We start from the raw sequence: 55,112 nt of genomic DNA on the forward strand, positions 1-55,112 counted from the left end.
TGAACAGCGACTGGAACTCCCTGTCGCCGGATCAGCTCGCACGTCTGAGCTACGTCATGGACGTCCACGGCGACACGGAGGACGCGAACACCGCGGCCGCCGTCGCGCTGTACGTGTGGGACGTGGCGGACAACGCCGCGTACAACGGCAACGGCATGCCGGGCGACGTCTACTACAGCGCCCGCGCCGGCGGCAACCGCGATGCCGTGCTCGAGCTGCTGAGGCAGTACCGGGCGGAGGCCGCCGGCGTGACGGCGGTGCAGCCGGGACGGACGTCCGGGTCGGCGTCGCTGAGTCTCGACATGCAGTCGAGCGCGGGCACCGGCAGAGTCACGGCTCGGACCGATCCGCCCGGGCAGGCGGGGACGGTGCATCTGACGAACGCGGTGTTCGACGACACCGGATCCGGGGAGTCGACGATGAAGGGCGGGGAGTCGCGGACGTTCCGCGTCGTCCCGAGCGCCGGCCCCTCCTTCGCCGTCGAGGCGCGGACCGACGAGATCCGGGTGGCGGGTGCCTCCGGCTACCTGGGCAACATCATGACCTGGGCCCCAGGGGTGACCTCCGAGCAGTGGACCGCGTCGAAGGGGCAGAAGATCGACGGCTCGTTCACGATCGCCGCCGCCACGGCGGCCTCCGCACCGATCCCGACCCTGTTCTCACCGATCGGATCGACGCAGGTCTCGACACGACGCGTGGAGGCCGGGACGCAGGCGACCGACACCGTCACGGCGGGCGTCGCACCCGGGTCGGGGGAGTGGCGCACCCTCGACGGCGCGCCCGTGCCGGTGGTCTACCGCGGCACGCTCCACGGTCCGTACGCCGAGGAGCCGGCGCAGGCGGACGCGGTGCCGCCGGGCGCGCCCGTCGCCGGAAGCGCCGAGCTGACCGCGACCGGCCCGGGAATGTACACCTCCCCGGGAGTCACGGTTCCCTCGGCCGGGTTCTACACCTGGGTCTGGCGCGTCGAGGAGGCGTCGCAGCCGGACCGGGTGAAGCCGTTCCTCCCCGACGGCTACACCTGGTCGGACGGGTTCGGGCTGGTCGCGGAGACGCATCTCTCGCCGACGACGGTCGCGGCGGAGACCCGGGTCACGGACGACGAGATCCCCGTCGCCACGACCTCCACCGACACCCTCACGGTGAAGGACACCGGAGCCTGGCTGAAGAAGGACGGGAGGAGCGTCCCCGTCACCTTCACGGGCACCGCCTACTGGGTCCCCGGCACCGGAGCGGTCCCGGCGACGCGACCGGAGAACGCCAGGGTCCTGACGACCTCGCGCATCGTCGTCGAGGGTCCCGGCACCTACACCTCGGAGGCGGCGACCGCGCCGGCGGACTCGGCCGGCCACATCGTCTGGGTCTGGTCCGCCCCCGAGACGCTCTTCACGACGGGCTGGGCGGACGGATGGAACACGAAGGGCGAGGTCGTGCGCGTGACGACCCCGGAGGTCCGCACGAAGGCGACGCCCTCCGTGCCGCTGTCGGACACCGCGAAGGACGAGGCGGTCGTCGACGGCGAGGTGCCGGCGGGCGCCGTGATCACCTTCGAGGCGTACCGGCAGACCGGCGACCGGGCCTCCTGCACCGTCGAGTCCCGCGTCTACGACGGCTCGACGTCGCCCGTCGCGGTCGCCGCGGGCCGGAACGAGAAGAGGTCCTACTGGTCGAGCGAGGTCCGCTTCACGGAGCCGGGTGTCCATCACTGGGTGGAGACGCTGCGGACGAAGGACGGCCGCGTCCTGCACCGCGGCGAGTGCGGAGTGCCGGGGGAGACCACGACGGTGACCGTGCCCGAGGTGACGTCGAAGGCGCAGACCGACAGCGCGGTCCACGACGGTGCGACCGACGACGCGATCGTCACCGGGGACACGCCGAAGGGCGCGTACCTGGTGTGGAAGGCCTACCTGGCTGTCGGCACGGTGTCCGCCGCTGACAGCGTGCCGCCGGTCTGCGACGAGGCGACGCTGGTGGCCGACACGACCGGCACCCCGGTCGTCGTCGAGAAGGCGGGCACCTACACCTCGCCCCCGGTCGTCTTCACCACCGCGGGCGCCGTGCACTGGGTGGAGGAGCTGCACTCCTACGACGGGAGGATCCTCGCCCAGGGTGCGTGCGGAGCGCCCGGCGAGACGACCACCGTGCACACTCCCGACGTCCGTACCCGGGCCACCCCGGCAGTGCAGGTGGGCGAACCGGTGCGGGACGAGGCCGTCGTGAACGGCTGGGTCCCGGTCGGCGCGGTGCTTACGTTCGAGGCGTTCAGGAGGAGCGGCGACCAGGACACGTGCACGCCGGCGAACCGCGTCTTCGACGGATCGGGCAGCCCCGTCGCCACGACACCCGGCCTGAACGAGGACGTCTCCTACTGGTCCGGTGAGACCCGGTTCGACGAGCCCGGCGACTACTACTGGGTCGAGACGCTCGCCACGAAGGACGGGACGGTCCTCCATCGCGGGGAGTGCGGAGCACCGGGCGAGACGACCGTCGTCTCGCCGACGCCGGTCGTCCCGAAGGTGAGCACGACCCTGGCCGACTCCGGAGCCCATCCCGGCCCGTGGCTCGGCGGCGGCCTGGCCGCCCTCGTCCTCGGTCTCGCCGCCGCCCTCCTCGCCCGCAGGCGACGCCCCTCGCCGCAGGAGTAGCCCCACGGGGCCCTGCATGCTGGTCGTCGGGTAGCCCCACGGGGCCCTGCATGCTGGTCGGGTAGCCCCGCAGGGGCGTATCGAGACCCACCACCGCATGGAGGCCGGTCTCTTCCCCGCCCTGCGATGGCGCCGGAGGCGCCCCCTCCGCTCGATACGCCCGCTCCGCGGGCTGCTCGATCAGCATGAGGACGCGAATGGACCGGCAGCGGGCCTCGTGTCCCGAGCGGAGCCCAGCCCGCGGCCACTCGACAGCCCTGATCCGCGCGAGCGGACCCGGATCGAGCCCCACTGTTCAGTCGGACTCCGTCCCCGGCCGGCTGGTCGAGTAGCCCTGCAGGGCCCCGCGTGCTGGTCGAGTAGCCCTGCAGGGCGTTGCGATGTTGCTTGAGTAGCCCGCAGGTCCCTGCATGCTGGTCGAGTAGCCCCGCAGGGGCGTATCGAGACCCACCGTGCTCAGCACGGCGGGTCTGCAGACTCCCCTTCTGCTGCCGCTCCCCTTCGGAACGCCCGCCCCGCGGGCTCCTCGATCGGCATGCACGCGGCGGCGTCGGTGGTCCGGGTTAGCGTGCGGGGGTGGCGGAGGCGATCGGGCGGTGGTGGGAGCGGCGGCGGTTCTCGCGAGGGGTCGACGTCCCGTATCCGGTGGGGACGTACCGGGAGGCGTGGGCGTCGTTCCCGGTGCTCGTGCTCCAGTACCGGCCCGAGTACAACGGGGGGATCGTCCTCAGCCAGATTCCGCCGGCGGCCGACGTCTACCTGTGCTGGCTGTGCGACGCGGGACACGTGTTCGTCGCGACTCCCGAGGAGCAGCGGCACCGGCCGGGCCGGGAGCGGCGGCGCTCGTCCTGGTGCCCCGACTGCGCGGCGCTCGCGAAGCCCCGGACGCCGCGGCCGGCGGTGGAGCCGGTGGTCGAGCGTCCGTCGACCCCTGCTCCCGAGCCTGCTGGTGCGCGCCCGCCCCGTCCCGCCCGCACGCCGACGAGGTCGCGCTCGCCGCGGATCTGCTCGAAGACCCCGCAGCTCCCGCCGGGAGAGCCCTTCGTCAGCGCCTGCGCGCCTCCGCCCGCATCGGCGGTCGAGGCGCGGCTCCGTGCGCTGCTCGCCGAGCGGCTCGAGTTCGAGCCGGGGTTCACGGCGGTGCGGCTGAGCCGGCCGTTCTTCGAGCATCTGGAGGCGTGGCCGGACATCGTGCTGAGCGAGCTGCGGGTGGCGATCGAGTACGACTCCACGGGCCGCCACGGGCTCGAGCACGTGGGGCATCGCGAGGAGGCGGACCGGCGGAAGGACCGCGCGCTGCGGGCGGTCGGCTGGGAGGTGGTGCGGGTGCGGACCGGGCGCCTGCCTCCGCTCGGGCCGCACGACGTCCTCGCGTCGGGCGTCTCGGCGGGACTCGTCGACCGGCTGCTCGACGAGCTGCGCGAGATCCGCGGCCCGCTTCTCGTGGACGCCTGGACGCGCTGACCGGACGCCTACGGAGCGCTGACCGGACGCCTGGACGCGCTGATCCGGCGCCCGGACGCGCCTACCGGTCCCAGGGGCGTGCCGGTCGGCCGCGCGACCCCGCGGCGGGTCAGGTGCGCAGCGCGAGCGCCTCGCTGCACCAGCGGCGATAAAGGGCCCACGGGTCGGGCTCGCCCGCCCGCACCGCCTCGACGTGCCGGTCGAGCGCGGCGCTGCGGGTGAACCACTCCGTCCGCTCCAGCCGCTCGACGGCGAACTGCGTGTGGCGGTGCTGCTCCAGTGCCCGCCCGCCGCGCTCGAAGGCGAGCAGCTCCTCGTGCCGCAGCCGGTGCAGGCGCTGCCGGGGGTTGCCGCTGGTGCCGATCTTGATCCGCCCGGCGAAGCGGATGTAGTAGACGACCTCGACCCGCGGCGACGCCAGCTCGCCGTCGGGCGCATCGCCGAGCCGCCACTCGCAGGCCGCGCAGAGCCAGCCGGAGGGGTGCCGGACGCCCAGCCGCGAGCCGCAGACGAGGCACGGCGAGGGGAGGGCATCGACGACGCCGTCCTCGCGCGCCACCCAGTCGTGCGCGAGCCCGAGGTGCGCGCTGCAGAGAGCGACCGGCGCACCCGGCTCGGCGGCCGACCGGCAGCCGTCGAGGGCGCAGACCCGGGCGGCGCAGTCGTGGGCAGCGCGGTCCTGGGCGGCGCAGCCCGAGGCGGCGCAGTCCGGGGCGGGCACTGCATCGGGGGACATGCTCCGACACTAGGCAGGACCCCCGACATCCGCGCCGGGGGCCGTCGCCGTCGAGCTCCCTCGCAGGCGAGCTCGACGGCGGCTCAGCTCAGGCGGTCGACCAGCTCCGAGGCGAGCCCGGTGTAGCCGGCGGGCGTCAGCGCGAGCAGACGGGCCTTCGCGGCAGCGCCGATGTCGAGGCCGTCGACGAAGACCGCGAGGTCCTCGGCGCCGAGGCGCTTGCCGCGGGTGAGGTCCTTGAGCATCGCGTACGGGTCGGTGATCGAGGAGCGTCCCGCGACGACCTCGGCGCGGATGACGGTCTGGATCGCCTCCGCGAGCACCTCCCAGTTGGTGCCGAGGTCGGCGGCGAGGGCGCGCGGATCGAGGTCGATCTCGAGCAGACCGCGGGCGATGTTGTCGAGCGCGAGCAGCGAGTGGCCGAACGCGACGCCGATGTTGCGCTGCGTCGTCGAGTCGGTGAGGTCGCGCTGCAGCCGCGAGGTGACCAGGGTCTGCGCGAGCGAGTCGAGCAGTGCGCTGGAGAGCTCGAGGTTCGCCTCGGCGTTCTCGAACCGGATCGGGTTGATCTTGTGCGGCATCGTCGACGAACCGGTCGCGCCGGCCTGCGGGATCTGCCGGAAGTAGCCGAGCGAGATGTAGGTCCATACGTCGGTGCAGATGTTGTGCAGGATGCGGTTCGCGTGCGCTGCCTTGCCGTAGAGCTCGGCCTGCCAGTCGTGCGACTCGATCTGGGTGGTCAGCGGGTTGAAGACGAGGCCGAGGGAGCCGACGAACTCCGCCGCGAGGGCCGCCCAGTCGGTGTCCGGATCCGCCGCGAGGTGCGCCGCGAAGGTGCCCGTCGCTCCGCTGAACTTGCCGAGGTACTCCGTGGCCTCGAGCTGCACGACGACCCGCTCGAGGCGGAAGGCGTAGACGGCGAACTCCTTGCCCATCGTGGTGGGCGTCGCGGGCTGGCCGTGGGTGCGGCTGAGCATCGACTCGTCGCGGTAGCGCACGGCGAGCTCGCGCAGGGAGGCGACGACCGAGCGCAGCTTCGGCAGCCAGACGTCCTCGACGGCCCGGCGGACGACGAGCGCGTAGGAGAGGTTGTTGATGTCCTCGCTGGTCGCGGCGAAGTGGGTGAGCTCGGCGATGCGGTCCAGACCCAGCTCGGCCAGCCACTGGCGCACCAGGTACTCGACCGCCTTCACGTCGTGGCGGGTGACGGCCTCGAGCTCGGCCAGGCGGTCGATCTCGGGCTGGCCGAAGTCGCGGGCGCGACGGCGGAGCTCCTCGGCGGCGGCGGCCTCGACCGGCTCGGAGCCGAAGAGGCGGCGGTCGGTGAGGGCGAGCAGCCACTCCACCTCCACGTGCACGCGCGCTCGGTTCAGACCGGCCTCCGACAGGTGCTCGCCGAGGGCGGAGACGGCGGCGCTGTAGCGGCCGTCGAGCGGGCTGAGCGGCTGGGGAGGGAGCGAGGTCATGCGGTGGTGCCTTCCGGTTCTCGGGGGTCCCGCGCGGTCTGGAGGCTCGAGCGCGGGTCGGTGCGGACCGTGCGGTTGCCGCGCAGTCCCGGTTCGATCTGGGCGAAGAGCGCCCGGCACGCGCGCTCGATCAGCGCGAGCACCGAGTCGAACGCCGCCGCATCGGAATAGTAGGGGTCGGGGACGTCGCCCTGCGCCGAGAGGCCCGGCTCGAAGGCGAGCAGGCGCCGGATCTTCTGCCGGTCGACGTCGGTGCGCGCCCAGGAGCGCAGCGCCCGCTCGTGGCCGTGATCGAGGGCGACGACGAGGTCGAACTCCTCGAAGAGCGCGGGGTCGAAGAGCCGCGCGCGGTGCGGGGCGCCGTCGAGTCCGCGGCGATCGAGCGCCTCGAGGGCGCGGTGGTCGGCGTGCTCGCCGAGGTGCCACTCGCCGGTGCCGGCGGAGGTGATCGTGATGACCGAGCCGAGCCCGGCCTGCTCGGCGAGGGAGCGCAGCACCACCTCCGCCATCGGCGACCGGCAGATGTTGCCGGTGCAGACGAAGCACACGGCGAACGCCGACGGCGCGGAAGAGGGGGTCACCCGCCCATCATGGCGCACCGGCGGTCCTCCACAGAGGGCGGATTCTCGACCTCTCCACCGTTCGGGGGAGCGCCCGCCCGCGGCCGACCGCGGTGCCCGAGGCTGGCCGCGGGCATCGAGAGAAGGGAGGTGGCGGATGGGCGTCGAGGCGGCTGCAGGGGGAGCGACGGGTGCGGCGGCGCCGTGGCCGAGCGCGGCGGTGGCGGCGCTCGCCGAGCGGATCGGGGTGCTGCGCGGGGAGGCGGGCGGACTCCTTCCCGACGCCGACTGGGACGGGGCGGCGGCGCGGGAGTACGCCGAGCGGGCGGCCGAGCTGCTGGCCGGGCTCGCGACGGCGGAGGCGGCGGCCCTCGGGCTGGCGGTGGGGGCGGGCGGATGAGGGCGCCGTCCCCGGTGCGGGTGGAGACGGCCGAGCTCGACGAGCGCCGGCGCGTGCTCGAGGGGCTCGCGGCGGGGCTGGCCGAGTGCGCGGTGCTCGGCGACGGGCTCGTCCCGGCGGTGATGCTCGCGGCGCCGGCCCGGGTGGGCGAGCCGGCGGCGCTCGGTGATCGGCTCCGCCTGCTCGAGGCGGAGGCGGTGGCGCTCCGCGAGGCGCTCGCGGCGGCAGCGGCCGGGTACGAGCGGGCGGAGGAGGAGGCGGTACCGGGGATGCCGGAGGTCCTCGGGCCTCAGACCGCCGTCGCGCTCTTCGAGCGGCGTGCGGGCGAGTCCCTCGCGCGGCGGCTCCCCGGCGCCGTCGAGGACGCGGCGGTGCTGGTCCGGGCGGTCGCCGACGCCGCGTTCGGGTCGGTCTCGGCGGCGGCGCGGGCCCTCGCGGGGGACGAGGGTGCCGAGGCCGACCTGGCGGAGGAGGGGGAGGACCTCGTCCGGGCGCTGCTGGGCGACCCGCTCCTGATCGAGGGCCTGCGCGGGGTGATCTCCTCGATCGGCCTCGGCACTGAGATCGGGGTGCTGCTGCTCCCGCCGCCGCTGGCCGACGCGGTCGGGCGGCCGTCGTCCGAGCAGGTGATCGGGAACGGAGTGCAGTCGGCGGCGGGGGTGCTCGTCATCCTGGGGACGGTGTTCGGCGTGCTGCCGGCACCGGGTGAGCGGGAGCTGCGGGTGGAGCGGGTGCCGCCGCCGGTCGACCCGCTCGCCGCGCCGGCGGGCTGGGGGGAGCTCGCGGCGCGGATCCCGCCGAGCGATCCCGACGGACCGCAGGTGGTGATCGAGCGCTACGGCGGGGAGTGGCTCGTCACGCTCTCCGGCACCACCGACTGGAGCGCCGACCCGGAGCAGGCCTTCGGGGCCCCCTCGAACCTGCAGGCGATGGCGGGCGGGCGCGCCGCCTCCGTCGAGGGAGCGCTCGCGGCGATGGCGGCGGCGGGGATCCCCGCCGGGGCTCCCGTCACGATCGCAGCGCACTCGCAGGGCGGGCTGGTCGCCCTCCGGGTGGCGCAGTCGGGGCGCTACCACGTGCACGACGTCGTCACCTTCGGCAGTCCGGTGCGCGGGCTGGATCTGCCGGAGGGGACGCGCTCACTCTCGATCGAGCACTCCGACGACCTGGTGCCGGCGCTCGGCGGCTTCGGCCGGACGGCGGCGGAGGAGCCGGGGGTGGTGCTGGTCGAGCGCGACTCCCCGGCGGGGATCCCGCGAGACACCCCGGTGCCCGCGCACGCGCTGGACGCCTACGTCGAGACCGGGCACGCCCTCGATGCGGCGGCCGACCCCCGGCTCGCGGCGACGGGGGCCGCGCTGTTCCCGCTCTGGCGAGGAGCGCCGGACTCGCGCGTCGCCGCCCGGCTGACGACCGTGCCGGTCAGTCCCGGCAGCGGTCGCGAGCGAAGGGGCGCAGGAGCAGCCCGATGAACCAGTTGACGATCGCGAGCACCAGGGCGCCGAGGACGCCCCACCAGAAGCCGTCCACGACCAGGCCGAACCCGAAGAGGCCGCTGATCCAGGCCGTCAGCAGCAGGAGCAGGCCGTTCACCAGGAAGGAGACGAGACCGAGCGTCAGCACGTACAGCGGGAAGGCCACGACGCGGACCACCCCGCCGACCACGGAGTTGACGACGCCGAAGATCACTGCGACGAGGAGGTACGTGAGCACCGCGGCGGTCGGCCCCTGCTCGTACGGATCGACGCGGACGCCCGCGACGACGAGCGTGGTCAGCCAGAGGGCGACGGCGTTGGTGGCGAGGCCGAGGAGGAGTCTGCGCATGCCTCCACTCTGGCGCAGCCCGCCTCCACCCGGCCGCAACGGCGGCGCGGGAGGGTGCCTCGCGCGGCTCGCCCGGCCGCCGCCCGAATAGCATGGTCCGGGTGACCGACCAGCAGGAGCCACCCGTCCGCCTCCGCCCCGAGATCCTCGCTCTGCCGGCCTACCGCCAGGGCCGCGCCGCCTCCGCGGACGCGTTCAAGCTCTCCTCCAACGAGAACCCGTTCGATCCGCTGCCCTCGGTGCTCGAGCGGGTCCAGGCGATCACCGACTTCAACCGCTACCCGGACGCCGCGGCCACGGCGCTCCGGACGGCGCTCGCCGAGAGCTACGGCGTCGGGATCGACGAGGTCATCGTCGGAGCGGGCTCCGTCGCCGTCATCGCCCAGCTGATCACCGCCGCCGCGGGACCGGGCGACGAGGTCGTGCACGCCTGGCGCTCCTTCGAGGCCTACCCCTCCCTCATCACCACCGCCGGTGCCACCGGCGTGCGCATCCCCCTGCGTACCGACGACACGCACGACCTCGACGCGATGGCGCAGGCGATCACCGAGCGCACCCGCCTGGTGATCGTCTGCAGCCCGAACAACCCCACCGGGACCGTCGCCACCGCGGACGACGTAGCGGCCTTCCTCGAGCAGGTGCCGGCCGACGTCCTCGTCCTGCTCGACGAGGCCTACGCCGAGTTCGTCGGCGACGAGCGCGCGGTGGACGGCGCGACCCTCCTCGGCCGCCACCCCAACCTCGTCGTCGCCCGCACCTTCTCCAAGGCCTACGGACTGGCGGGGCTGCGCGTCGGCTACGCGATCGGGCACCCGCGGATCCTCGACGCCGCCCGCTCGACCGCCATCCCCCTCTCGGTCACCCGCTTCGCGGAGACCGCGGCGGTCGCCTCGCTCGAGCACCGCGAGGAGCTGCTCGAGCGCGTCGGCCGCATCGCCCAGCTGCGCGACCACCTCTGGCAGGCGCTGCTCGACCAGGGCTGGACCATCCCGAAGTCCGAGGCGAACTTCCTCTGGTTCGACACCCGCGAGCAGACGGAGGCGGCCGCGGCGGTCTTCGAGCGGGCCGGCGTGGTCGTCCGCGCCTTCCCGCCCGAGGGCATCCGGGTGTCGGTCGGCGAGGCGAGTTCTGTCGACAAGCTCCTCACGGCGGCGGCGGAGATTGTCGGGACCCTCCCGAAGGGGCATCCCGCGAGGCGGATAGGTTAGTCGGGTGGCAGCCACCAGCGAGACGCCGACGGTCCAGTTCCTCACCGCGGACGGCCGGTTCGCGCCGACCCCCGCGGCCGAGCAGTACGCCCCCCTCCTCGACGGGATCGACGAGGCGCAGCACCGCTCCTTCTACCGCGAGATGGCGGTCGTCCGCCGGTTCGACATCGAGGCGGCGAACCTGCAGCGTCAGGGTCAGCTCGGACTCTGGGTGCCGAGCCACGGGCAGGAGGCGGCGCAGGTCGGCTCCGCGTTCGCGCTGCGTCCGCAGGACCACGTCTTCCCCTCCTACCGCGAGCACGTCGTCGCCAAGGTCCGCGGCGTCGACCTGCTCCGAGTCCTCGCGCTGCTGCGCGGCGTGACGCACGGCGGCTGGGACCCGGCCGACCCCGCGCACGGCAACTTCCACCTCTACACGCTGGTCCTCGGCTCGCAGGCGCTGCACGCGACCGGCTACGCGATGGGCCTCACCTTCGACGGCGCGACCGGCACGGGCGACCCCGAGAAGGACGCGGCGGTCATCGTCTACTTCGGCGACGGCGCCTCCAGCCAGGGCGACGTCAGCGAGGCCATGGTCTTCGCCGCGAGCTACCAGACGCCCGAGGTGTTCTTCCTGCAGAACAACCACTACGCGATCTCGGTGCCCGTCGCCACGCAGTCGCGCAGCCCGCTCTACCTCCGCTCCTCCGGCTTCGGCATCCCGGGCGTGCAGATCGACGGCAACGACGTGCTCGCCAGCTACGCCGTCACCGCGAAGCACCTCGCCGACGCCCGCTCCGGCGGCGGCCCCCAGTTCATCGAGGCACTCACCTACCGCATCGGCGCGCACACCTCGAGCGACGACCCCACGAAGTACCGGACCGACGACGAGCTCGCCTCGTGGGTCGCGAAGGATCCGATCACCCGCTTCGCCGCGTACCTGCGCGGACTGGGCGCCCCGCAGTCGTTCTTCGACGAGGTGGACGAGGAGGCGAAGGACTTCGCCGCCGACATCCGGCAGCGCCTGCTCGCGCTCGAGGCGCCGCCCGTCGACGTGATTTTCGACCACGTGTACTCGGAGCCGCACCAGCAGGTGGCGGAGCAGAAGGCGTGGCTCCAGGGCTACGAGGACGCGCTGGGAGGCGACCCGCGATGACGATCGACACGAGCACCACCGTCCAGCCGCCGCTGAGCGACACGCAGCTGGAGTCCATGTCGATGGCGAAGGCGCTGAACGCCGGGCTCCGCCGCGCCATGACCGAGAACGACCGCGTCCTGCTGATGGGCGAGGACATCGGCCCCCTCGGCGGCGTCTTCCGCATCACCGAGGGCCTGCACGCCGAGTTCGGGCCGCAGCGCGTGCTCGACACCCCGCTCGCCGAGTCCGGCATCGTCGGCACCGCGATCGGCCTCGCGATGCGCGGCTTCCGCCCGGTCTGCGAGATCCAGTTCGACGGCTTCATCTACCCGGCCTTCGACCAGATCACCTCGCAGCTCGCGAAGATGACCAACCGGCACGAGGGCACGCTCACGATGCCCGTCGTCATCCGGGTGCCGTACGGCGGGCACATCGGAGCGGTCGAGCACCACCAGGAGAGCAACGAGGCGTACTTCGCGCACACCCCGGGTCTGCGCGCGGTCAGCCCGTCGACCCCGAACGACGCCTACTGGATGATCCAGGAGGCCATCGCCTCGGACGACCCGGTGATGTTCTTCGAGCCCAAGAGCCGCTACTGGCCCAAGGGCGACGTCGACCTCCGCGCCTCCGCCGCCCCGCTGCACGCGACCCGCGTCGTGCGCCAGGGCGACGAGGTCACGGTCGTGGGCTGGGGGCCGATGGTCTCCGTGCTGCTCCAGGCCGCCGAGCTCGCCGGCGAGGAGGGGACCAGCGTCGAGGTCGTCGACCTGCGCTCGATCTCGCCGATCGACTGGGAGCCGCTGCTCGCCTCGGTCCGCAAGACCGGTCGGCTCGTGGTCGCCCAGGAGGCGTCCGCGAACGTGAGCCTCGGCTCCGAGATCGCCGCGACCGTCACCGAGAAGGCGTTCTACTCGCTCGAGGCGCCGGTGCTCCGCGTCGCGGGCTTCGACACGCCCTTCCCGCCCGCCAAGGTCGAGAAGCTCTTCCTCCCCGACGTCGACCGCGTGCTCGAGGCCGTCGACCGCTCGCTCGCGTACTGACGCACCGGACGACGCCCCCGCGTTCCGACGCGCCCCCTTCCCTCATGCAGAACCGGCACAGCCAGGAGTCCCGACGATGACAGAGCACTTCCTCCTCCCCGACGTCGGCGAGGGCCTCACCGAGGCCGAGATCGTCTCCTGGCGGGTCAAGGTCGGCGACGAGGTGAGCGTCAACCAGGTCCTCGTCGAGATCGAGACCGCTAAATCGCTCGTCGAGCTGCCCTCGCCGTTCAGCGGCACCGTCGTCGACGTGCTCGTCGACGAGGGCCAGACGGTCGACGTCGGCACGCCGATCATCACCGTGCAGGGCGCGGGCTCGGTCGGCTCCGAGATCCCGGCGATGCCCGCGCAGGCCGCGCCGCCCGCCGCTCCGCCCGCCCCCTCGACCACCGAGCCCGGCGAGGGCTCCGGCGCCGCGCTCGTCGGCTACGGCACCGCCGGCGGCCACGTCGCCACCCGCCGTCGCCGTCCCGCCGCGGGCGCCGCTCCGGAGAAGCCGGCCCGCCCGGCGTCGCCGCCGCGCCCGACCTCGGTGCCCGCCTCCTCGGCGCTGCCCGTCATCGCGAAGCCGCCGATCCGCAAGCTCGCCAAGGACCTCGACGTCGACCTGCTCGAGGTGCAGGCCACCGGCCTCGCCGGCGAGGTCACCCGCGACGACGTCATCCGCCACGCCTCCCAGGCCAGCGTCTTCCGCAACATCCAGACCCCCGCCTGGGGCGACTCCCGCGAGGACCGCATCCCCGTCCGCGGCGTCCGCAAGGCCATCGCGTCGGCGATGTCGCGCAGCGCCTTCACCGCGCCGCACGTCAGCGTCTTCGTGGACGTCGACGCGACCCGCACGATGGAGTTCGTCAAGCGCCTGAAGAACTCGCCCGACTTCGCCGGCGTCAAGGTCTCGCCGCTGCTGATCATGGCCAAGGCCATCATCTGGGCGGTGCGGCGGAACCCCACCGTCAACTCCGCCTGGACCGACACGGACATCCTCGTCCGCCACTACGTCAACCTCGGCATCGCCGCGGCGACCCCGCGCGGCCTGCTCGTGCCCAACGTCAAGGACGCCCAGTCGATGAGCCTCCTCGAGCTCGCCCAGGCCCTCGAGAAGCTCACCCTCGACGCCCGCGACGGCAAGACCTCCGCCGCCGACATGCAGAACGGCACCATCACCATCACCAACATCGGCGTGTTCGGCATGGACACCGGCACCCCGATCCTCAACCCCGGCGAGGTCGCGATCATCGCCCTCGGCACCATCAAGCAGAAGCCCTGGGTCGTCGACGGCGAGGTCCGCCCCCGCTTCGTCACCACCGTCGGCGGCTCCTTCGACCACCGCGTCGTCGACGGCGACGTAGTCAGCCGCTTCGTCGCCGACGTCGCGAGCGTGCTGGAGGAGCCGGCGCTGTTGCTCGATTAGAGCGGATTCCTCCTTCGTCGTCATCCGCTCCGCGGTCGGCTCGGGTGGGTGGTCGCGTTCCGCAGAGCGTCTTGCGTACCGGTACGACGAATCGCCGGTACGCGATCCGCCGGTGACCTCGGCCTTTCGCGGGCAGTGGCGGGCTCGTGTTGTGGGCTCCGCTTCGCGGTCGCGGCTCTCGCGGAGCGGCCCACTCATGCTGGTCGAGTAGCCGCGGAGCGGCCCACCCATGCTGGTCGAGTAGCCGCGGAGCGGCCCACCATGCTGGTCGAGTAGCCGCGGAGCGGCCCACCATGCTGGTCGAGTAGCCGCGGAGCGGCGTATCGAGACCCACGTGCTCCGTGCGGGCGGATCTCGATACGCGCCCTGCGGGCGCTACTCGATCAGCATCAGCATCAGCGCGGGGTCGGGTCGAAGGAGTGCAGGGCGAGGGCGGCGGACAGGAGGGTGCTCGCGGCGGCGCCGCGGACGCTGGTGCCCTGGGAGTCGAGGGGCGGGCTGACGACGGCGGCACCGAGGCGGCCGGGGGCGGAGAGGACGATCGCGCCGGAGACACTCGACTTGGCGGGGACTCCGACGGCGCGCATCCAGCGGCCGGAGCCGTCGTAGACGCCGCAGGTCGCCATCACCGAGACGACGTCGCGGGCGACCTCCGCCGGCACGACGCGCTCGCCGGTCACGGGATTCACGCCGCCGAGGGCGAGGGTCGCGCCCATCACTGCGAGGGCCTCCGCGTCGACGAGGACGGCGCAGGCGCGGGCGTAGGCGGCGACGGCGTCGTCCGCACTGCGCCGCAGGGTGCCCTCGGCGCGCATGAGGTGCGCGAGGGCGTGGTTGCGGTCGCCGAGCAGGTGCTCGTTCGAGGCGACGCTCTCGTCGACCTCCAGCGAGCGGCCGGCGAAGGACGAGAGGCCGCGGAGGATGCGCTCGCCGCGGCCGTCCGCGTCGCCGCCGTCGACGAGGGCGGCGGTCAGCAGGGCGCCCGCGTTGACCATCGGGTTCGGCGGGCGGCCGGTGCCGCTCTCGAGCTTCAGGGCGTCGAAGGCCTCGCCGGTCGGCTCGATGCCGACGCGGTCGAGCGCGTCGCCGTCGGTGTCGAGCAGGGCGAGTGCGAAGAGGAACGGCTTCACCGCCGACTGGATGCTGAACGCGACGTCCGCCTGCGCGCTCGAGCGCACGGTGCCGTCCGGCAGCGCCAGCGCGATCCCGCACAGCGCCGGATCGGCCGCGGCCAGCTCGGGGATGCTGTCGTCCACCTCCCCGCCGTCCTCCTCGAGGACGCGCGCCCGCAGCTCGTCGAGGTCGAAGTCCTGGGGAGAAGCCATCCCTCCACCCTGCCACCCCCGCCTGACCCCTCCGCGAGATGCCACTTGTGAGCGCGACACGCCGGGGATGGCGTGCACAAGTGGCATCTCGCGGAGGGGGAGGGGAGAGGGGCGGGTCAGCCGAGGATGCGGCGGACGGCCTCGCGGACGACGGCGTCGTCGGCGGGCTCCTCGTCGAGGGCGCGGTGGATGGTGAGGCCCTCCATCAGGGCGTCGAGCATGCGGGCGGTCGTCGGGTCGACATGCCGCTCGAGGGCGGCGCGGGAGCGGGCCATCCAGCTGTGCGTGATGCTGCGGTACTCCGGGCGCCGGGCGGCGAGGGTGTAGAGCTCGTGGGTGATCACGAGCTCGCGGCGGCTGCCGAAGATGTCGTGCAGGACGACGTCGACGACGGCCTCCCGGGCCTCGTCGGGGGTGCGGGCGTCGGTCATCCGCCTCAGCGTCTGCTCGGCCACGGAGTCGGCGAAGCGGGTGAAGGCCTCGTGCAGCAGCTCGTCCATCCCGGCGAAGTGGTAGCTCATCGAGCCCAGCGGCACGTCGGCGGCGGCGGCGACGCGGCGGTGCGAGGTGCCGGCGACCCCTTGCTCCGCGATCACGTCGAGGCAGGCGTCGATGATGCGGTCGCGCCGGTGCGGGTCGGTGCGGCGCGGTGCCCGCGGGGCGGGCTCGCTCTCAGCGGTCTCGGTCACTCCGTGACGCTCCGGATCACTCGCGCCGGAGTGCCGACCGCGACGACGCCGGCAGGGATGTCGCGGGTGACCACGGCGCCCGCTCCGATCACGCTGTCGTCGCCGATGCTCACCCCGGGGCAGACGATCACGCCGCCGCCGAGCCAGACGTTGTCGCCGATCGTGATCGGCCGCGCGGCCTCGAGCCTGTCGCGGCGCGGACCGGGCTCCACCGGGTGGGTGGGGGTGAGCAGCTGGACGTTCGGGCCGATCTGGCAGTCGGCGCCGATGGTGATCGCCGCGACGTCGAGCGCGGTGAGGTGGTAGTTGACGAAGGTGCGCGGGCCGATCGTGATGTTCTCGCCGTAGTCGACGAACAGCGGCGGCTTCACGAACGCGCCCTCGCCGAGGGAGCCGAGCAGCTCCTCGAGCAGCGGGCGGGCGGCCGCCTCGTCGGCGAGGGCGGCGCGGTGGTAGGCGTCGGCGAGTCGTGCGGCGCGCTGCGCGAGGCGCGTGCTCTCCGGGTCGTCGGCGATGTAGAGGTCGCCGGCGAGCATCCGCTCGCGGTTGCTGCGGTCGTCCCCGGCGAAGTGGTCGGCGGCGACGTGGTCGGCGGGGACGTGGTCGGTGCGGTCCATGTGCACGATCGTACACACCACGTGTACGGTCGTACGCATGTCCACCGCCCTTGCGCCGCCGTCCACCGAGTCGCGCCGCGCCCGCGCCGCCGTCGCCGCGCTCTTCCTCACCAACGGCGCGCTCTTCGCCAACCTCGTCCCGCGCTTCCCCGAGATCAAGGCCGACCTGGCGCTCGACAACGCGGCCTACGGAGTCGCGATCGCCGCGTTCCCGGCCGGCGCGGTCGTCGCCGGGCTCGCCGCGGCCGTCGTGATCCGGCGGCTCGGCAGCGGCCGCGCCGCGGTGCTCGGCACGATCCTCACCGCGATCGGGACGGTGCTCGCCGGCTTCTCGCCGTCGCTGGTGGTCTTCGCCGGGGCTCTCGCCCTCGCCGGCGCGACCGATGCGATCACCGACGTCGCGCAGAACAGCCACGGTCTGCGGGTCCAGCGCCGCTACGGGCGCTCGATCATCAACTCCTTCCACGCGATCTGGTCGATCGGCGCGGTCCTCGGCGGCTCGATGGCGGCCGGGGCGATCGCGCTCGGCCTGCCCCGCGCGGTGCACTTGAGCATCTCGGGGGTGCTCTTCGCGGCCGTCGCGCTGACCGCGCTGCGCTTCCTCCTGCGGGGCCGCGACGACGAGACGGCCGCCGAGCCCGGGGCCGCGCCGGTCGGGCGGGTTCGGATCCGCCCGCGGGTGGTGCTGCTGCTCGCGGCTCTGGTCGCGGTGGCGATCGCGGGCACCCTCGTCGAGGACGCGGCCTCGACCTGGGCCGCCGTCTACCTGGGCGGTTCGCTCGGGGCGACCGCGGCGGTGGCGGCGTACGGCTTCGTCGCGCTGGTCGGCGCGCAGTTCGTCGGGCGGATCCTCGGCGACCGGCTGGTCGACCGCTTCGGCCAGCGCACCGTGCTCCGGGTCGGCGGGGCGATCGCGGCGCTCGGGATGGGTGCGGCGCTCGCGTTCCCCTCCGTGCCCGGGACGATCGCCGGATTCGCGGCCGCCGGCTTCGGACTCGCGACGACCGTGCCCGCGGCGATGCACGAGGCCGACGAGATCCGGGGGCTGCGCGCAGGCACCGGAGTGACGATCGTCTCGTGGCTGATGCGGCTGGGCTTCCTGCTCTCGCCGCCGATCGTCGGGCTGGTCGCCGACGGCGCGGGGCTGCGGGTGGGGCTCCTGGTGGTGCCGATCGCGGGGATCGTGGCGGTGCTGCTCGCGGGGGTCCTCGGTCGGCGCCGGACGACGGGGGCCGCGTCGTGAGCGGGCTCGAGGCAGTGCCCGGCCCGGAGAGCGCGACCGGCCTGGAGGCGGTGCTCTGGGACATGGACGGCACGATCGTCGACTCGGAGCCCGCGTGGGTGCGGGCGCAGGAGGTGCTCGCCGGGCGCTTCGGCCGCGAGTGGACGCAAGCCGATGCGCTCGCGCTGATCGGCAGCACGATGGAGCAGACGGTGCGGGCGCTGCAGGCCGCGGGGGTCGAGCTGCCGGACGCCGAGGTGGAGGTGGCGCTCGAGCGCGACGTGCTCGCGGAGATGCACCGGGGGCTGGTGTGGCGGCCGGGGGCGCGCGAGCTGCTGCGCGATGTGCACCGGGCGGGAGTGCGGCAGGCGATCGTGACCACGTCCTCGCGCGCGATGGCGCAGCTCGTCGTCGACGCGCTGGCGGCGGAGGTGCCGCTCGCCGCGCTCGTCACCGGCGACGACGTGTCGCGGGGCAAGCCGGATCCGGAGCCGTACCTGCTGGCCGCCGCGACGCTCGGCGTCGACATCGCGCGCTGCGTCGCGATCGAGGACTCGCCGACCGGGCTCGCGGCGGCCGTGGCGTCCGGGGCGTGCGCGGTCGGGGTGCCGCACGATGCGGAGCTCGCGCCGGGCGCGGACCGCACGCTCTGGCCGACGCTCGCCGGCCGCGGTGTCGCGGACCTCGCGGCGCTGCTGCGCTGAGGGCGTCGGCGGTGGGGGATCTCGATACGCCCGCTGCGCGGGCTACTCGATCAGCATGAAGGGGGCAGATCTCGATACGCCGCGATGCGGGCTGCTGGATCAGCAGGGAGCGCCCGCAACCGCGTGCGCACCCGCGCCCGGGCGGGGAGTGCAGCTCGCCTCTCATGCTGGTCGAGTAGCGGGCCGCAGGTCCGCGTATCGAGACACGGCTGCCGAGGTGCCTGCGGTGGGGGATCTCGATACGCCCGCGGTGCGGGCTACTCGATCAGCAAGAAGCGCCGGCGTCCTTGGTGAACAGGAAGCGCAGCTCGCCTTTCATGCTGGTCGAGTAGCGGGCCGCAGGCCCGCGTATCGAGACCCACCCGGGCCGGGTGCTACGCCGTCAGGGAGACCGCCGTCCAGGAGACCGGGGGCAGCGTCAGCGTCAGCACGCCGTCCGCCAGCTCGGCGTCGACGGGCTTGAGACCGACACGGTTCTGGTCGTCCTTGGTGTTCTTCGCGTAGACGTCCTCGTCGAAGATCCCGACGGCCTCCGCGACGGTCGTGACGCCGAGGCCGCTGACGTCGACGGTCACCTCGAGGGCGTCGGTCGTCGAGCGGTTCACGAGGAAGACCGCGGCGCGGCCGTCGTCGAGCGTGGCCACCGAGTCGACCAGCGGTGCGTCGCCGTGGCGCGAGGTGGAGTAGGACCCGACCTCGATCCGCGGCCGCAGCACCGAGCCGGACGCGAGGCGCGCGGTGGTGGAGAACGGGAAGAACGTGGTCTGCCGCCAGGCCGCTCCGCCCGGCTCGGTCATGATCGGCGCGATGACGTTGACGAGCTGTGCGAGCGAGGCGGAGGTGACCCGGTCCGAGTTCTTCAGCAGCGTGATCATCAGGTTGCCGAGCACGACCGCGTCGGCGACGGAGTAGACGTCCTCGAGCAGGCGCGGCGCGTAGGCCCACTCGCGGGTGCTCTGGTCGCCCGCGGCGTCCGCCTTCTCCTTCTCGGTCCACTCCTGGAGGTACCAGACGTTCCACTCGTCGAAGGAGAGCTTGATGTCCTTGGTCTTGCGGAGCTTGTGCTTGACGTGGTCGACGGTGGCCGCGACGGTCGCGATGAAGTACTCCATCTCGACGGAGGACGCCAGGAACGACCCGAGGTCGCCGTCGTACTCCTGGTAGTAGGCGTGGCAGGAGACGTACTCGACGTCGTCGTAGGCGTGCTCGAGGACGACGCGCTCCCACTCGCCGAAGGTCGGCATCGAGGAGCCGGAGGAGCCGCAGATCACGAGCTCGAGGGACGGGTCGGCGATCTTGAGCGCCTTGGCGGTGCGGGAGGCGAGCTTGCCGTAGTCGTCGGCGTTCATGTGGCCGACCTGCCAGGGGCCGTCCATCTCGTTGCCCAGGCACCACATGCGGATGTCGTGCGGCTCCGGCGACCCGTTCGCGATCCGCTGGTCCGCGAGGAACGTCCCCGCCTTGCCGTTGGCGTACTCGAGGACGTCCAGCGCCTCGAGGACGCCGCGGGTGCCGAGGTTGACGGCGTACATGATCTCGCTGCCGGTCAGCTTCGCCCACTTCGCGAAATCGTCCAGGCCGACCTCGTTGGTCTCGAGGGAGTGCCAGGCGAGGTCGCGGCGGCGCGGGCGGTCCTCGCGCGGTCCGACGCCGTCCTCCCAGCGATAGCCGGAGACGAAGTTGCCGCCGGGGTAGCGGACGGTGGTCGAGCCGAGCTCCTTGACCAGCTCGACGACGTCCAGGCGGAAGCCGTCCTCGTTCGCGGTCGGGTGCCCGGGCTCGTAGATCCCGTCGTACACGCAGCGGCCGAGGTGCTCGACGAAGGAGCCGAACAGCCGCGGGTTCACGGGAGCAACCACCGCGGCCGGGTCGAGGAAGACGCGCGCGGCGGCGGCGGGGGAGGAGGTGGCGGAGGAGTCGGTCATTCGGGGCCCTTCCGAGGCGTCGGCGGGCTCCGGCCGGGCCGGACGGGGTGATCGTCGGCGATCGCCGCCCGCTGTTTCTAACGTTGTACCGTCGATGGTGCTGGCGCGAGCCGCGGGTGTCAAGGCCGCTGCTCCCCGCCACCGCCCAGTCGTCCTGTGCTCCACTGGGCGGGTGCCCGCCTCCGACGCCTGCTCCGCCCTCGCCGACCGCGTCGACGCCCTCGCCGCCGCCTCGCCCCGCCCCCGCGCCCTGATCGCCGCGGTCGCGCGCGAGGTCGCCGGGATCCGTCCCTGGCCGCGCGGGCTGATCGACCTCGCCTCCGGCGGCAGCAACCGGATCCGCGGCCGCGGCTTCGCGCCGCCCTACGACGACGACACCCGCGGCCAGGCCCGGCACTTCGCCGGGGTGGCCGGCGCGACGCTGCGCCTCGGCGGCCCGATCGCGCACCTCCTGATGCGGACGGCCGGCGGCGATCACCGCGGCACCGCGGACGACCGGCTCACCGGGCGCGCGGTCGAGTGGAGCCGGCTGCTGCGGCGCGGCGAGCTGCCGGTCGCCGAGGCCGGCGACTGGATCCGCCGGGAGATCTGCGCCTGCTGATGCCACGCGGCGACCTCGCGCCGCGTGAGCGCCCCGTCCCTCCCTGTGTTCCCCGTCCCTCCTCCCCTCGCCGCGCACCCCGGGGCCGTCGGGGCCCCGTGCCAGGCTGGTGACGACGAGAGGGGACGCGATGGACGCGCGCGAGCACGAGGTCCGCCGGCGGATGGACGCCCACGAGCTGTACGTCGACGCCGGTGAGGGCCTCGAGGCGCTCGAGGAGGAGCGGATCCGCGGCAAGGAGCTCGCCCACGCCTACAACGCGACCGGCCCCCGCGAGGTCGACGAGCGCCGGCGCCTGCTGCACGAGCTGTTCGCGGCGGTCGGCGAGGGCGCCTGGGTCGAGCCGCCGCTGCACGTCGCCTACGGCCGCCGGGTCCGCCTGGGCGCGGACGTGTACGTGAACTTCGGGCTGACGCTGGTCGACGACGTCGAGGTCGTCATCGGCGACCGGGTGATGATCGCGCCGAACGTCACGATCAGCACCACCGGGCACCCCGTGCACCCGGAGCTGCGCCACGACGGCACGCAGTTCTCGGCGCCGGTCGTGATCGAGGACGACGTCTGGATCGGTGCGGGCGCGATCCTGCTGCCCGGCGTGGTGATCGGCGCGGGCTCCGTGGTGGCGGCGGGCGCGGTCGTCACGGCGAGCGTGCCGCCGATGGTGGTCGCGGGCGGCGTGCCGGCGCGGGTGCTGCGGCCGATCGGCGACGAGGACCGCTCCTGGGAGTGGCGGGCGCCGCGCACGCTCGGCTGATCCCGGGACGCGGGCCGACCGGCGAGGGCGTCGGACCCGGCCGGTAGGCTCCGCGGGTGACACGCACCCGACTGGTCCTGCTCGACGTCGACGGCACGCTCCTGGACGAGGGGGTCGTCGCGCCGTCGGTGCGCGAGGCGATCACCGGCGCCCGGAGCAACGGCCATCTCGTCCTCGTCGCGACCGGCCGCTCGCGCCCGGAGATCCCGCAGCAGGTCCTCGACCTCGGCTTCGACGGGGTCGTCTCGGCGGCCGGCGGCTTCGTCGAGCTCGACGGCGTCCTGCTCGAGTCGCGGACGATGGCGCCCGAGGACGTCGAGGCGATCGCCGGCTTCTTCGAGGCGCACCGGATCGCCTACTCGCTGCAGTCGTACGACGACGTCTTCACGAGCGGCGGGGTGGGCGGCGGCTACGGCACCGTCCCGACCGAGGGCATCGCCAAGGCGACCTTCTTCGGCGAGGACGGCACCGCCTTCGCCCTCGTCCGCGAGGGCCTCGGCGACCGCTTCCACGTGATCACCGGGACGATCCCGTCCCTCGGCGACGCCGGCGGCGAGGTCAGCGTCCGCGGCGTCGACAAGGGCAGTGCGCTGGTGCGACTGGCCGAGCGCCTCGGCCACCCGCTGGCGGACACGATGGCGATCGGCGACAGCTCGAACGACGTCGAGATGCTGGCCGCGGCGGGCCTGGGCATCGCGATGGGGAACGCCTCCGCCGCGGCCCTCGCCGCCGCCGACGAGGTCACCGCCTCCGTGCGCGAGGACGGCGTCCTGGCGGCGTTCCGGCGGCACGGCCTGCTCTGACCCCGTCCGCGCCGCCGCCGCGGATCAGGTGTACCAGCTCGGCTCCGGCACCTCGTTGAGCAGCGTGTAGACGCCGACCTCGCGGCGCTTGTAGGGCAGCGGGTCGTGCAGCGAGTGGGTCCGCAGGTTGCGCCAGTAGAGGTCGAGGCCGACCGAGCTCGAGGAAGCCCGGGCGCCGGTCAGCTCGAAGACGCGGGTGGCGGCGGCCAGGCCGTCCTCGACGATGCGCGCCTTCGCGGCCGCGATCCGCACGGCGATCTCGCCGCGGCGGCGCGGGGTCAGCTCCTCGCGCGGCGCGTGCAGCGCGGCCGAGAGGGCGGCGCCGGTCGCGTCGATCAGCGCCTCGTCGGCCCAGAGGCGCGACTGCAGGTCGCCGTAGCCCTCGAGGATGTACCACTCCTCGCTCGCGCGGGCCTTGTCGTCGCCGCCGTACGGCCACGCCCGCGTCGACTCGCGGGTGTACTGCGCCGCCCGCTCGAGTGCGCCCTGCGCGATGCCGAGGTAGAACTCGGCGAACACCTGCTGGATCGTCGGCACGTTGAGGGTGTTGTAGACCAGCGGCTGGAACACCCGGTCGACGAAGCCCGCCGCCGCGGCCCACGGCACCCGCACGCCGCGGATCTCGACCGAGCCCGACTCGGTGAGGCGCTGTCCGAGGCTGTTCCAGTCGCGGCCGAAGACGATGCCGTCCTGCGCGGTCGGCACGATCGCGAAGACGTGGGTGTCCGTCCCCTCGAGGACGCCCTCGAGCACGGTCAGGTCGCTGACGACTCCGCCGGTCGAGAACGACTTCCGGCCGGTGAAGACCAGCTCGTCGCCCTCCTCGCGGACCGTGAGATCGGAGTCGCGCGGGTTCACCGCGCCGCCGTAGAGGAGGTTCCCCTCGGTCGCCTGCTGCTCGACGGCTGCGATCTGCTCGGGCGTGCCGACCAGCCGGGCCGCCCAGGCCCAGAGGTAGTGGTAGCCGAGCAGCTGGCCGATCGAGCCGTCGGCGCGAGCGATCGTGCGGATCACGCGGAGGGCGACGCTCCACTCCTGGCCGCCGCCGCCGTGCTCGAGCGGGCCGAGCAGGGTGACCAGGCCCGCGCTCTTCAGCAGGGCGACCTCGGCGACGGGCGCGGCGCCGGCGCGGTCGCGCTCGAGCGCGTCGACGGCGAGGACCGCGGCGGTCTCCTCGGCGCGGGCGAGCCACTCACCAGCAGTGGCGGGGCGCGGGGAGCGGGCCCAGCGATCGGTCGGGGGCGGGCTGTCGAGCGGGAGTCGGCTGTCGAGCGTCGGGGTCGAGACGGTGCTGCTCACGGTGGTTCCTTCCGGTGCGGGCGATCGCGGCGGAGGCGGCGATCGCGGGGTGCTGCGGCGACTGTGGCACCCGCAGCGGGTGCCCTGCCGGAATGCGACGACAGGTGACCGCATGTGACTCCGCGCGACGCCACCCGGGCGACTCCTCGCGACGCGGGTACTCCGCAGTGACTTTGACAATCGTTATCAATAGTCGCTACCGTGTCAGCATCCCGACCGCCCCGCTCCAGACCCAGATCGGCTCACCCGTGAAGACCCGCTCCCTCGCCCTCGTCGCGCTGCTCGGCAGCACCGCGCTCGCCCTCTCGGCGTGCTCCGGCACGGCCTCCTCGACCGGCGCCTCCGCCGACAGCGGGAAGGTCGCCGTCGTCGCGTCGACCGACGTCTACGGCGACCTGGTCCGCAGCATCGGCGGCGACCTGGTCGACGTCACGAGCATCATCGACAGCCCGGACAAGGACCCGCACGAGTACGAGGCGACGGCCCGCGACCAGCTCGCCCTCTCGAACGCCGCGCTCGTGATCGAGAACGGCGGCGGCTACGACGCCTTCGTCGACACCATGATCGACGCCTCCGGCTCGACCGCCCCCGTGATCACCGCCACCGTCGTCGCCGGGCTCGAGGAGGAGCACGCCCACGAGGACGAGGCCGCCGAGTCCGAGGACGCCGATCACGACGAGGCCGGCCACGAGCACGCCGAGTACAACGAGCACGTCTGGTACGACCTGTCCGCCGTCCGCGAGATGGTCACGTCGATCGCCGACGAGCTGTCCACGGTCGACGCGGACAACGCCGCGACCTACGCCGCGAACGCCGAGACCCTCGGCGGCTCCCTCGACGCCCTGATCGACCGCGAGGCGGAGCTGAAGGGCACGCTCGGCGGCCGCTCGATCGCCATCACCGAGCCCGTCCCGCTCTACCTGACCGACGCGCTCGGGCTCGTCAACGCGACTCCGGAGGCGTTCAGCGAGGCGGTCGAGGAGGGCACCGACGTCCCCGCGACCACGCTGCAGGAGACGCTCGCCCTCTTCTCCGACGGCACCGTCGACGCGCTCGTCTTCAACGAGCAGACCGAGAGCTCGCAGACCCAGGCCGTGCTCGACGCGGCGGAGGCGGCCGGCGTCGCGACCGTCGGGGTCACCGAGACGCTGCCCGAGGGCGACGATTACGTCGGCTGGATGACCGCCAACCTCGACGCCCTCGAGGGAGCTCTCTCGTCGTGACGCCACCCTCCTCGACCCCATCCGGTCCGTCGTCAGCGCCCGCCTCCTCGGAGGCGGGCCTTTCGGCGTCCGTGCTGCAGCTGCGCGGCGCCGGTCTGCGCTTCGGCGACCGCGAGCTCTGGGGCGGCGTCGACCTCGATGTGCGGGCCGGCGAGTTCGTCGCGGTGCTCGGCGCCAACGGCTCCGGCAAGACCAGCCTCCTCCGCGCGGTCCTCGGCCAGCAGCCGCTCAGCAGCGGCGAGCTGCGCGTCCTCGGCGAGCCGGTGCACCGCGGCAACCGCCGCATCGGCTACATCCCGCAGCAGAAGCTCGCCGACGAGGGCACCCCGCTGCGCGCCCGCGACCTGATCGGCCTGGGCATCGACGGCCACCGCTTCGGCCTGCCGCTGCCCTCGCGCTCCCGCCGCGCGCAGGTCGACGCCCTGCTCGCCGCCGTCGGCGCCACCGACTACGCCGACGCGCCGATCGGCAGCCTCTCCGGCGGCGAGCAGCAGCGCGTCCGCGTCGGCCAGGCGCTCGCCGGCGACCCGGCCCTGCTGCTCTGCGACGAGCCGCTGATCGCCCTCGACCTCGCGCACCAGCGCGCGGTCAGCGAGCTGATCGACCGGCACCGGCGCGAGCGGAACCTCGGCGTCCTCTTCGTCACCCACGACGTGAATCCGGTGCTCGGGATGGTCGACCGGGTGCTCTACCTGGCCGGCGGCCGCTTCCGGATCGGCACCCCCGACGAGGTGCTGCGCTCCGAGGTGCTCAGCGAGCTCTACGACGCGCCGGTCGACGTGATCCGCGCGCGCGGCCGCGTCATCGTGGTCGGCGCCCCCGACCACTCGCATGTGCACGAGCACGAGGAGGAGCGCGCATGACCGACGACGTCTGGTCGCAGATCTTCGACTTCTCCGACTACGGCGCGCTGCTCGCGCTGCTGCTGAACTCCGTGATCGCGGGCGCCGTCCTCGGCGTCGTCGGCGGGCTGATCGGCGTCTTCGTGATGTCGCGGGACATGGCCTTCGCCGTGCACGGGATCAGCGAGCTGTCCTTCGCAGGCGCCTCGGCCGGGCTGCTGCTCGGCGTCGGCGTGGTGCAGGGCTCGATCGTCGGCTCGCTGGTCGCGGCGCTGCTGATCGGGCTGCTCGGCTCGCGCGCCCGCGACCGCAACTCGATCATCGCCGTGCTGATGCCGTTCGGCCTGGGCCTCGGGATCCTCTGCCTCGCGCTGTACCCGGGGCGGAGCGCGAACAAGTTCGGCCTGCTCACCGGGCAGATCGTCGCGGTCGACGACCCGCAGCTGGGCTGGCTGATCGCGATCTCGGTCGTCGTCGTGATCGGGCTCGCGCTGATCTGGCGTCCGCTGACCTTCGCGAGCGTCGACGCCGACGTGGCGGCCGCGCGCGGCATCCCGACCCGGGCGCTCTCGATCGTGTTCATGCTGCTGCTCGGCCTCGCCGTGGCGGTGTCGGTGCAGATCGTCGGCTCGCTGCTGGTGCTCGCGATCCTGGTCACCCCCGCGGCCGCGGCGCTGCGGATCTCCGCGTCGCCGGTGCTCGTGCCGCTGCTCAGCGTGCTCTTCGCCGTCGGCGCGCTGGTCGGCGGGATCCTGCTCGCGCTCGGCGGCTCCGTCCCGATCAGCCCCTACGTCACCACGATCTCTTTCACGATCTACGTCGTCTGCCGGATCATCGGCCGCAACGGCGTGCGGCGGCCCTCGCGCCGGCGCTCACCGGCCGCGGTCGGGGCGGGGGTATAGCGTGGCGCGGGTCGTGAAACGGGAAGGCGGACCGGTGGTCAAGCGGAACACGTGGCAGCGCGAGGCCGTGCGCGAGGCGCTCACCCGGCGCGAGGACTTCGTCAGCGCGCAGGGGCTGCACAGCGCTCTGCACGCCTCGGGCTCGCCGATCGGCCTGGCGACGGTCTACCGCGCCCTGTCCGACCTCGCGGTCGAGGGCGAGGCCGACTCGCTGCAGTCGCCGGACGGCGAGAGCCTCTACCGTGCCTGCACCCCGGGCACGCACCACCACCACCTGATCTGCCGCCGCTGCGGGCTGACCGTCGAGATCGCGGCGGACGCGGTGGAGACCTGGGCGCACAGCGTCGCGGCGCAGAACGGCTTCACCGACGCGCACCACGTCGTGGACGTCTTCGGGCTGTGCGCGGAGTGCACGCGGGCGGTCGCCGCGGCGGAGTGACGCCGCCGCGTCGCGGTTCACGGGCTCGCGCTCGCGGTCTCCGGTCGCCAGGGCTCAGGCCGGTGCGGCTCAGGCCGGGTGCGGCTCAGGCCGGCAGGAAGATCCCTGCGGCCCGGTCCTTGACGACCGCGCCGGCCGGCAGCACCCGCCCGCTCATCGCGAGGTAGACGCCCGGCGGCAGCAGCTGCACCGCCGCGACGGCCGCGCCGAGGTTGAAGGCGGCGTCGCTGTCCCGCATCCGCGCGGGCTGCATCGCGCCGGTCAGCACGACGACCCGGTCGCGGACGGCGCCGAGCGCCTCGGCCGTCAGCGTCATCGTGTCGGTGCCGTGGGTGAGGACGATGCGGTCCTCCTCGGCCGAGAGCACGCGCTCGCGGATCAGCGCGCGGTCGGCGTCGTCGAGGTCGAGGCTGTCCTTCCGCAGGACCTCCTCGACGCGGAACTCGAGCGTCGACAGCACGGGCTCGAGCAGGCGCGGGATCGTCGGCGCCCCGATCTCGAGCTCGCCCGCGAGCGAGTACTCCTTGTCGATGGTTCCGCCGGTGGTGAGGACGAGGATGCGGTCTGACACCCGAACAGACTAGGCCGGGCCTCCGACACGGCACATCCGTGCGGTTCGGACGCTGCCGGGCACTCCAGCCCGTTCGATCGGGAACGATGGGGGGATGGCCTCCTCCACTCCGTCCCTGATCCGCACCGGCGCCAAGGTCCTCCTCGGCTCCGCCCTCGTCTTCGCGGGCGTCAGCCACCTGACCCGCGCGCGCGAGGAGTTCCAGGCGCAGGTGCCGGAGTGGGTGCCGCTGGACAAGGACACGGTCGTGCTCGCGTCCGGCGTCGTGGAGATCGGCCTCGGCGCCTCGCTGGTGCTCGCGCGCCGCCAAGCACCGCTGGTCGGAGCAGCCGCCGCTGCGTTCTTCACCGCGATCTTCCCCGGCAACGTCTCGCAGTACGTCACGAAGACCAGCGCCTTCGGCCTCGACACCGACCGCAAGCGCGCGGTCCGGCTGGTCTTCCAGCCGCTGCTGGTGGCCTGGGCGCTCTGGTCCACGCGCCGGCCGCAGCGCTGATCGGCGCTGCTCCTGCAGAACATCGGCTGAGAGCACGTCTCATCGCCGATGGCCGATGACGAGGCCTCTCAGCTGATGTTCTGCTCGCCGTCCGGCTCCAGCAGCGGCGCGAGCAGCTCCTCGATCGCCCGCCGGGCCCCGTCCGCATCGCCCGCGGCGATCGACTCGACCAGCAGCGCGTGCTCGCGGGCGTGCCGGTCCTCCTCGCCGACGACGTCGTCCTGCAGCACCGTCTCGAAGAGGCCCGTCAGCCCGTCGTAGAGCTCGAGGAAGAGCGCGTTGTGGGTGGCGGCGACGACCGCGCGGTGCAGCGCGGTGTCGGTCGCGGTCCGCTCGGTGAGGTCGTGTCCCTCCCAGGAGCGGGTGCGGGCGGCGAGCAGCGCCCGCAGCGTGTCGACGTCCTCCGCGGTCCGCCGCTCGGCCGCGAGGGCCGCGGTCGCCCCGTCGATCGCGAAGCGCAGCTCCAGGCCGTCCCGCCGGCCCGCGCTCGGCAGCCGCCTCCGGAGCGACGTGGTGAGCTGCGAGCGCGCGATCACGAAGGTGCCGCGCCCCTGCTCCCGCCGCACCAGCCCCGACTGCACGAGCGTCTGCACCGCCTCGCGCACGGAGTTCCGCCCGGCACCGCTCCAGCGCACCAGCTCCGGCTCCGTCGGGATCCGCGCGCCGACGGCCCAGCGGCCGGAGCGGATCTCCTCGTGGAAGAGCGCCGTGACGTGGTCGATGACGCTCTCGCGGCGGAACGGCTCCGGTGCGCGGAGGTCGACCGACCGGGGCTCCGGCGCGCTAGGCTCGGCGAGATTCATCCCATCATCCTACCCAGGGCAGGCCGCTATGACGTCCACCGTCGTCACCCCGCAGAGGACCGCGCTCCTCGCACTCGCCGCGATCGTGATGACGGCGCTGAATCTCCGGACGGCCGTCACCGGCTTCAGCCCGCTGCTCGAGACGATCGGCGCCGACCTCGACTTCGGCCCCTCGCTCTACGGCGTGTTCGGCACCGTCGTCACCGCCTCCTTCGCCGTCTTCGGCGTGGTCGCAGCCGGGGCCGCGCGCCGCTTCGGCCTCGAGCGCACCCTCGCCGTCGCCACGCTGGTGACGACCGCGGGCCTGGTGCTCCGTGCGCTCAGCCCGAGCCCGCTCGCGCTGGTGCTCTCCTCCGTCGTCGCCTTCGCCGGAGTGGGCACCTCGAACGTCCTGATCGTGCCGATCGTGAAGCGCTACTTCGCCGACCGGCTGAAGACCATCAGCTCGCTCTACCTCGCGCTGCTCCAGACCGGCCAGTTCGTCGCCCCGCTGGTCGCCGTCCCGCTCGCCACGGCCCTCGACTGGCGCTTCGCCGTCGGCGTCTGGGCGGCGCTGACCGCCGTCGCCTGCCTGCTCTGGGCGGCGCTCGCCCGGCGCGGCGAGGCCGGCGCCGCCGCGGCCGCCGCGCCCACCCGGCTCGCCGGCGCCTGGCGCACCCGCCTGCTCTGGGCGATGGTGCTGATGCTCGGGACGACCGCACTGAACACCTACGCGATCATCACCTGGCTGCCGACGATCCTCGTCGACGCGGGCGCGGACCCGGCCCAGGGCGGGGCGCTGCTCGCCCTCTTCTCGATCTTCGGCCTCGGGGCGGCCTTCGTCGTCCCGCCGCTGACCCTCGGGATGCGGAACCCCTCGATCGTGGTCGTCGTCTGCGTCGCGCTGCTCGCCGTCGGCTACGTCGGCCTGCTGGTCGCGCCGCTGGCCGGCGCCGTGGCCTGGGTGGTCTGCCTCGGCCTGGGTGTCAGCACCTTCCCGATGACGCTCACCCTCGTCAACGCCAGGACCCGCAGCACGGCCGGCTCCTCGGTGCTCTCCGGGGCGACGCAGGGCCTCGGCTACGCGCTCGCCTGCGCCGGGCCGCTGCTGATCGGCCTGCTCTACGAGGCGCAGGGGAGCTGGACCGGCTCGTACGTCCTCCTGCTGGCGAGCCTCGTGGTGCTGCTGCTCAGCGGTCTCGCGGCGAGCCGGCCGCGCTTCCTCGAGGACGAGGCCGCGGCGCGCTGACCTCCGCCGGCTCCACCTCCGCGAGCTCCGCCTCCGCGAGCTCCAGCGCCGCGATCACCCGGGTCAGCCCGAAGCGCCAGGCGCTCTCGACGTCCCCGCCGAGGGTGAACGCCCCGTTGATCTCCATGCCGATGAAGCCGGTGCTCCAGGCGGTGAGGGTGCGCGCGGCCTCGAGCGCGTGCTCTTCGCCCGCGAGCCCGGCGGCGACGCGGAGGACGGAGGCGCTCGCCGCGTCGCGGAACTCCTGCCGGGCCGCCGGGGTCCCGGGTGCCGGCGCCATCACCAGGAGGAAGGCGGCGGGCCGCTCGCGGCTGAACGCGCGGAAGGCGCCGGCGAGCTCGGCGGCGTCCTCGATCGGCTCCACGCGCGCGGCGAGCTCGCCCAGCGTCGCCTCGGCGACCAGGCGCAGCAGGGTGTCGCGGCCCTCGACCCGTTTGTAGAGGGAGGGGGCGCGCACGCCGACGCGCTGCGCGACGGCCTGCATCGTCACGCCGGCGAGCCCCTCCTCCTCGAGGATTCCGGCGGCGGCGCGGACGATCGCGTCGAGGGAGGTGCGCTCGGGGGCGGGCATGCCTCCACTATAGCTATTGACAGTAGCCATGATGGCTAGCTACCGTAGCCATCATGGAACTCGCCCCCCACCTCCGCCGCATCGGCTCGGACATCGTCGCCGCCTACCTCGTCCACACGCCTGAAGGCGTGACCCTCATCGACGCCGGCCTGCCCCGGCTCTGGCCCGAGCTGCTCGCCGAGCTGAAGGCGATCGGCCGCTCCGTCGACGACATCAAGGGGGTCGTGCTCACCCATGGCGACTCCGACCACATCGGCTTCGCCGAGCGGCTCCGGCGCGAGCACGGCGTGCCCGTCTTCGTGCACGAGGCCGACGCTGAGCGCGCGAAGGGCGGGAAGAAGCCCGCGAACGGGAAGCGGTCGATGAAGCTCGGCGCACTCGTCGGCTTCCTCGGCTACTTCCTGCGCAAGGGCGGCGCGCGCGTGCCCCCGCTGACCGAGGTCGTGACGGTGCGGGACGGCGAGACGCTCGACCTCCCGGGTGCCCCGCGGATCATCGGGCTGCCCGGCCACTCCGCCGGCAGCATCGCGGTGCACGTGCCGATCGCGGACGCCGTGTTCGTCGGCGACGGCCTCACCACTCGCCACGTGCTGACCGGCGCGACCGGCCCGGCCCCCGCGCCCTTCACCGACGAGCCGGAGCAGGCGCTCGCCTCGCTGCAGCGCCTGCTGCCCACCGGCGCCACCTGGGTGCTGCCCGGCCACGGCGCGCCCTGGGGCGGGGGAGTGGCGGCCGCGGTCGCAGCGGCGACCCGCGCCTAGGCGGAGCGCGCGGGGGCGTCCTGCGCCTCCTGCGGCTCCCGCGCCTCGCGGTCGAAGCGGCTCCGGCTGAAGACCTGGTCCGCGGTGGTGAGCGCGAGGCCGATGACGCCGGCGAGCTCGCCGAGGTCGGAGGTGTGGATGGTGAGGGAGCGCGTCGCCAGCGGGTGCGTGCGCAGGTAGACGCGCTCGCGCAGGCCCGACATCAGCACCTCGCCGCAGTCGCCGAGCTGGCCGGACACGACGATGGTGCGCGGGTTGAGAATGTTGACGAGGTCGGCGACCGCCTCGCCGAGGACCCGTCCGGCCCGGTGCACCGCCTGGGTCGCCCGCATGTCGCCGCGGAGGACGCGCGCGGTCACGTCGGCGACGTGGGTGATCGACGGGTCGTGCACCGAGAGGTCGCGCACGAGCGCCCAGCCGCTCGCGTAGGCCTCCACGCAGCCGGAGTTGCCGCACCGGCAGGGCAGCGGGTCGTCGTCGACGGTGTCGGCGACCGCGCGGGTGTGGCCGATGTCCCCGGCCGCGCCGACGGCGCCGCGGATCGTCGCGCCGTTGAAGACGAGACCCGCCCCGATGCCGGTGCCGAGCTTGAGGCTGATCAGATTGTCGGAGCCGTGGTGCCGGGACTCGGCCAGCGCACGCGCGTTCGCGTCGTTCTCGATGACGACCTGGACCCCGCCGTAGGGCTGGGCGAAGAAGCCGGCGATGTCGAAGTCGTCCCAGCCGGTCATGATCGGCGGGTTGCGCACCCGCCCGGCGGCGAACTCCACCGGCCCGGGGACCCCGATGCCGATGCCGGCGACCGCGTCGCCGAGGCGGAGGCGCTCGAAGGCCTCGAGGACCTGCGCGAGGACCTTCTCGGGCCCCTCCCACACGTCGATGACCGCGCTCTCGTGCCGCAGCGGCGTCCCGCGCAGGTCGCACGCGGCGACGACGAAGCCGCTCGCGCCGATGTCGGCGGTGAGGAGGACGGTGCCGCGCAGATTCACCGCGAACATGCTCGAGGGCCGACCGCCCGTCGACTCCCCGCCCGAGGTCGGGACGATCAGGCCGAGCTCGACGAGGGTGGCGAGACGCTGGTTGACGGTCGACCGGGAGAGGCCGGTCTGCTCCATCACCGCGTTGCGCGAGATCTCGCCCTGCTCGCGGAACAGGGCGAGGACGTCCGCCACGTGCGATCCCGTCTCACCGGTCGGATATGCCGTCATCCCGCCCCCATCGTCAGGGTCAGCGTACATCGCCGTCGATGGAAAGCAGGAAGTCGGCTAACTTTCGTGTTGCGGTCAAGCGAAAGGGGCGCTAGTTTTCACACATCGGCACGCAGTGGTGCCCTGATCTTCAAGGATGACGATGTCTTCAAAGATGAACCGCGCGACGGCCGCCCGCCGACTCCTCCCCGTCCTCGCACCGGTCGGCGCCCTCGCTCTCCTGCTCACCGGCTGCGCCTCCTCCGGTACCGGGGACGCCGCCTCCGGCGGCGGCTCGGCCAAGGTCGCCGCAGTGATCAAGGGCCTCGACAACCCCTTCTTCCAGGCGATGGAGAACGGGATCGAGGCCACCGCGAAGGACGACGGCGTGGACGTCTCGGTCCAGGCCGCCGCCGACATCGGCGACACCACCGGTCAGGCGGACAAGCTGACCACCGTGGCCGGCCAGGACTTCGGCTGCATCATCGTCAACCCGATCAGCGGCACCAACCTCGTGCAGGCCCTCGCCTCGGCGACCGGCAAGACGATCGTCAACATCGACAGCCCGCTCGACCCGGACGCCGTGAAGGCGGCGAACCTCGACGTCACCACCTACATCGGCACCGACAACGAAGCCGCGGGCGGCAAGGCCGGCGACCTCCTCGTCGACCAGCTGCCGGCCGGCTCGAAGGTCGCCGTCATCGGCGGCATCTCCGGCGACGTCACCAGCGCCGCCCGCGTCGACGGCTTCACCGCCGCCATCGGCTCGGACCTCACCGTCGTGCAGGAGGCCGCCGCCGACTGGAAGCGCGAGATCGCGCTGACCAAGGCGACCGACATCCTCGCCGCGAACCCCGACGTCACGGCGTTCTTCGCCGCGAACGACGACATGGGCCTCGGCATCGTCAAGGCCGTCGAGAACGCGGGCCTCACCGGCACCGTGCAGGTCGTCAGCGTCGACGGGAACGAGGACGCCCTGCAGTCCGTGAAGGACGGTGGGCTGACCGCGACCGTGGCGCAGTACCCCTACGCGATCGGCCAGCTCGGCGTGCAGGCGTGCGAGGCAGTGCAGGGCGGCGAGAGCATCCCCGCCGAGATCGAGTCGCCCACCGCGCTCGTCACCTCCGACACCGCCGACAAGGCACTCGCGGCGTTCCCCGCCCCGTTCGAGGAGTTCGACAACCCGCTGGCCGACCTCGTCCCCAGCGACTAGCCCGACGCGCACCAGCCCGACGCCACCCAGCCCGACGCCACCCGGCCCGACGCGCCCTCCGCGACCCAGGAAGCGACCATGACCACAGTCCCCGCTCGTTCCCCCAGCCCGATCAGCGCCGCGCCGCTGCTCGCGAACCTCCGACAGCTCAGCTTCTGGGCCGAGAACGCCGCTCCCATCGGGCTCGTCGCCCTGGTGATCGTGTTCTCGATCGCGACGCCGACCTTCCTCAGCCTCGGCAACATCAAGGCGATGCTCGTCGCGGCGGCGATCCTGGTGATCCTGTCGATCGGCCAGTCGTTCGTCATCACGACCGGCGGCATCGACCTGTCGATCTCGGCGACGATGACGGTCGGCGCGGTCGGCTTCGGCCTCGCCTGGAGCGGGGGCTGGGGCTTCTGGCTCTCGGCGCTGGCGGCCCTGCTCTTCGCCGGCGTGATCGGCGTGATCAACGGCCTCCTCATCGCCCGCGGCAAGGTCACGGACTTCATCGCGACCCTCGGCACGCTGTCGGTGGCGACGGGACTCGCGCTCATCGCCTCCGACGGCAAGCCGATCACCGTCGGCAGCCCCGAGCTGCTGACGCTGACCACCGGCTCGATCGGGATCATCGGCTACCCGATCATCCTCGCCGCGGTCATCGGAGTCGTGGCCTGGGTGGTCATGTTCCGCACCCGCTTCGGCCTGCACGTGCAGGCGGTCGGCGGCAACGAGGAGAGCGCTGTCGCGAACGGCATCAAGGCCGGCCGGGTGCGCATCGCGGTGTACATCATCGCGGCGGTCCTCGCCGGCATCGGCTCGCTGCTCCTGGTCGCCCGCGTCGGCGCCGCGGAGCCCGCGATCAACACGCAGTACCTGCTCAACTCGATCGCGGCCGTCGTGCTCGGCGGCGTGAGCCTCACCGGAGGCAAGGCCAAGATCGTCGGCCCGATCATCGGTGCGTTCCTGCTCACCGCGCTGACGAACGGCCTGACCCTGCTCGGCGTCTCGCAGTTCTACCAGCCCCTCGCCGTCGGCCTGGTCGTCGTGCTCGCCGCCCTCATCACCCGCTACCAGAAGAAGTGAGCCCCGCCATGACCAGCGACCTCCTGCTCGAGGCGACCGACATCAAGAAGTCCTTCGGCGGCGTCCACGCGCTCAAGGGCGCGTCGATCTCGATGCGCCGCGGCGAGATCACCGCCCTGATCGGCGACAACGGCGCCGGCAAGTCGACGCTCGTCCGCTGCCTCTCCGGCGTGCACCCCGCCGACTCCGGAACCATCGTGCTCGACGGCGACGTCGTCCACTTCACCTCGCCGCTCGGTGCTCGCGACGGCGGGATCGAGACGGTGCACCAGACCCTCGCGCTCGTGGAGGACCTGGCCGTCTGGCAGAACTTCTTCCTCGGCCGCGAGCTCACCAAGGGCGTGCCCGGCCTGCGGTTCCTCGACCGGGCGCAGATGAAGCGGACCGCGCAGGAGCTGCTCGGCGATCTGGCCGTCAACGTCCCGCCGGTGACCAGCAAGGTCCGCCGCCTCTCCGGCGGCCAGCGCCAGGCCGTCGCCATCGCCCGCGCCGCAGGGTGGGGCAGCAAGATCGTGATCATGGACGAGCCGACCGCGGCGCTCGGCGTGCAGGAGACGGCCCGGGTCGAGAAGATCATCCTCAAGCTCCGCGACGCCGGCGTCGCCGTGCTGCTCATCAGCCACAACTTCGACCAGGTCATGCGGCTCAGCGACCAGGTCTGGGTGATGCGCGCCGGTCTTGCGGTCGCCGGGCGCCGCACCGCCGAGACCAGCGGCGACGAGCTCGTCTCGCTGATCACCGGCGCGAAGGCCGCCTGATGCGGCCCTCGCTCGTGCACCGCGGGAGCCCCGAGCGCTCCTCCCCGCTGGGCGTGCACGCCGGCCTGCTGACCGGCGACTGGACCAGGGAGTCGGGCCGGCGCGCGATCGCCGCGGCCGCCGCGATCGGCTTCGACCTGATCGAGATCCCCGCGCCCGGCGACCCCGCCGCCGCTGCATGGAGCGGAGCCCTGCTCGACGAGCACGGGATCGACGCCGTCGTCTCGCTCGCGCTCGACGCCGACTCCGACATCACCGCCGCCGACGCGGCGGTCTCGGCCCGCGGCGAGGAGCGCCTCCTCGACGCCGTGCGCTTCGCGGAGGCGATCGGCGCCCGGTACGTCGGCGGCGTCACGTACTCGGCGATGCGCAAGTACGAGCACGCGGCCGACGCCGCCGCACGGGAGCGCTCGCTCGCGGTGCTGCGGAGGGTCGCCGCGGCGGCCGCGCCGTCGGGCATCGCGCTCGGAGCGGAGTACGTGAACCGCTACGAGAGCAATCTGCTGAACACGGCGGCGCAGACGGTCGCCTTCCTCGACGAGCTCGGCGCTCCGAACGTGCTGCTGCACCTCGACACCTTCCATGCGCACCTCGAGGAGGTCGACCTGGAGAGCGCGGTCCGCGACGCGGGCGGCGCCCTCGGCTACCTGCACGCCTCCGAGAACCACCGCGGCGAGCTGGGCACCGGCAGCACCGACTGGACCGGACTCGTCGCGGCGCTCACGGCCTCCGGCTACCGCGGCCCGCTCACGCTCGAGAGCTTCTCGCCGCGGATCCAGCCGACCGCGTCCGCCGAGGCGATGGGCCTCTGGCGCGAGCTCTGGCACGACCCGGTCGCCCTCGCGACCTCGGGCCACGCGTTCCTCGCGGGCCTGCTCGACACCTCGAGGTCCGCCGCGGCCTGACGCCGCGACCGGACCCCCCGACCTCTCGATCCCGACCTCTCGATCCCGACCTCTCGATCTCGACCTCTCGACCTCTCGATCCTTCGACCGAACCAGGAGTACCACCATGCCCACGAACCCCCTCGGAGTGCACGCCCTCGTCTTCGCCGGCGGCACCACGCCCGCCGAAGTCACGAGCACGATCGAGCAGACGAAGGCCGCCGGTTTCGACCTGCTGGAGCTCTCGCTGCACGACGTCGAGAACCTCGACACCGCCTCCGCCCGCGCCGCCCTCGAGGCGAACGACCTCGGCATCGTCTGCTCGCGCGGCCTCGCGTTCTCGGCCGACGTCTCCAGCGACGACCCGGAGGTGGTGGCCCGCGGCGCGAAGCTGCTCGCCGACTCGCTCGAGACCACTCATGCGCTCGGTGGCACGCACTTCACCGGCGCGCTCTACAGCGCGCTCGGCAAGTACAGCGCGCCGCTGTCGACCGCGGGCCGCGCCAACGTGGTCTCGGTGCTGACGGACCTCGCCGCGGAGGCCGCCGGCAAGGGCATGACCCTCGGTCTCGAGATCTGCAACCGCTACGAGACCAACGTCATCAACACCGCCGCCGAGGCCCTGCGACTCGCCGACGACATCGGCGCCGACAACGTCCTGATCCACCTCGACACGTACCACATGAACATCGAGGAGGACGACTTCTTCCGCCCGGTGCTGCTCGTCGGCGACCGCCTCGGCTACGTGCACATCGGTGAGAACCACCGCGGCTACCTCGGCAGCGGGCACCTCGACTTCACCAGCTTCTTCCACGCCCTCGCGGCCATCGACTACCGCGGGCCGATCACCTTCGAGTCCTTCTCCTCGGCCGTCGTCTCGCCGACGCTCTCGAACGACCTCGCCGTCTGGCGGAACCTCTGGAACGACGGCCCCGCCCTCGCCCGGCACGCGCACGCGTTCCTCGTCAACGCGCTCGAGGGCACCCGTGGCGACGCCTGACCTCGACGAGCTGGCCCGCCGGGCGCTCGCGCTCCGCAGGTCCGGACGGCGAGCGGTCCTCGCCCTCGCGGGCAGCCCGGGCGCGGGCAAGACCACTCTCGCCCGGGCCGTGGTCGCCCGCGCGAACGAGCTGGCGGGGGAGGGGACCGCGGCCTTCGTGCCGATGGACGGCTTCCACCTGGCGAACGCGATGCTCGACGAGCTCGGCCGGCACGGGCGCAAGGGTGCCATCGACACCTTCGACGGCTGGGGCTTCCTCGCCCTGGTGCGGCGGCTGGGCGCCGAGACCGACCACGTGGTCTACGCGCCGACGTTCGAGCGCACGGTCGACGAGGGCGTGGCGGGCTCGCTCGCCGTCCGGCCCGAGGCGACGCTGGTGGTGGTCGAGGGCAACTACCTGCTGGTGGACGACGGGCCCTGGGCGCTGCTGCGCGCGGAGTTCGACGAGGCCTGGTTCTGCGCGACCCCCGAGTCGGAGCGCTTCGAGCGGCTGGTCGACCGGCACGTGTCCTTCGGTCGCGCTCCGGAGGCGGCGTCGGCCTGGGCGGCGGACGTCGACGGCGCGAACGCCGTCCTGATCGAGGCGACCCGCGATCGGGCGGATCTCGTCGTCTCCGGCACGGCGGCGGGGGTGCTGCCGGCGGTCGCGAGCGCCTAGGACGCGGGGACCAGGTTCCAGCGCGCCGTCAGCAGCTCGACGCCCTTGTCGAAGGTCGTCGACCACGCCGTCGCGTCGTGCGCGCTGTCCGGCACCTCGAGGTAGGTGGTGTCCATCCCGGCGGCCTGCGCGGCGGCGTGCAGGGTCTGGACTCCGGCGAGGAACGAGGTGTCGTTCGCACCGACGCCGAAGACCGCGAACGAGTCCTTGTAGGGCGCGTTCTTCGCGAGGATCGCCGCGGGCTTGGCCGCCTCGTACGCCGCCGCGTCGCCGCCGAAGCCCTGCTGGATGGTGGTCGCGTCGTCGCCGAGCGTCGGGGCGAGCTCGCCGGACGCGTCGACGATGTTGCCGAAGATCTGCGGGTAGCCGGCGCCGAGCTGGATCGCGCAGGTGCCGCCCTGCGAGAGGCCGCCGATCGCCCAGTCGTGCGCGTCGCCGAGGACCGGCAGGTTGGCGCGGATCCAGTTCGGCACGTCGACGGTGAGGTAGGTCGCGGAGTTCCCGAGTGGCGAGTCGATGCACATGGGGTTCGCCGTCGGGTCGCCGAGCTGGTCGGGCGAGACCACGATCGGGGCGAGGCCGGCGTGCGCGGCCGCGTAGGTGTCCAGGGTCTGCTGCAGGTGCTCGACGGCGAGCGGGTCGGACGGCGATCCGGGCTGGCCGGAGAGCATCATCATCACCGGCAGCAGCGGCGGGTCCTCGGTCAGGGCGGCCGGCGGGAGGTACACGACGGCGTCCCGGGCGGGGAAGCCGGACTTCGTGGCGGGGATCGCCACGTTGGTGACGCTGCCCGCGGTCGGCATCCCGGCGGGGGCGGTCCAGCTGTCGAGCGAGGCGTGCTCGCCGGCGGGCGTCGGGATCGGATCGGCCACGGTCGGGTAGGCGCTGATGCCCAGGAGGCTGCGGACGGTCGGGTACTGGCCGAAGTCGATGTTGACGGTCATCGCCGCGGTCGCGACGACGAGGACGCCGACGAGCGCCGAGGCCAGCACCCGGCGGCCGCGCCGGCGGACGAGGGCGTGCACCAGGACGATCAGCGCCACGGCGAGTCCGCCCAGACCGAGCCCGATCCACACTCGCGTGACGGGGGTGAAATCGACGCCGAAGAGTCCGCCGGTGCCGCCGAGCAGTCCGCCGAGCGCCCAGCCGCCGAGCAGGCCCAGGAGCAGGACGGCCGCGGCCAGCGCCAGGCGGCGGCGGCGACCGCGGCGGGCGGAGCGCGCGAAGGCGAGGACGAGCAGGAGCAGGGCGAGACCCGACACCGCGTAGACCGCGACCACCACCGGACCGGAGACGAGGCTGAGCCCGAGGAGTGCGTTCATGGGTCGGTCCGGTCGTCGAGGGGCGGGGTCGCGCGGGGCGCGGCGGCGGTCAGTCTGGCGCCGACGTCTGGGTGCGGTCTGGATGATCGCTGGGCGGATCGGGAGGTGGCCGAGGCTCCTCCCCAGGCGGTGGTCCTGCGATGCTCCCACCGATCGTGCGCAACCCCGCGCGGCGCGCCTCCGGTGCCGCCTACCGTGGAGGAGCAGCAAGCCGCCTCCGGCGCCCTCACGAAGGAGCTCGACCATGACGCAGAACCCCCGCACCCCCGCCCCCGGAGCCCGCGCATGAGCCGCGGCGTCGCCGTCGTCACCGGTGGCACCGCCGGTCTCGGCCGCGCCACCGTCCGCGAGCTGGCCTCCCGCGGCTGGGACGTCGCCGTGCTCGCCCGCGGCGAGGACGGTCTCGCGGCCACGCTGGCCGAGATCGAGCAGGCCGGCCGCCGCGGTCTGACGATCCCGACCGACGTCGCCGACCGCGAGGCCGTCGAGTCGGCCGCCGACCGGATCGAGGCCGAGCTCGGGCCGATCGAGCTCTGGGTCAACGATGCGATGGTCGGCGTCTTCGGCGAGTTCCTCTCGACCGAGCCGGCCGACTTCGAGCGCGCCGTCGCGGTCAACTTCTTCGGCTTCGTCAACGGCACCCGCGCGGCGCTCTCGCGGATGACCCCGCGCGGCCGCGGCCACGTCATCCAGGTCGGCTCGGCGCTCGCGCACCGGGGCATCCCGCTCCAGGCCGCCTACTGCGCCTCGAAGTTCGGCGCCCGCGGCTTCACCGAGGCGGTCACCGCCGAGCTGCTGCACTCGAAAAGCAGGATTCGGCTCTCCGAGGTCGACATGCCCGCGCTCAACACCATCCAGTTCAACTGGGTGAAGTCGCAGCTGCCGCACCACCCGCAGCCGGTGCCGCCGATCTACGAGCCCGAGGTCGGCGCGATCGCGATCGCCGACGTCGCCGACAAGCCGCGCCGGCGCACCTGGGTCGGCGAGCCGACGGCCGGCACCATCCTGGGCGACCGCTTCGCCGGCGCCTTCATGGACTGGTACCTGGCCCGCAGCGCCTTCGACGGCCAGCAGGCGCCGGACAAGAAGGAGCCGATGCTCCCGAACAACGTCTACGAGCCGGTCCCCGGCGACCACGGCGCCCGCGGCCTCTTCAGCGACCGCGCGCACACGATGACGCCGCAGATCTGGATGATCCGCCACCGCGCGGCGAGCTACGCCGGAGCGGCCGTGCTCGGCGCGGCCGGCCTGGTCGGCGCGGTCGCGGCCCTGCGGAGGAAGTGACGTGGTCGACGTCGTCGTCGTCGGCTCCGGCCCCAACGGGCTCTCCGCCGCGGTCACCCTGGCCCGCGCCGGGCTCTCGGTCGCAGTCTACGAGCGCAACGAGACCCTCGGCGGCGGCGCCCGGACCGCCGAGCTGACGCTGCCCGGCTTCCACCACGACATCGGCTCGGCCGTGCACCCGATGGCGCTCGCCTCCGGGTTCTTCCGCCGGTTCCGGCTCGACCGGCGGATCGACCTGCGGCTGCCCGAGATCTCCTACGCGCACCCGCTCGACGGCGGCCGCTCGGGCATCGCCTACCGCGACCTCGAGCGGACCGCCGCGGCACTGGGGCGCGACGGTGCGGCCTGGCGCTCGCTGATGGGTCCGCTCGCCGAGCGCGCGGACCGCGTCGCGGGCTTCACCAACGACGCCCTGCTGAAGATCCCGACCGACCCCTCGGTGTTGCTCCGCTTCGGCCTGCGCGTGCTCGAGCAGGGCTCGCCGCTCTGGAACGCGCGGTTCCGCGAGGAGGTCGCGCCCGCCATGTTCGCGGGCGTCGCGGCGCACGCGATCCGGCCGATGCCGAGCCTGTCCACGGCCGCCGCGGCGCTCGCGCTCGGCTCCTACGCGCACGCGCGCGGCTGGCCGGTGCCGGTCGGCGGCAGCCAGGCGATCGTCGACGCGATGGCGGCCGACCTCCGCGCTCACGGCGGCACCATCGAGACCGGAGTGGAGATCACCTCGCTCTCGCAGCTGCCGAGCGCGCGCGCCGTGCTGCTCGATCTCACGCCGAGGGCCCTCCTCGCGCTCGCCGGCGACCGCCTGCCCGGCCCCTACGCCTCCGCGCTGCGGATGTTCCGCTACGGCAACGGCGTCGCCAAGGTCGACTTCGCGCTCGACGGGCCCGTCCCCTGGACCGACCCGGAGCTCGCCGGAGCCGGCACCCTGCACGTCGGCGGCACCCGCGCCGAGATCGCCGCGGCCGAGCGCGACGTCGTCCAGGGCCGGCACAGCGAGAACCCGTACGTGCTGGTCTCGCAGCCCTCCGTGCTGGACCCGACCCGCGCGCCGGAGGGCAAGCAGGTCCTCTGGGCGTACACGCACGTGCCGCGCGACTCGCCGGCGCACCAGCGCGAGGCGATCACCGCGCAGATCGAGCGCTTCGCCCCGGGATTCCGCGACCGCGTCCTCGCCGTGTCCTCGATGACGGCCCGCGACATGCAGGCCTGGAACCCGAACTACATCGGCGGCGACATCGCGGCCGGAGCGGCGAGCGTCACGCAGCTGCTCTCGCGGCCGATCCCCTCCTCCGACCCGTGGCGCACGCCCGCGAAGGGGCTCTATCTCTGCTCGTCCTCGACGCCGCCCGGCCCGGGCGTGCACGGGATGGCAGGCTGGCACGCCGCCCGCAGCGCGCTCCGGCACGAGTTCGGGATCCGGCGGGCGCCCGATCTGTCGCCCTCGCCCGATCAGAACCGCTCGCCCGATCTGGCACCCTGAGGGTCGGGCGGCACGACCCGCCCGACCCCGCCCTCATGACAAGGAGCCCGCGATGTCCCGCAACACCCGCGTCTTCCACTGCCCGCCCGAGTCCGTCTTCGCCGTCTTCGCGTCCGGCTGGCTCTTCCCCTCCTGGGTCGTCGGCTCGTCCCGGATGCGTCGGGTCGGCCGAGACTGGCCGCACGTCGGCTCGAAGCTGCACCACTCCTTCGGCGTCTGGCCGCTGGTGATCGACGACGAGACGACGGTCCTCGAGTGGGACCCGTCGAGCCGCTTCATCATCCAGGCGGCCGGCTGGCCGATGGGCGAGGCGCGCGTCCGCCTCGAGGTCGAGCCGCACCGCGACGGCTGCAGGGTCCGCATCCACGAGACGGCGGTGAAGGGCCCGGGCACGCTGATCCCGAAGCCGCTGCTGCACTCGTTCCTCTGGGTGCGCAACATCGAGACGCTCCGCCGGCTCGCGCACATGGCCGAGGCGGGCGCCAACGGCCGCACCCTGCAGCCGGCCGCGCTGGCCTCGCCGAAGGACCGCGCGGGGCTGGACTCGCCGAAGCACGTCCTGCCGCGGCTGCTCGGAACCGTCGCCTCGATCGCCGTCGGCTCGCTGGCGCTCCGGGCCGTCCTCGCCGTCGCGCGCCGCGCCCGGAGCTAGCGAGAGGCGCCGGCATCGTGATTCTCCGACCTTCGCGGAGTGTCGCTCCACCGCTGGACCTCCGAGCCGCTCAGCCGTGCTCACCGTGTCGAAGGCTCACTGCGCACGGTGGTATTCCGGTGGTTTTCAGGGGGCCTCGTGAGTAGGCTTCCCTGCATGGAGATCCTCACCCCCGCTGCTCAGCACGGTCGCACCCTGCGCATGGACATCCATGACATCGCACGCGAGCTCACTGCGGCCCTGGGCCCGACGCTCGTGGCAGGCCTGGCGGGAACGAAGGATCGCAAGCTGCCCCTCCGCTGGGCCAAGGCCGACGGACCGGAGCCGCGCTCGGAGGCCGCCAACCGGCTGATCTTCGCGCATCGTCAGTGGACGCTTCTCTCCGCTGCCGACGGCGACCACGTCGCACGGCAGTGGTTCATCGGAGGGAACCCGCACCTCGGTGAGAGCACGCCGATCACCGCGATCCGCGAGGGGCGCCACAGCGATGTCGCCGCGGCCGTCGAGTCCTTCATCGCCGGAACCGCCGACGCGTGACAGTCGCTCGTACCTGCTCGGTCACCGGACTCCGACTCGTCTCGGACCCGGGAGCCCAGGGGTACCACGTCGGCAAGAGGGTCCACCCGCCGCTGTCGGGGGCTCCTCGTGACGCCGCGGCACGATCCCGTCACGAGTGGGGACGCTACGACGTACTCGGCCAGACGTTCTACCTCGCCGAGACTCGGACGGCGGCGTACGCCGAGGTGCTCTCCGGTTTCAAACGGGCCAACGGGATCGACGACGCACTCGCTCGAGACGCCGACTACGCCGGGGTCACGCTCGAGGAGTACGTCGAGGAGATCGCGCGCGAGTGGTCCGAGCGAGACTTCATGGGCCTCGGAGCGGTCCCCGCGGGTTGGCGCTACGACCGGGCGATGATCCTCGCCGCGCTCCCGGACTCGGGATGGCTCGTCGACGTCGAGCACCCCGACTCGCTCGCGTCGATCGAGCGCGCGATCGGCACACTCCTCGCCGAACTGCAGGTCCCGCACCTCACCACCGGCACACTGCGCTGCGAGGATCGCGCCGTCACGACCCGGATCGCCGAGCATCTGCACGGACTGACACTCGACACCGGCGGGACACCGCTCGGCGTCCACTTCGGCAGCAAGCACGGCGCCGCGTGGTGCAGAGCGCTCTGGCTCGACCATCCCGACGCGCACCGTGTGCTCGTTCGTGCCGTCGAGCCCGTCCTCGTCACCGATGACGACCTCAGGACGGTTGCGGATCGCTTCCGCATCCGGATCTTCTGACGAAACGCCGCCCCGCCCCGCTCAGACGATGCGCTCGACGAGCCGGACGTGGTGCACGGCCACGCGCGTCGGCTCGCCGGCGAAGGCGGCCTCGCGCTCGGGCGAGGCGAGGTAGGCCTTCTCGATCTCGGCGAACGCCTCCGCGTCGCCGGGGGTGCTGACGGCCCAGACGAACTCGTTCACCTCGCGGTCGGCGAAGGCGAACTCGATCGTGAAGCCGTGCGCGGCGCGGGCGGGGACGATCTTCGCGCGGTACCAGGCCAGGAAGTCGTCCATCACCCCGTCGACGAGCTCGTAGCGGCGGAGCTGGACGGTGCGGTTCTCGGAGTCGCTCATGCCCTCGACGGTACCGGGCCCGGATGCGGTGGAGGCGGAGTCGCTGCCGGGCCGCGCGCTACGCTCGCCCTTGTCGTCCCGGCGCCCGCCCCGCCGCACCCGTCCCCGCAGGAGGCCCGCCCTGGATCCCCGCCGTCAGCGCGCGATCGCCTTCCTCGTCGCGGGCTGCTTCTTCATGGAGAACCTCGACGCGACGATCGTCACCACCGCGGCGCCCGCGATCGGCGCCGACCTGGGCGTCGACTCCGCCGCCGTCGCGATCACCGTCACCGCGTTCCTGCTGACCGTCGCGGTGCTGATCCCCGCTTCCGGTTGGTTGAGCGAGCGCTTCGGCGTGCGCCGGGTCTTCACGACCGCGATCGCGGTGTTCACGCTCGCCTCGCTGCTCTGCGCGCTCAGCCCGACCCTGCCGCTGCTCGTGGCGGCCCGCGTGCTGCAGGGCGTCGGCGGCGCGCTGATGGTGCCGGTCGGCCGGCTCGCGGTGCTGCGCGTCACGCCGCGGGAGGGGATCATCCGCGCCATCGCGATCCTGGTCTGGCCGGGGCTGGTCGCGCCGATCCTCGCGCCCTTCGTCGGCGGGCTGCTGACGACCTACGCCTCCTGGCACTGGATCTTCCTGATCAACCTGCCGCTGGGCGTCGTCGCCTTCGTGATCGCGCGGCGGATCATCCCGGCCGGCGTCGAGGCCTCACCGCCTCCACTGGACGTCGTCGGCCTGCTCCTGGTCGCGGTCGGACTCGGCGCGCTGGTCGGCGCGACCGGCTTCGTGACCGGCAGCGGCTCGGACACCGTCGCGCTCGGCCTGGCCGTGACCGGCGCGCTCGTCACCGCCGTCGCGGTGCGGCACCTGCGCCGCACGCCGCACCCGCTGGTGCCGCTGGACGCGTTCCGCTTCTCCACGTTCCGGGTGGCGAACGCGAGCGGCTCGCTCTACCGGGCGACGATCAACGCGGTGCCGTTCCTGCTGCCGCTGCTCTTCCAGGACGCCTTCGGCTGGAACGCGGTGCAGGCCGGCTCGATCGTGCTCGCGCTCTTCGTCGGCAATCTGGCGATCAAGCCGGCGACGACCTGGCTCCTGCACACGGTCGGCTTCCGCGGGGTGCTCGTCGCGGCGAACGTCGTCGGCATCGCCTGCATGGTCGCGATGGCGTTCCTCGATCCGGACGTGCCGATCCCGGCGATCGTGGCGCTGCTGGTGCTCAGCGGGGTCGCGCGCTCGGCCGGCTTCACCGCCTACAACACGGTCACCTTCGCCGAGGTGGCGCCCGAGGGGATGTCCGGCGCGAACACCCTCAGCGCGACGACCCAGCAGATCGCCGCGGGCTTCGGCGTCGCCGCGGGCGGCATCGCGCTGGCCGCGGGCTCCGCGTTCGGCCCCGGCCTCGTCCCCTACCGCTTCGCCTTCCTGACGCTGGCCGTGCTGACCCTCGTCCCCCTGATCGCCGCCGCCCGCCTCCCCCACGACTCCGGCAGCACCCTCACGCGCTGACCCCTCCCGCGAGATGCCACTTGTGCGCTCGTTCTGCGGCGTGTCGCGCTCATAAGTGGCATCTCGCGGAGGGGGATCAGAGGTGCAGGGGGTCAGAGGGTGAGGGCCAGGCCGTCGAGGATGTCGTGGGCGGTCGTCGTCACCGTCGTCACGGCGGGGGAGGCCTCCTGGACGGCGCGGAGGACCTCGGCCCAGATCGCGGCGCCGGCGCCGAGGACGTCCTCGCGGCCGGCGCGGACGTAGGGGAGGGCGGCGGTCTCGGCGGGGGAGAGCGCGGCGAGCTCGTCGCAGGCGGCGAGGACGTCGCGGATCGGCAGGGTCGCCTCGAGCGCATCGCGGTCGTAGGCCTCGAGGCGGAGGACGTGCGCGGTGACGGTCAGGACCGTCGCCGCGACGCCGACGACACTGCGCGCGGCCGAGAGGTCGACGGGGGAGGCGGCCAGTGCGCGGCGGACGTCGGCGCGGATCGCGGCCCGCTGCTCCGCGGTCGGCGCACCGCCCCCGGAACGGTGGCGCTCTGTGAGCCGGACGCTGCCCACGTCCATCGAGTGCGCCTGCTCCGGTTCCGCTCCACCGAGCACCAGCTCCGTCGAGCCGCCGCCGAGGTCCACGACCAGGACGGGCTGGGGCGCGTCGACGGCCGAGAGTGCGCCGCGGAAGGAGAGGGCCGCCTCCTCCTCGCCGCTGATCGTCTCGGGGCGGACGCCGATGATCCGCTCGACCGCGCCGAGGAAGTCCTCGCGGTCGGCCGCGTCGCGGGTGGCGGAGGTGGCGACGAACCGGACGCGCTCGGCGCCGGCCTCGCGGACCAGCTCCGCGTACTCGCGGGTCACGGCGAGGGTCCGCGCGAGCGCCTCGGGGTCGAAGCGGCCGGTGCGGTCCACGCCGTGGCCGAGCCGGACGAGCTCGGTGCGGCGGAGGACGTCGACGAGGCGGCCGTCCTCGACGTCCGCGATCAGGAGCCGGAGGGAGTTGGTGCCGCAGTCGAACGCGGCCACGCGGGTGGCGGTCATGCCGACAGTCTGCCCGGCGGCCCCGCCGCTAGATTGGCAGGGACGAGCCGAAGGAGCCCCCGTGCACGAACACCACGTCCGCGTCCACCGCAGCGACGAGGACCTCCCGCGCCACGGGCAGCTCGCGCACGCCCTGGCCGAGGTCGCCGCCGATCCCGTCGAGGTCGAGGCCGAGGTCGCCGAGATGGTCGTCAACCGCGTCATCGACAATGCGGCCGTCGCCGCCGCGTCGCTGGTGCGCCGCCCCGTCGTCGCCGCGCGCTCGCAGGCGCTGGCCCACCCCGCCTCCATCGGCGGCGAGGGCGCCACGGTGTTCGGCGTCGACCCGGGCCGCCGCGTCTCGCCCGAGTGGGCCGCCTGGGCGAACGGCGTCGCGGTCCGCGAGCTCGACTACCACGACACCTTCCTCGCGGCCGAGTACTCGCACCCCGGCGACAACATCCCGCCGCTGGTCGCCGTCGCCCAGCACGCGGGCATCGACGGCGCCCGGCTGGTCCGCGGCATCGTCACCGGCTACGAGATCCAGGTCGACCTCGTCCGCGCGATCAGCCTGCACCGGCACAAGATCGACCACGTCGCGCACCTCGGCCCCTCGGCCGCGGCCGGACTCGGCACGATGCTCGGCCTCGACGTCGCCGTGATCGAGCAGGCGATCGCCCAGGCGCTGCACACCACCACCGCGACCCGGCAGTCGCGCAAGGGCGAGATCTCGAGCTGGAAGGCGTACGCCCCCGCCTTCGCCGGCAAGGCGGCGATCGAGGCCGTCGACCGGGCGATGCGCGGCGAGACCAGCCCGTCGCCGATCTACGAGGGCGAGGACGGCGTGATCGCCTGGCTGCTCGACGGCCCCGACGCCTCCTACGACGTACCGCTGCCCGACGCGGGCGAGGCCAAGCGGGCGATCCTCGACACCTACACGAAGGAGCACTCGGCCGAGTACCAGGCGCAGGCGCTGATCGACCTGGCCCGCCGCCTGCACCACGCGCACCCCGAGGCCGCCGATCCCGAGCGCGTCGAGCGGATCGTCCTGCACACCTCGCACCACACCCACTACGTGATCGGCTCCGGCGCGAACGACCCGCAGAAGTACGACCCGACGGCGTCCCGCGAGACGCTCGACCACTCCGTGCCGTACATCTTCGCGGTCGCGCTGCAGGACGGCGCCTGGCACCACGAGCGCAGCTACGCCCCCGAGCGCGCCGCCCGCCCCGACACCGTCGCGCTCTGGCAGCGCACGACGACGGAGGAGGACGCGGAGTGGACCCGCCGCTACCACTCGACCGACCCGGCGGAGAAGGCGTTCGGCGCGCGCGTCGAGATCCTGCTCACCGACGGCACGACGATCGTGGACGAGATCGCGGTGGCGGACGCGCATCCGCTCGGCGCGCACCCGTTCACCCGCGAGCAGTACGTCGCGAAGTTCCGCACCCTCGCGGCCGACGTGCTCGAGGAGGCGGAGGTCGAGCGCTTCCTCGACCTCGCGCAGCGCCTGCCCGAGCTGGCGGCCGACGAGGTCGCCCGCCTGACGATCGTGGCAGCCCCCGGCGTCCTCGCCTCGGTGGAGTCGCCGCGCGGGCTGTTCTAGCGGGCGGCGGATCTCGATACGCCCGCTGCGCGGGCTACTCGATCAGCATGAAGGCCAGCAGACCGCGCTGGTCGGTCAGCTGGGATGCCAGCACCGCGCTCGTCGGGCCACGGCCGCGCGTCAGTCGAGCTGCTCGGCCACCCAGTCCTGGAGCTCCTCGATGAAGCGGGAGCGGGAGAAGACGCCGGCGCGCTCGCGGAAGCAGGCCGGGTCGAGGTCGGTGGCGCGCTGCAGCAGGTCGTTCCAGTCGGCGCGCCCCTCGAGGTCGCCGGTCACGCCGCCGCCGGCGAGCGCGACGCTCTCCCGGACGCCGCCGATGTCGGTGCCGATGACCGGGGTGCCGCAGGCCATCGCCTCGACGGGCATGATCCCGAAGTCCTCGACGGCCGGGAAGACGTAGACGAGCGCCTGGGCGTAGAGCGCGCGGATCAGCTCGTCCGACGGCGAGATCACGAACGTCACGTCGGCGGCGATCTCCGCGGCGTAGGCGCGCAGCCGCGCCTCCCACGGCCCGTGGCCGGCGATGACGACGGGGAGCCCGGTCCGCACGCCCGCGTCCATCACCTTCTCCAGCCGCTTGTACGGCACGAAGCGGGACGCCCCGAGGAGGTACGGCCGGGAGAGGGAGTCGAGGATCCGCAGCTCGTCGTCGTTCAGCGGGGCTCGCCAGTCGGTGATCGCCTGGAGGACCTCGGTGTTCACCGGCGGGTAGATGACGCGCGACGGCCGGTGCCAGGCGTCGGCGACCCGCTCGCCGGTGAAGCGGCTGTTGACCGCGATCGAGGTCGCCTCGCCGGCCCGGTGCCGGTCGATCGGCTTCAGCAGCATGCTGGCGGCGCGGGCCGACCGGCTGCTGCCGCGGCCGTCGCGGTCGGGCTCCCAGATGTACCGGGCCGGGGTGTGCGCGTAGACGAGCTTCTTCGTCGGCGCGGTCGTCCGCACGTGGTGGGCGAAGAGGTGCGAGCTCACCAGCACCCACTCGTGCGCGGCGCCGAGCGGCAGGCGCCAGGTCGGCAGCATCGCCGGCAGGGCCAGGATCTTGTGGCGGCGCAGCGGAGTCCGCGCGAGCCACGACTCGGTGACGGGACGGCCGACCACCGCGTCCGCGTCGCTCCAGAGCACGCGGACGTCGGCGTCGGTGAAGGCCTCGGTCATCGCCTCGAGGACGCGCTCGGCTCCGCCGCGGCGCTCGACCCACTCGTGCACGATCAGGCCCGGACCGGTCGCCGCGCTCGCTCGCTGCCGATCGGTCACTTCGATGAAGGCAGTGATGATGGGCCCCGTTCCCCGTGATGAATGCTGATCTCACGTCAGCCCGTCGCCCCCGTCAGAGGGGTCACGATGCCTTGGAGGCTAATCGCCTGATATCGCCGGAGAAGAAGAAGACAGAGGAGCCGTCGCAGAATGACGGAGGTGATTTCTCTCTGTCATTCATCACGGCCCGATGAGCATTCGAAAGCTGTCGAGAATCGCCGGGGAATCGTCGGCGATCGCCTTCTCCGCCGATATCGGAGCGGCTGTCGGGAGGGTCAGCGGGCGAGCGTCCGGCCGGCCGTCTGCCGGTGCCACTGGTCGCGCACGGCCTCGCTGATCGTCCTCGTCGCGGTCCAGTGCAGCTCGCGGGCGGCCTTGCCCGGGTCGGCCCAGCTCGCGGCCACGTCGCCGGGCCGGCGGGCGGCGGTGCGACGGCGGACGACGGCGCCGCTCTCGGCCTCGAACGCGGCGATCAGCTCCAGGACACTGGTCGGCGTCCCCGTGCCCAGGTTGTAGACCCCGTGGCCGGCGCCCGCGTGCTCGAGCGCGGCGACGTGCCCGGCCGCGAGATCGGCGACGTGGATGTAGTCGCGCAGGCCCGATCCGTCCGGTGTCTCGTAGTCGTCGCCGAAGACGTCGACCGCCCGCTCCGGGTCGGCCGCCGCGCGCGAGACCAGCGGCATCAGCCCGCTCGCCGCCGCGTCCGGATCCTCGCCGAGCAGCCCGGACGGGTGCGCCCCGACCGGGTTGAAGTAGCGCAGGCTGACGGCGCGCAGGCCGGGATCGGCGCGGGCGAGGTCGGTGAGGATCTCCTCGATCACCCGCTTGGTCTTGCCGTACGGGTTGGCCAGGTCGAGCCCGGTCGGCGCCTCCTCCGCGAGCGGCATCGGCCCGTCGCCGCGGTACACCGCGGCCGAGCTGGAGAAGACGATCGTGCGGATGCCGGCGGCCGCGGCGACCGAGAAGGCGGCCATCGCCAGCCCCAGGTTGACGGCGTAGTACTCCAGCGGCCGGGCGACCGAGTCGCCCACCGCCTTGAGCCCGGCCAGCAGCACCACGGCGTCGACGGGGCCGTGCTCGCGGACGAAGCGGGCGACCCGCTCCTCGTCCCTCGCGTCGGCGACCAGCAGCGGAACGCGCGCTCCGGTCAGCGTCTGGACGGCCTCGACGGTCCCGGCGCTCGAGTGGGACAGGTCGTCGACGACGAGGACCTCGTGCCCGCCGTCCAGGAGCGCGACGGCGGTGTGGCTGCCGATGTAGCCCGCCCCGCCGATCAACAGCACTCGCATGCGCGCCACCTAAGCACCTCGGGCGCGCTGCCGCTCGCCCCGCGGGTCAGCGCCGGGCGGCCCGCCGGTAGCCGGCGCTCGCGGCCGATTCGACCGCGAGCGCGACCAGCTTCCGGCCGATCGCCTGCGGAACGGCGGGCAGGACGGCGTCGATCCCGCCGGCGAGGCGGGCGAGCCGATCCTCGGTCTCGACGCGGGCGAGCGCGCCGACCGCGCGGTCCCAGACTCCGGCGGGCGGGGCGGGCGGGCGCACCTCCTCCGGGTGCAGCCGCTCGAAGGTGCGCCGTGCCGCGCCGGAGAGGAACGCGCGCCGGCTGCGGATGGCGGTGCTCGTCGAGGCTCCGTGGTGCAGGGCCTCGGCACCCGGCACGAGCCGCACGGGCAGGCCGAGCCGGTGCAGGCGGTAGCCCCAGTCGACGTCCTCCCAGCCGTACTCGCGGTACTCGGTGCCGTAGCCGCCGACCCGGTCGAAGACGGCGCGGGTCACCGAGACGTTGCCGCCCCAGAGCCGCCAGGTGCTCTCCGGAGGAGCGGCCGCCGCGTGCGCGCGGAAGCGGGCGTCGGCGTCGCGGCCGTAGGCGCGGGCGTAGGCCGAGTCGGGGTAGGCGTTCGGGCAGAGGCCGACGACGCCGACCGGATCGCCCGCGTGCGCGGCGACGTGCGCGGCGGCCCAGCCCGGCGGCGGCTCGAGGTCGTCGTCGCAGCGGATCAGCACCCCGCCGGTCGCCGCCGCGAAGCCGGCGTTCAGGGCGGCCGAGCGTCCGCGGTTCTCCGGCAGCACCACCCGGCGGGCGGGGAAGCCGTCGAGCACGCGCTCGCTGCCGTCGACGACGCCGTCGAGGACGACGACGACCTCGAGCTCGGCGTGCGACTGCGCGGCGAGGGCGGTGAGCAGCCGGGGCAGCCGGTCGGCGCCCGCGTAGCTGGGGACGATCACGCTCGCTCTCACCGCGCGGACCCGTCGTCCGCGTCGCCGCTCCCGGAGCCCTCGACGAGCAGCAGCTGCTCCATCTCGGCGAGCATCGCGGCGAGGTCGTCCTCGATCTCCGCGGCCGCGGCGGTGTGCAGCTCGGCGAGCCGGGAGGCGAGGACGGCGAAGTCCTGCGGGTCGTCGCCGAGCTCCCGCCAGGTCTCCGCGACGCTCGCCCGCAGGGCGGCGGGACCGCCCAGCGGCGAGGTGCCGAGGGGGAGCACCAGGACGCGCTCGCCGTCGTCGACGAACGCGGTGTCGGGATGCCGGCGCCAGCGTCGCGCGCGGGGATCGGCTGGCAGCATCCGCTTCTCCTCTTTCCGCAGCCGATATCGGAATACGACTCGGAGAGACGATTCTCTCCGATCCTCCGTCACCGCGCATCAGCGCCAGGAGGAGTAGAAATCCGCCAGAGGCTCTCTCCCTGGAATTCCTTCGCTACATTCGCCACCGACACCACCACGAGGGTGATCTGTCGAGCATCCCGGGAAAGGGCCGCACATGACGGAGTCTCATCCGCTCGAATCCTCCGGGATCAGCGAGAAGAAGACCAGGAAGCCCGGGAGCAACGGCCTCGGGGTCACTCGACGCACGGTCGTCGCGGGTGCCGCCTGGTCGGTGCCGGCGATCATGGTCGCGCAGTCCGCCTCCGCGGCCTCGGTCAGCTGCTACCCCGTCGGGACGCTGTTCCGGGCGCAGGCGCGCGGCATCCTGCTGAGCGGATTCCTCGGCGGGGTGAACCTCGACAACGTCGCCACTCTGCAGGGCGAGCGCGCGCTCGTGCCCGACCAGAGCACGCCCACCTCCACGCGGTTCGGGACGACGAGCGTCGCGGCGCTGAACACGCTGCAGATCAACGCGACCGGCCTGACCGGCGCCCTCTCGACGCTGCTCTCGGTCGCCGCGCCCAGCGGTGTCGGCGTCCTCGACCAGTACGCCTTCGCGAACATCGACGGCAACAGCCGCGGAGCGGCGGGAGCGGTCGACAATCAGGGGCAGCTCGAGCTCAATCCGGCGTCGGCGACGTTCCCCGACTTCGCCACCCTCGACCTGCGGCGGATCCTCACCGGCATCGGCGGCACGCTCGCCTCGAACCTCGTCGGGCAGGTCACCGACCTCCGGTTGCAGATCGGCGCCGTCACCGGCCGCGCCGCGATCCAGTCGGCCTGCGTGCCGAGCACGCTCAACATCCAGCGCGACTACCAGGTCACCCGGCTGAACCTGGTGCTGGCGTCACCGGTGCTCGCGTCGATCGTGGCCGCTGTCACGGCGACGCTCGGCCTGGTGTCCGCGCTGTCGCTGCCGATCCTCCCGGTCACGGTGAACAGCACGGCGATCTTCGCCGGCAACATCCCCGGCGGCGCTCAGCCGATCCAGGCGCAGCTCGGCGTCACGCCGGCCACGATCACCGTCGACCTCCTGTCGCTGCTGGGCCCCGCGCCGGGCCAGCCCGGCAACACGCCGTTCGGCACCTACTCGGCCTACTTCAACAGCCTGCCGCCGAACTCGACGCTGTTCGTCGACAACAACCTCGCGCTTCCGGCCGCCGCGATCAACACCTTCACGACCGCGCTGGTCAGCACGCTGACGACCCGGCTCCAGGCGAACATCCTGGTCAACGGCGTTCCGCTCTCCGCGGCGACCGGGGCCGTCGTGGCCACGATCAACGGCCTGCTGAACACGCTGCTCAACACGACGCTCACGCCGCTGATCGCCTCGGTGCAGTCGGCCCTGCTGACCCCGCTGTTCTCCGCGCTCACGACGCTGATCAACATCGACGTCAACGCGCAGAACCGCTCGACGAACCCGCCCGGGCCGGCCGCCTGGGACAGCCTGCCGGCCCGCCGGTTCGACGTCGCCGCGCTGTACATCCGGGCGCTGGGCGTGGTGAACCTGCTCGACCTGTTCCTCGCTCGAGGCTCGGTCGGCGAGAACACCCCGCAGCCCTGAGCCCTCGGGCTCCGAGCCGGCGGCTCGGAGCCCCTTCAGTCCTGATCGGGTGGTTCTGATCGGGTGGTGCCGGTCGCGCCGCCCGGTCTCATGCCCGGGGCGGGACCCGCTCGACGAGTCCGCGCTCGACCAGCTCGGCGAGCACCGCCCGGACGGCGTGGCGCGCGTCGCCGTCGGGCGGCGCGCCGTGCTCGGCGACGACGGCCGCCGTCAGCTCCTCGAGGCTCGCCGGCCGCTCCAGAGTGCGCCAGAGCGCCGGAGCGATGCCGGTCAGCGATTCGACGAGGCTCCCGCGCAGGCAGGAGACGACGCCGTCGCGCTCGATCCACTCCGTGCCGGCGTCGCGGCGGTACCCGCCGGGAGCGCCCTCCGCGGACGCGGCGCGCTCCGGCTCCTCGACGACGACCGGCCCCTCGACGACGACCGGCGGCTCGCCGACGCCGTCCAGGAGCGGCAGCACCGACTCCGCCTCACGGTAGCGGAGCCGCCGCACGCCGCCGATCGCGTCGACCAGCGCGGCGAGGTGGTGCAGCGCCGACGGCAGCTCGGCGAACCAGCTGAGCTCGGGCAGGAGTGCGCGCAGCGCCTCGTCGAAGCCGAGCTCCTCGAGCACCGGCGCGTCGGGTCCGTCGGCGTCGCGGGCGAGCAGCCAGAGCCCCGCGAGCCGCAGCGGCGCGTCCGGCAGCGGGAGCATCCCCGACGCGGCGGGGGAGCGGTGCCGCTTCCAGCCGGAGCCGCCTGCGTGCAGGGCGATCGGCTTCCGGAACGGCAGGACCGTCCCGTCG

At 73.5% G+C, this 55,112-nt stretch carries 55 protein-coding genes (2 of these 55 only partly in view); 34 read left to right on the forward strand and 21 right to left on the reverse strand.

Going from position 1 to position 55,112, the window contains the following annotated elements; genetic code table 11:
• Window positions 1-2,645, forward strand: partial view of a hypothetical protein gene (locus EDF36_RS02975; RefSeq protein WP_148059954.1) — the 3' portion only. It extends 238 nt beyond the left edge of the window; only the last 2,645 of its 2,883 coding nucleotides appear in the window; its start codon lies beyond the left edge, outside the window; the stop codon is at window positions 2,643-2,645.
• Between the two features lie 576 nt (window positions 2,646-3,221).
• Window positions 3,222-4,109, forward strand: a complete 888-nt coding sequence (locus EDF36_RS02980; protein ID WP_243839839.1) for a hypothetical protein — start codon at window positions 3,222-3,224, stop codon at window positions 4,107-4,109.
• 109 nt (window positions 4,110-4,218) lie between these two features.
• On the opposite strand, the gene EDF36_RS02985 is transcribed toward EDF36_RS02980, so the two are convergent.
• From EDF36_RS02985 to EDF36_RS02995, 3 genes are all read right to left on the reverse strand, one after another.
• The gene (locus tag EDF36_RS02985) at window positions 4,219-4,845 is read right to left on the reverse strand and encodes a GIY-YIG nuclease family protein (protein ID WP_260300492.1); all 627 of its coding nucleotides are present in this window, start codon (window positions 4,843-4,845) and stop codon (window positions 4,219-4,221) included.
• An 83-nt stretch (window positions 4,846-4,928) separates the two neighbouring features.
• Window positions 4,929-6,311, reverse strand: coding sequence for an adenylosuccinate lyase (gene purB, locus EDF36_RS02990; protein ID WP_123731831.1), 1,383 nt, complete (start codon window positions 6,309-6,311; stop codon window positions 4,929-4,931).
• Window positions 6,308-6,892, reverse strand: coding sequence for a low molecular weight protein-tyrosine-phosphatase (locus tag EDF36_RS02995; RefSeq protein ID WP_243581095.1), 585 nt, complete (start codon window positions 6,890-6,892; stop codon window positions 6,308-6,310). The genes purB and EDF36_RS02995 overlap by 4 nt, the downstream gene beginning before the upstream one ends.
• A gap of 136 nt (window positions 6,893-7,028) precedes the next feature.
• Here EDF36_RS02995 and EDF36_RS03000 point away from each other — a divergent pair, with 136 nt between their 5' ends.
• Both EDF36_RS03000 and EDF36_RS03005 read left to right on the forward strand, forming a co-directional pair.
• A complete protein-coding gene (locus EDF36_RS03000; protein WP_123731832.1) occupies window positions 7,029-7,271 on the forward strand; it encodes a hypothetical protein in 243 nt (80 codons plus the stop codon).
• Window positions 7,268-8,743: a hypothetical protein gene (locus EDF36_RS03005; RefSeq protein WP_148059955.1), complete on the forward strand. Its 1,476-nt coding sequence runs from the start codon at window positions 7,268-7,270 to the stop codon at window positions 8,741-8,743. The genes EDF36_RS03000 and EDF36_RS03005 overlap by 4 nt, the downstream gene beginning before the upstream one ends.
• Here the strand turns inward: EDF36_RS03005 and EDF36_RS03010 are convergent.
• The gene (locus tag EDF36_RS03010) at window positions 8,694-9,095 is read right to left on the reverse strand and encodes a phage holin family protein (protein ID WP_123731834.1); all 402 of its coding nucleotides are present in this window, start codon (window positions 9,093-9,095) and stop codon (window positions 8,694-8,696) included. The two genes, EDF36_RS03005 and EDF36_RS03010, sit on opposite strands and share 50 nt — an antisense overlap.
• A 92-nt stretch (window positions 9,096-9,187) precedes the next feature.
• Between EDF36_RS03010 and hisC the strand changes: the two genes are divergently transcribed.
• From hisC to EDF36_RS03030, 4 genes are all read left to right on the forward strand, one after another.
• Window positions 9,188-10,303, forward strand: a complete 1,116-nt coding sequence (gene hisC, locus EDF36_RS03015; RefSeq protein WP_123731835.1) for a histidinol-phosphate transaminase — start codon at window positions 9,188-9,190, stop codon at window positions 10,301-10,303.
• A 4-nt stretch (window positions 10,304-10,307) separates the two neighbouring features.
• Window positions 10,308-11,438 (forward strand): thiamine pyrophosphate-dependent dehydrogenase E1 component subunit alpha, encoded by a 1,131-nt coding sequence (locus EDF36_RS03020; RefSeq protein WP_123731836.1) that lies wholly within the window; start codon window positions 10,308-10,310, stop codon window positions 11,436-11,438.
• Between the two features lie 56 nt (window positions 11,439-11,494).
• Window positions 11,495-12,460 (forward strand): alpha-ketoacid dehydrogenase subunit beta, encoded by a 966-nt coding sequence (locus EDF36_RS03025; protein ID WP_372487859.1) that lies wholly within the window; start codon window positions 11,495-11,497, stop codon window positions 12,458-12,460.
• Window positions 12,461-12,536: 76 nt separating this feature from the next.
• Window positions 12,537-13,871, forward strand: coding sequence for a dihydrolipoamide acetyltransferase family protein (locus EDF36_RS03030; RefSeq protein ID WP_123444672.1), 1,335 nt, complete (start codon window positions 12,537-12,539; stop codon window positions 13,869-13,871).
• Between the two features lie 395 nt (window positions 13,872-14,266).
• Here EDF36_RS03030 and glsA read toward each other — a convergent pair whose 3' ends face one another.
• The 3 genes from glsA to EDF36_RS03045 all read right to left on the reverse strand — a co-directional run bounded on the left by glsA (window position 14,267) and on the right by EDF36_RS03045 (window position 16,502).
• On the reverse strand, window positions 14,267-15,196 hold the full coding sequence (gene glsA / locus EDF36_RS03035; protein ID WP_123731837.1) for a glutaminase A: 930 nt from the start codon (window positions 15,194-15,196) through the stop codon (window positions 14,267-14,269).
• 116 nt (window positions 15,197-15,312) lie between these two features.
• Window positions 15,313-15,885, reverse strand: a complete 573-nt coding sequence (locus EDF36_RS03040) for a TetR/AcrR family transcriptional regulator (RefSeq protein ID WP_123731838.1) — start codon at window positions 15,883-15,885, stop codon at window positions 15,313-15,315.
• On the reverse strand, window positions 15,882-16,502 hold the full coding sequence (locus EDF36_RS03045) for a sugar O-acetyltransferase (protein WP_123731839.1): 621 nt from the start codon (window positions 16,500-16,502) through the stop codon (window positions 15,882-15,884). The genes EDF36_RS03040 and EDF36_RS03045 overlap by 4 nt, the downstream gene beginning before the upstream one ends.
• A 37-nt stretch (window positions 16,503-16,539) precedes the next feature.
• Between EDF36_RS03045 and EDF36_RS03050 the strand changes: the two genes are divergently transcribed.
• On the forward strand, window positions 16,540-17,745 hold the full coding sequence (locus EDF36_RS03050; RefSeq protein WP_123731840.1) for an MFS transporter: 1,206 nt from the start codon (window positions 16,540-16,542) through the stop codon (window positions 17,743-17,745).
• Window positions 17,742-18,428: an HAD family phosphatase gene (locus EDF36_RS03055; protein ID WP_260300494.1), complete on the forward strand. Its 687-nt coding sequence runs from the start codon at window positions 17,742-17,744 to the stop codon at window positions 18,426-18,428. The genes EDF36_RS03050 and EDF36_RS03055 overlap by 4 nt, the downstream gene beginning before the upstream one ends.
• 374 nt (window positions 18,429-18,802) lie before the next feature.
• Here EDF36_RS03055 and EDF36_RS03060 read toward each other — a convergent pair whose 3' ends face one another.
• Window positions 18,803-20,353, reverse strand: a complete 1,551-nt coding sequence (locus EDF36_RS03060) for an alpha-N-arabinofuranosidase (RefSeq protein ID WP_123731841.1) — start codon at window positions 20,351-20,353, stop codon at window positions 18,803-18,805.
• Between the two features lie 172 nt (window positions 20,354-20,525).
• Between EDF36_RS03060 and EDF36_RS03065 the strand changes: the two genes are divergently transcribed.
• From EDF36_RS03065 to EDF36_RS03075, 3 genes are all read left to right on the forward strand, one after another.
• Window positions 20,526-20,954: a hypothetical protein gene (locus EDF36_RS03065; protein ID WP_123731842.1), complete on the forward strand. Its 429-nt coding sequence runs from the start codon at window positions 20,526-20,528 to the stop codon at window positions 20,952-20,954.
• A 130-nt stretch (window positions 20,955-21,084) separates the two neighbouring features.
• Window positions 21,085-21,708 (forward strand): DapH/DapD/GlmU-related protein, encoded by a 624-nt coding sequence (locus EDF36_RS03070; RefSeq protein WP_123731843.1) that lies wholly within the window; start codon window positions 21,085-21,087, stop codon window positions 21,706-21,708.
• A 56-nt stretch (window positions 21,709-21,764) separates the two neighbouring features.
• The gene (locus tag EDF36_RS03075) at window positions 21,765-22,511 is read left to right on the forward strand and encodes an HAD hydrolase family protein (protein ID WP_123701422.1); all 747 of its coding nucleotides are present in this window, start codon (window positions 21,765-21,767) and stop codon (window positions 22,509-22,511) included.
• A gap of 24 nt (window positions 22,512-22,535) precedes the next feature.
• Here the strand turns inward: EDF36_RS03075 and EDF36_RS03080 are convergent, their stop codons facing one another.
• Complete coding sequence (locus EDF36_RS03080) at window positions 22,536-23,810, reverse strand: acyl-CoA dehydrogenase family protein (protein WP_260300495.1); 1,275 nt, start codon at window positions 23,808-23,810, stop codon at window positions 22,536-22,538.
• A 248-nt stretch (window positions 23,811-24,058) separates the two neighbouring features.
• On the opposite strand from EDF36_RS03080, the gene EDF36_RS03085 reads away from it, so the two are divergent.
• The 4 genes from EDF36_RS03085 (at window position 24,059) to EDF36_RS03100 (ending at window position 27,216) form a co-directional block, all read left to right on the forward strand.
• Window positions 24,059-25,033, forward strand: a complete 975-nt coding sequence (locus EDF36_RS03085) for a metal ABC transporter solute-binding protein, Zn/Mn family (RefSeq protein WP_260300496.1) — start codon at window positions 24,059-24,061, stop codon at window positions 25,031-25,033.
• Window positions 25,034-25,104: 71 nt separating this feature from the next.
• The gene (locus EDF36_RS03090; RefSeq protein ID WP_243581136.1) at window positions 25,105-25,896 is read left to right on the forward strand and encodes a metal ABC transporter ATP-binding protein; all 792 of its coding nucleotides are present in this window, start codon (window positions 25,105-25,107) and stop codon (window positions 25,894-25,896) included.
• Window positions 25,893-26,777 carry a metal ABC transporter permease gene (locus EDF36_RS03095; protein ID WP_123731846.1) on the forward strand — a complete coding sequence of 295 codons (885 nt, stop codon included), beginning with the start codon at window positions 25,893-25,895 and terminating at the stop codon, window positions 26,775-26,777. The genes EDF36_RS03090 and EDF36_RS03095 overlap by 4 nt, the downstream gene beginning before the upstream one ends.
• Before the next feature lie 34 nt (window positions 26,778-26,811).
• Window positions 26,812-27,216: a Fur family transcriptional regulator gene (locus EDF36_RS03100; RefSeq protein WP_123701430.1), complete on the forward strand. Its 405-nt coding sequence runs from the start codon at window positions 26,812-26,814 to the stop codon at window positions 27,214-27,216.
• A gap of 85 nt (window positions 27,217-27,301) precedes the next feature.
• On the opposite strand, the gene EDF36_RS03105 is transcribed toward EDF36_RS03100, so the two are convergent.
• On the reverse strand, window positions 27,302-27,787 hold the full coding sequence (locus EDF36_RS03105; RefSeq protein WP_123444686.1) for an asparaginase domain-containing protein: 486 nt from the start codon (window positions 27,785-27,787) through the stop codon (window positions 27,302-27,304).
• Window positions 27,788-27,881: 94 nt separating this feature from the next.
• Here EDF36_RS03105 and EDF36_RS03110 point away from each other — a divergent pair, with 94 nt between their 5' ends.
• Window positions 27,882-28,283, forward strand: coding sequence for a hypothetical protein (locus EDF36_RS03110; RefSeq protein WP_123731847.1), 402 nt, complete (start codon window positions 27,882-27,884; stop codon window positions 28,281-28,283).
• A gap of 68 nt (window positions 28,284-28,351) precedes the next feature.
• On the opposite strand, the gene EDF36_RS03115 is transcribed toward EDF36_RS03110, so the two are convergent.
• Window positions 28,352-29,086: a FadR/GntR family transcriptional regulator gene (locus EDF36_RS03115; RefSeq protein ID WP_123731848.1), complete on the reverse strand. Its 735-nt coding sequence runs from the start codon at window positions 29,084-29,086 to the stop codon at window positions 28,352-28,354.
• Window positions 29,087-29,114: 28 nt separating this feature from the next.
• On the opposite strand from EDF36_RS03115, the gene EDF36_RS03120 reads away from it, so the two are divergent.
• Window positions 29,115-30,314: an MFS transporter gene (locus EDF36_RS03120; protein ID WP_123731849.1), complete on the forward strand. Its 1,200-nt coding sequence runs from the start codon at window positions 29,115-29,117 to the stop codon at window positions 30,312-30,314.
• On the opposite strand, the gene EDF36_RS03125 is transcribed toward EDF36_RS03120, so the two are convergent.
• Window positions 30,256-30,885 carry a TetR/AcrR family transcriptional regulator gene (locus EDF36_RS03125; RefSeq protein WP_123731850.1) on the reverse strand — a complete coding sequence of 210 codons (630 nt, stop codon included), beginning with the start codon at window positions 30,883-30,885 and terminating at the stop codon, window positions 30,256-30,258. The genes EDF36_RS03120 and EDF36_RS03125 overlap by 59 nt on opposite strands.
• A 53-nt stretch (window positions 30,886-30,938) precedes the next feature.
• Here EDF36_RS03125 and EDF36_RS03130 point away from each other — a divergent pair, with 53 nt between their 5' ends.
• A complete protein-coding gene (locus EDF36_RS03130; protein WP_123731851.1) occupies window positions 30,939-31,646 on the forward strand; it encodes an MBL fold metallo-hydrolase in 708 nt (235 codons plus the stop codon).
• On the opposite strand, the gene EDF36_RS03135 is transcribed toward EDF36_RS03130, so the two are convergent.
• Window positions 31,643-32,854, reverse strand: a complete 1,212-nt coding sequence (locus tag EDF36_RS03135; protein ID WP_185020345.1) for an ROK family transcriptional regulator — start codon at window positions 32,852-32,854, stop codon at window positions 31,643-31,645. The two genes, EDF36_RS03130 and EDF36_RS03135, sit on opposite strands and share 4 nt — an antisense overlap.
• A 142-nt stretch (window positions 32,855-32,996) precedes the next feature.
• On the opposite strand from EDF36_RS03135, the gene EDF36_RS03140 reads away from it, so the two are divergent.
• The 6 genes from EDF36_RS03140 (at window position 32,997) to EDF36_RS03165 (ending at window position 38,411) form a co-directional block, all read left to right on the forward strand.
• Window positions 32,997-34,046 carry a substrate-binding domain-containing protein gene (locus EDF36_RS03140; RefSeq protein WP_221181594.1) on the forward strand — a complete coding sequence of 350 codons (1,050 nt, stop codon included), beginning with the start codon at window positions 32,997-32,999 and terminating at the stop codon, window positions 34,044-34,046.
• Window positions 34,047-34,124: 78 nt separating this feature from the next.
• Complete coding sequence (locus EDF36_RS03145; protein ID WP_123701444.1) at window positions 34,125-35,111, forward strand: ABC transporter permease; 987 nt, start codon at window positions 34,125-34,127, stop codon at window positions 35,109-35,111.
• Between the two features lie 8 nt (window positions 35,112-35,119).
• On the forward strand, window positions 35,120-35,869 hold the full coding sequence (locus tag EDF36_RS03150; protein ID WP_123701445.1) for an ATP-binding cassette domain-containing protein: 750 nt from the start codon (window positions 35,120-35,122) through the stop codon (window positions 35,867-35,869).
• Window positions 35,869-36,774 carry a sugar phosphate isomerase/epimerase gene (locus EDF36_RS03155; protein ID WP_123731854.1) on the forward strand — a complete coding sequence of 302 codons (906 nt, stop codon included), beginning with the start codon at window positions 35,869-35,871 and terminating at the stop codon, window positions 36,772-36,774. Before EDF36_RS03150 ends, EDF36_RS03155 begins: the two co-directional genes overlap by 1 nt.
• Before the next feature lie 106 nt (window positions 36,775-36,880).
• Window positions 36,881-37,753 (forward strand): sugar phosphate isomerase/epimerase, encoded by an 873-nt coding sequence (locus EDF36_RS03160; RefSeq protein WP_123701449.1) that lies wholly within the window; start codon window positions 36,881-36,883, stop codon window positions 37,751-37,753.
• Window positions 37,740-38,411 carry a nucleoside/nucleotide kinase family protein gene (locus EDF36_RS03165; RefSeq protein ID WP_123701450.1) on the forward strand — a complete coding sequence of 224 codons (672 nt, stop codon included), beginning with the start codon at window positions 37,740-37,742 and terminating at the stop codon, window positions 38,409-38,411. Before EDF36_RS03160 ends, EDF36_RS03165 begins: the two co-directional genes overlap by 14 nt.
• Here the strand turns inward: EDF36_RS03165 and EDF36_RS03170 are convergent.
• Window positions 38,408-39,733 carry an esterase family protein gene (locus EDF36_RS03170; RefSeq protein ID WP_123731855.1) on the reverse strand — a complete coding sequence of 442 codons (1,326 nt, stop codon included), beginning with the start codon at window positions 39,731-39,733 and terminating at the stop codon, window positions 38,408-38,410. The two genes, EDF36_RS03165 and EDF36_RS03170, sit on opposite strands and share 4 nt — an antisense overlap.
• Before the next feature lie 285 nt (window positions 39,734-40,018).
• Here EDF36_RS03170 and EDF36_RS03175 point away from each other — a divergent pair, with 285 nt between their 5' ends.
• From EDF36_RS03175 to EDF36_RS03195, 5 genes are all read left to right on the forward strand, one after another.
• Window positions 40,019-41,017 carry an SDR family oxidoreductase gene (locus EDF36_RS03175; RefSeq protein WP_123731856.1) on the forward strand — a complete coding sequence of 333 codons (999 nt, stop codon included), beginning with the start codon at window positions 40,019-40,021 and terminating at the stop codon, window positions 41,015-41,017.
• A 1-nt stretch (window position 41,018) separates the two neighbouring features.
• Complete coding sequence (locus EDF36_RS03180) at window positions 41,019-42,497, forward strand: NAD(P)/FAD-dependent oxidoreductase (RefSeq protein ID WP_123731857.1); 1,479 nt, start codon at window positions 41,019-41,021, stop codon at window positions 42,495-42,497.
• Window positions 42,498-42,549: 52 nt separating this feature from the next.
• Complete coding sequence (locus EDF36_RS03185) at window positions 42,550-43,149, forward strand: SRPBCC family protein (protein ID WP_123731858.1); 600 nt, start codon at window positions 42,550-42,552, stop codon at window positions 43,147-43,149.
• A gap of 156 nt (window positions 43,150-43,305) precedes the next feature.
• On the forward strand, window positions 43,306-43,686 hold the full coding sequence (locus EDF36_RS03190; protein WP_123701458.1) for a hypothetical protein: 381 nt from the start codon (window positions 43,306-43,308) through the stop codon (window positions 43,684-43,686).
• On the forward strand, window positions 43,683-44,441 hold the full coding sequence (locus EDF36_RS03195) for a hypothetical protein (protein ID WP_148059956.1): 759 nt from the start codon (window positions 43,683-43,685) through the stop codon (window positions 44,439-44,441). The genes EDF36_RS03190 and EDF36_RS03195 overlap by 4 nt, the downstream gene beginning before the upstream one ends.
• Before the next feature lie 21 nt (window positions 44,442-44,462).
• Here the strand turns inward: EDF36_RS03195 and EDF36_RS03200 are convergent, their stop codons facing one another.
• Window positions 44,463-44,777, reverse strand: coding sequence for an NIPSNAP family protein (locus EDF36_RS03200; RefSeq protein WP_123444696.1), 315 nt, complete (start codon window positions 44,775-44,777; stop codon window positions 44,463-44,465).
• 70 nt (window positions 44,778-44,847) lie between these two features.
• Between EDF36_RS03200 and EDF36_RS03205 the strand changes: the two genes are divergently transcribed.
• A complete protein-coding gene (locus EDF36_RS03205; protein ID WP_260300497.1) occupies window positions 44,848-46,266 on the forward strand; it encodes an MFS transporter in 1,419 nt (472 codons plus the stop codon).
• 92 nt (window positions 46,267-46,358) lie between these two features.
• Here EDF36_RS03205 and EDF36_RS03210 read toward each other — a convergent pair whose 3' ends face one another.
• Window positions 46,359-47,279 carry an exopolyphosphatase gene (locus EDF36_RS03210; protein WP_123731860.1) on the reverse strand — a complete coding sequence of 307 codons (921 nt, stop codon included), beginning with the start codon at window positions 47,277-47,279 and terminating at the stop codon, window positions 46,359-46,361.
• 61 nt (window positions 47,280-47,340) lie between these two features.
• Here EDF36_RS03210 and EDF36_RS03215 point away from each other — a divergent pair, with 61 nt between their 5' ends.
• On the forward strand, window positions 47,341-48,864 hold the full coding sequence (locus EDF36_RS03215; RefSeq protein WP_260300498.1) for an MmgE/PrpD family protein: 1,524 nt from the start codon (window positions 47,341-47,343) through the stop codon (window positions 48,862-48,864).
• A 120-nt stretch (window positions 48,865-48,984) separates the two neighbouring features.
• Here EDF36_RS03215 and EDF36_RS03220 read toward each other — a convergent pair whose 3' ends face one another.
• From EDF36_RS03220 to EDF36_RS21125, 4 genes are all read right to left on the reverse strand, one after another.
• Entirely contained in the window at window positions 48,985-50,118 is a 1,134-nt protein-coding gene (locus EDF36_RS03220; protein WP_123701465.1) for a glycosyltransferase, read from the reverse strand.
• Between the two features lie 275 nt (window positions 50,119-50,393).
• Window positions 50,394-51,407 (reverse strand): UDP-glucose 4-epimerase GalE, encoded by a 1,014-nt coding sequence (galE, locus tag EDF36_RS03225; protein ID WP_123731946.1) that lies wholly within the window; start codon window positions 51,405-51,407, stop codon window positions 50,394-50,396.
• A gap of 46 nt (window positions 51,408-51,453) precedes the next feature.
• Window positions 51,454-52,344: a glycosyltransferase family 2 protein gene (locus tag EDF36_RS03230; RefSeq protein ID WP_185020346.1), complete on the reverse strand. Its 891-nt coding sequence runs from the start codon at window positions 52,342-52,344 to the stop codon at window positions 51,454-51,456.
• Between the two features lie 8 nt (window positions 52,345-52,352).
• On the reverse strand, window positions 52,353-52,682 hold the full coding sequence (locus EDF36_RS21125; protein ID WP_185020347.1) for a hypothetical protein: 330 nt from the start codon (window positions 52,680-52,682) through the stop codon (window positions 52,353-52,355).
• A 196-nt stretch (window positions 52,683-52,878) separates the two neighbouring features.
• Between EDF36_RS21125 and EDF36_RS03235 the strand changes: the two genes are divergently transcribed.
• Window positions 52,879-54,327 (forward strand): choice-of-anchor G family protein, encoded by a 1,449-nt coding sequence (locus tag EDF36_RS03235; RefSeq protein WP_123731862.1) that lies wholly within the window; start codon window positions 52,879-52,881, stop codon window positions 54,325-54,327.
• A gap of 88 nt (window positions 54,328-54,415) precedes the next feature.
• On the opposite strand, the gene EDF36_RS03240 is transcribed toward EDF36_RS03235, so the two are convergent.
• A protein-coding gene (locus tag EDF36_RS03240; protein ID WP_123731863.1) for a PqqD family protein crosses the window boundary here: on the reverse strand, window positions 54,416-55,112 show its 3' portion. Its footprint extends 416 nt past the window's final position; the window shows 697 of its 1,113 coding nt (coding positions 417-1,113); its start codon lies off the right edge, out of view; its stop codon occupies window positions 54,416-54,418.

The organism is Rathayibacter sp. PhB152, from assembly GCF_003751395.1.
Classification (GTDB): Bacteria; Actinomycetota; Actinomycetes; order Actinomycetales; family Microbacteriaceae; genus Rathayibacter; species Rathayibacter festucae.

Coding starts and splice junctions, on each gene's coding strand:
- EDF36_RS02985 (WP_260300492.1), bottom strand. CDS start 4,845: ATGTCCCCCGATGCAGTGCCCGCCCCGGACTGCGCCGCCTCGGGCTGC.
- purB (WP_123731831.1), bottom strand. CDS start 6,311: ATGACCTCGCTCCCTCCCCAGCCGCTCAGCCCGCTCGACGGCCGCTAC.
- EDF36_RS03000 (WP_123731832.1), top strand. CDS start 7,029: ATGGGCGTCGAGGCGGCTGCAGGGGGAGCGACGGGTGCGGCGGCGCCG.
- EDF36_RS03005 (WP_148059955.1), top strand. CDS start 7,268: ATGAGGGCGCCGTCCCCGGTGCGGGTGGAGACGGCCGAGCTCGACGAG.
- EDF36_RS03010 (WP_123731834.1), bottom strand. CDS start 9,095: ATGCGCAGACTCCTCCTCGGCCTCGCCACCAACGCCGTCGCCCTCTGG.
- hisC (WP_123731835.1), top strand. CDS start 9,188: ATGGTCCGGGTGACCGACCAGCAGGAGCCACCCGTCCGCCTCCGCCCC.
- EDF36_RS03025 (WP_372487859.1), top strand. CDS start 11,495: ATGTCGATGGCGAAGGCGCTGAACGCCGGGCTCCGCCGCGCCATGACC.
- EDF36_RS03030 (WP_123444672.1), top strand. CDS start 12,537: ATGACAGAGCACTTCCTCCTCCCCGACGTCGGCGAGGGCCTCACCGAG.
- glsA (WP_123731837.1), bottom strand. CDS start 15,196: ATGGCTTCTCCCCAGGACTTCGACCTCGACGAGCTGCGGGCGCGCGTC.
- EDF36_RS03045 (WP_123731839.1), bottom strand. CDS start 16,502: ATGGACCGCACCGACCACGTCCCCGCCGACCACGTCGCCGCCGACCAC.
- EDF36_RS03050 (WP_123731840.1), top strand. CDS start 16,540: ATGTCCACCGCCCTTGCGCCGCCGTCCACCGAGTCGCGCCGCGCCCGC.
- EDF36_RS03060 (WP_123731841.1), bottom strand. CDS start 20,353: ATGACCGACTCCTCCGCCACCTCCTCCCCCGCCGCCGCCGCGCGCGTC.
- EDF36_RS03070 (WP_123731843.1), top strand. CDS start 21,085: ATGGACGCGCGCGAGCACGAGGTCCGCCGGCGGATGGACGCCCACGAG.
- EDF36_RS03095 (WP_123731846.1), top strand. CDS start 25,893: ATGACCGACGACGTCTGGTCGCAGATCTTCGACTTCTCCGACTACGGC.
- EDF36_RS03110 (WP_123731847.1), top strand. CDS start 27,882: ATGGCCTCCTCCACTCCGTCCCTGATCCGCACCGGCGCCAAGGTCCTC.
- EDF36_RS03115 (WP_123731848.1), bottom strand. CDS start 29,086: ATGAATCTCGCCGAGCCTAGCGCGCCGGAGCCCCGGTCGGTCGACCTC.
- EDF36_RS03120 (WP_123731849.1), top strand. CDS start 29,115: ATGACGTCCACCGTCGTCACCCCGCAGAGGACCGCGCTCCTCGCACTC.
- EDF36_RS03125 (WP_123731850.1), bottom strand. CDS start 30,885: ATGCCCGCCCCCGAGCGCACCTCCCTCGACGCGATCGTCCGCGCCGCC.
- EDF36_RS03130 (WP_123731851.1), top strand. CDS start 30,939: ATGGAACTCGCCCCCCACCTCCGCCGCATCGGCTCGGACATCGTCGCC.
- EDF36_RS03135 (WP_185020345.1), bottom strand. CDS start 32,854: ATGACGGCATATCCGACCGGTGAGACGGGATCGCACGTGGCGGACGTC.
- EDF36_RS03140 (WP_221181594.1), top strand. CDS start 32,997: ATGTCTTCAAAGATGAACCGCGCGACGGCCGCCCGCCGACTCCTCCCC.
- EDF36_RS03145 (WP_123701444.1), top strand. CDS start 34,125: ATGACCACAGTCCCCGCTCGTTCCCCCAGCCCGATCAGCGCCGCGCCG.
- EDF36_RS03150 (WP_123701445.1), top strand. CDS start 35,120: ATGACCAGCGACCTCCTGCTCGAGGCGACCGACATCAAGAAGTCCTTC.
- EDF36_RS03155 (WP_123731854.1), top strand. CDS start 35,869: ATGCGGCCCTCGCTCGTGCACCGCGGGAGCCCCGAGCGCTCCTCCCCG.
- EDF36_RS03160 (WP_123701449.1), top strand. CDS start 36,881: ATGCCCACGAACCCCCTCGGAGTGCACGCCCTCGTCTTCGCCGGCGGC.
- EDF36_RS03170 (WP_123731855.1), bottom strand. CDS start 39,733: ATGAACGCACTCCTCGGGCTCAGCCTCGTCTCCGGTCCGGTGGTGGTC.
- EDF36_RS03175 (WP_123731856.1), top strand. CDS start 40,019: ATGAGCCGCGGCGTCGCCGTCGTCACCGGTGGCACCGCCGGTCTCGGC.
- EDF36_RS03185 (WP_123731858.1), top strand. CDS start 42,550: ATGTCCCGCAACACCCGCGTCTTCCACTGCCCGCCCGAGTCCGTCTTC.
- EDF36_RS03190 (WP_123701458.1), top strand. CDS start 43,306: ATGGAGATCCTCACCCCCGCTGCTCAGCACGGTCGCACCCTGCGCATG.
- EDF36_RS03200 (WP_123444696.1), bottom strand. CDS start 44,777: ATGAGCGACTCCGAGAACCGCACCGTCCAGCTCCGCCGCTACGAGCTC.
- EDF36_RS03210 (WP_123731860.1), bottom strand. CDS start 47,279: ATGACCGCCACCCGCGTGGCCGCGTTCGACTGCGGCACCAACTCCCTC.
- galE (WP_123731946.1), bottom strand. CDS start 51,407: ATGCGAGTGCTGTTGATCGGCGGGGCGGGCTACATCGGCAGCCACACC.
- EDF36_RS21125 (WP_185020347.1), bottom strand. CDS start 52,682: ATGCTGCCAGCCGATCCCCGCGCGCGACGCTGGCGCCGGCATCCCGAC.
- EDF36_RS03235 (WP_123731862.1), top strand. CDS start 52,879: ATGACGGAGTCTCATCCGCTCGAATCCTCCGGGATCAGCGAGAAGAAG.